The sequence below is a fragment of the Pseudomonas sp. KH_021 genome, assembly GCF_057838865.1.
Window position 1 is genome coordinate 3,765,640 of record NZ_CM174477.1, and the last position, 57,671, is coordinate 3,823,310.

The following is a 57,671-nucleotide window of genomic DNA, read 5'->3' on the forward strand; positions in this document are numbered from 1 at the left end:
GCTGAGTACGAAAAAAGTCTACGGTTCCTCTCGCCGTCTGCGCAAGCCAGTGATTCCAAAATACCTGACACCCTTTCTACTCAGCGCATCTCTCATGTGTATAGCCAGTGTCCCCACGCACACTGCCGTCTCTGAGCAATACACCGGTTTGTCGATCCGAGTGACCTGTTCGAGGTGCTGTTTAAATCGCCCCATGTTTCCTAGACGACATCGGGGCTGCTTTTGGCTGTGCTGCCTGTTGCGAAAGGCAGCGGCCGCCCCGATGCGGATAATCAGATGAATGCACTGGTCCCGATCAATACATTTAATTGAATTGCTGCTCAGAATTTTTCGGTTCACATACCGTTTCTGCTTCAAAATTGCACATGCTAGCGAGCCTGCCCTGCGCAACAGGAAGCAATAGGTCAATTTCGTTCATTTGTGACCGGCTGCTTTGGGTCGACTGTTGCCTGTGACGGCAGGCTGCACCCGGCCATATACGGACATTGGCAATCGCCAATGCTGAACCTGAGCGAAATGCCGTTGAGGAGATCAGTAGAGCGCAAAAGACCGGCATCATGCCGGTCCTTACATTCGCAGCCCTGCAATCAGGCGATCAGCTCAGCTATTTGTGCGCGAGCGTAAGCCAGTCCTTTCGCCGTCCCCTGCGGTCTCGCATCCAGTCCTTCGGCATAGACAAACTTCACATCGGTGATGCCCATCAGTCCGAGCACAGCCAGCAGATATGGGGTGACCGCATCGGATTCCTGACCGACATGCACACCACCACGGGAACTGATGACCACGGCACTCACACCTTCAACGAGTCCCACTGGATGTGTCTCGGTATACCTGAAGGTAACCCGGGCACGCGCAACCAGATCGAACCAGTTTTTCAGCTGGGTTGGCACGTTGAGATTGTACATGGGAGCCCCTATCAGCAGCATATCGCTCGCCTTAAGTTCGGCTACCAGTTCGTCAGACAAGGCCACGACGCCTTTCGCACGCTCGCTCAGGTTTTCGGCCCCCCTCAGCGCATGAAAAAGCTCATGGTCGAGAACTGGCAGGTCAAGAGTGACCAGATCACGCACAACCACTTCGTCATTGAACCCTTTGGTTTGGCGCTCGACCAGGAAGGCATCAATCAGGGCGTTTGTCTGGGAGTTGCTGCCCATGATGCTGGACTTGAGTACGAGAACCTTGGTCATAAATGAGCTCCAAGCGCATTGGTTATTGAATGCGAAAATCTTACCATCTCCTTTTTATCCCCAGTTACGATAATATTTCCTATTATTGGTTCCTTTTCGGCTACAAATCTATGCGAGACAACCTGAGCGGAATCGAGGTCTTCGTGGCAGTCGTAGAAGCAGGCAGCTTCGTTCAGGCGGCTGACAAGTTACACGTCACTCGGTCTGCAGTAGGCAAGAGCATTGCCCGCCTGGAGCACCGGCTAGAGGTGTTGCTGTTCCACCGTACGACACGCAGCCAAAGCCTTACTGATGAGGGCTTTTTGTTCTATGAGCATTGTCTGCGGGGCCTTGAAGAGATCCGGGCTGGAGAGGCGCTGCTGGAAAGCGGCAAATGGCAGGTGAGCGGTCGCTTGCGAGTTTCGATGCCAGTACTGTTCGGCCATCTGTACATAGCGCCCATCCTGATCGAGTTGGCACAAGAGCATCCCAGGTTGACCTTGGAGATGTCCTTCAGCGACAGGATGGTGGATCTGGTCGAAGAAGGATTCGATCTGGCTATCCGCAACGGCTCATTGCCGGACAGCAGCGGCCTGGTGGCCCGCAGGCTAGGTGAGCACCAAATGGCGTTTTGTGCTTCGCCAGCCTACCTGCAGCGATGCGGGGAGCCGAAGACTATTGAAGACCTGAGGCAGCACGACGCGGTGGCTTATATGCGCTTTGGCCGGGTGCACAATTGGCAGTTGTGCATCGACGGCCAGGTTCAGGAAATCATGCCTAAAGCCCGTATGCTGATGGACGACCTGCGCGCTGTGACAGATGCCACGCTCGCCAACCTGGGCGTTGCATGGCTTCCGTCCTGGCTGGCTCGCGATCATCTTTTGCGCGGAGAGTTGCAAGAAGTGCTGCCCGAGCACTCGGGCGTAACCTTTGCGATTAACGCCCTGTGGCCGCATACACCCCACCTGCCATTGAAAACACGTGTGGCAGTGGACGCTTTACTGGAAAAGCTTCCTACCCGAATGGCGGTGATTGAAGCACGGTCTGTCTGACGCCTGGGCCTCTTTGAGGTGAAGCGGCTATCAAAGGGCACGCAATGTGCCCGCTTTGGGTCGTTATCTACCTGATGCCAAAGCCAGTTATCCCTGGCAACGCAGCCGGCCTGATGCGCTCGGCTATCGGTCCAGCAGAGGTGCCAGCAGTGCACACATGCCGCGCCAGTGCGAACCCTCCCAGTAAACCCGTTGGCAGGCGTCGCAGCGCAGGAAGTGCGAATAGAGGGCGCCAATGCGTGGCGGCACCTGCGGCAGGGCCAGTTCCGGGCTGATCTCGTGCAGCGGCAGGTTGCAATGAAGGCACAGGCTGAATGGCCGCGCGCTACGCGCCAGGTCGAGGCGCTCGTACAATTCGCGCAGCTGCAGCGACGGTTTCAGGGCATGCACGTAACAGCCGTGGCTGATGATCCGCCGCTTGAGCAGTTCGCGGTCGCGGGTTAGCACGATGCGTCCTTGCTGCGCAGCGATCTCGGCGATCTCGCCATCCTCGAAGCCATTGTCGTAGAGGGTGTCGAAGCCGCTCATGCGCAGCAGGCTGGCCAGCCCGCCAAGGTGCGCATCAGCGACGAAGCGCAGCACCCGTAATGGTTGCGCACGAACCTTGAGCAGCTGGCTGATGTCCAGCGCTTCGAACTTGGGATACACCGCCAGCCGGTCACTGTCGAAGATCAACCGCTCGAAGCCCACCGACTCGCCGTTGAGCAGCACCAGCTCGACCTCGGTGTGCGGTATCCCGAGCGCCTCGATCATGTGCTTGACCGTCGCCCCTCGCGCGCACTCGCAGGTGAAGGACTGCCGCCGCCGTTCGGCCGGCAGGAAATCGTTGAGTTCCTCGTAGAAGCGGAAGGTTGCACTGGTCATGCTGAACAGTATGGCAGGGCAGCAGGATGAGCGAGTCCAGTCCGGACATCTTCTCCGGCAGGCCCCAAACTACGATCGTAATCATGTTGAAATTGACTATGCCATGGAGCTTCGATGCTGGATGTACTGCTTGAAATTGTTATCCGCGTCATTGGCTACCCAGCAGGCTGGGCGTTCATCAAGGTCGTACTATTGGGAAGGCGACCGGATAGAACGGTATGGTGCGCGGATACACCAGAAAACGAGTCCATCACCGAGCTGGGAGCCACAATGTGTGGTTGTACTCGTGTTGATGCTGTTCAGGCAGTTCACATTAGGCTGAGCAAGCCAGCTTTTTGGCCGTTAGTCGCACTACATGACCGGCAGCTATCGACCCAGGCTGTGTAAAAACACTCGCGAAAAATAGAACTACGCGCTCCTGCTTAAATTCTGAAAAAGATCGAGCGGTGTACGGACCTAGAATTTACGTAGCGACGCGTTTTTCTGTTCGTTTTTTAGTCACCCGCTTGGTGTCTGATGTTTTTACACAGCCTGGGCCCAGAGCAGTCGTTCGCTTCCACCGCAATCAAACCCATCTGATGGTTTGCGGACGATCACATCTGCGCGAAGCAAACATACAAAACCTGCATCAGCGATAGTGTCGTGAGATCAATCAAAAGGGCGCGTTAATTGATCTGCACAATGACCGGACCTTCCGTTACGATCGGTGGGTCCGCGTGGATATTTGATGCATTTTTCTGAATCCACTCACGTGCGACTTTCAAGCTTGCATCGCTGCCGGCCTTGTCCGTGCAAACAGTCACCGACGTACCACCATCACCAGTATTCAGCAGTGTGTAGCTTACGAGGCCAGGCACTGTCCGCAGGGTAGCTTCGACGTCGGTTTTGCGCTCTTCCAAAAGCTCGAAAAGCTGCTTTGCTCCAGTACCCAAGTAGGTTCTTATAACCGCATACATAGTCGTCTCCTTTGGGAGCAGCGTCTCGATGCCTATCCAGATCCGCTGATGGCCGCTATCACCCAGGTTTCAATTCACCCCGGTTTATTAAGCTTAGCCACACGCCGGCGACGAGAGAAATGCAACGACCACCGGCCGCTTTTGGCCGATTCTGTTGAAAAAGTAGATCTCCTGCCTGGCCTGGGGCAAAATCTGTCCATTGGCCGGAGGGGGATCACACAGCATGATGGGACAGTTATCGAGTGGGCAGGAGCGACTGTTTTACTCGTTCAACCTTGAAGATCACATCCCTGCCAATCACCTTCTGCGCAGCATTGATCGGTGTCTCGATCTGAGCGACCTGCGCCATTACCTCGCCGATTTTTATAGCCCGATCGGGCGTCCGTCGTTTGATCCTGAACTGATGATTCGCATGCTGATCGTGGGCTATTGCTACGGCATTCGCTCAGAGCGGCGGTTGTGCGAGGAGGCCCATTTGAACTTGGCTTATCGCTGGTTCTGCCGCTTGAGCCTTGAAGATGAAGTCCCTAATCACTCGACGTTTTCCAAAAATCGACACGGCCGTTTTCGAGACAGTGATCTGTTTCGTTGGTTGTTCAATGAAGTGCTGCGTCGCTGCATGGACGCAGGCCTGGTTAAAGGCGAAGGCTTTGCCCGCTGGACTGCTGCTCCGGGAGGCCCTGCGTTCTTCGCCTATTCCACGAACTATCTGATCGATACCGAACATGGGGTCATCGTGGATGTGGAACCAACACCTGCTCATCAAACGGCCGAGGTCGAGAGCACTAAGACAAAGCCAACACCATCATCTTCCGATCCAGGCAGAGCGACTGCGTAGCGTGCCCGATGAAAGCCAAGTGCTGCCCGAACACTGCGTTCCGCAAAATCGCTCGCAGCGTCCATGAAGCCGCTCGTGATGTGGCTCGGCGCATTGCAGCAACACCTTGGCCCGACCCGGCAACGGTCGCGGGAATGGACCTACAATGATACTGAGCCAGGAGGGATGTGAACACCACAACACAATCCCGCGGTTCCGGCCCGGAAACTCGGAGTCGACACTCATCAAGCTGCTGATCGGCTTGTTATCGACAGAGGCGGGGCAGACAGCGGACTTTCAGAGCTGGACCGCAACCAGAGGAGCCATATGCCGAGCGACACGAGCGGGGTCGGTGGCCAACCGCCGGCGCGGTTACAGGTCCGACTTCTTGGTGCAGTCGAGCTAATCCTGGACGGCCGGTGTATTCGCGCCTTCAACTCGCTTCGCTTGCAACGGTTCCTGGCGTTGATCGTGTTGCGCAGAGACCCGCAGCACCGCTCAAGACTCGCGTTCGAGCTTTGGCCCGACTCCGACGAACCTCAGGCGCGCACCAACCTCAGAAAGCTACTCCACGACTTTCGTCATGCCCTTCCCGACATCGGTGAGTTCGTCGAGATCGACAACGAGATTGTGCGGTGGATTGCGACTGGGCCGAGCGAAGTCGACGTGCTGAGGTTCCAGGATGCCATGGCCGCGGGTGATTTCGAGCTCGCTGCGCGCCTCTATTCGGGCGATCTCCTTCCAGCTTGTTATGACGACTGGGTCCTGGACGAGCGAGCGAAACTTCGAGCGCAGGCGTATGCGGTCCTCATGCGGCTGACAGAAGAGGCTGCGGGGTGCGGCGACCACAAAGCCACGCTCAGGTATACCCAATGCATCATCGACCTTGAGCCGACCGATGAAGCAGCCGTTCGAATTCAGATGCAAGCGCATCTCGCGCTTGGCGATAGAGCCGCTGCGCTGCGCGCCTACCACCGGTACGCGGAGGCGCTTGAGCGTGACCTCGCGGTGGCACCGGGCGAGGCGATCAGAGCCATGTACCAACAGCTCCGGGCTGGCACACTAAACCGCGACGAAGTGCAGGGCAAGGACCTGTCACCCGTCGCCGAATCGCCTTTCGTCGGCCGTGAACTCGAATGGAACCAGCTCAACGAGGCATGGAACGCCGCGCGGGCGGGTCGGGCACATCTCTTGTTGGTGACGGGGGAACCGGGGATCGGAAAGTCGCGTCTCGCGCTGGAACTCGGCCGCCGCGTTCGAGCAGAGGGACATGTGGTGGCATCGGCTCGTGCATACGAGGCTGCGGGCAGACTGCCGTGGGGTCCCGTCGTCGACCTACTTCGATCGGATGCTCTGCGAAGCCACATCGACACGCTCGACACGGTCTGGAGGGCCGAGCTCGCTCGTCTGCTGCCCGAACTCCGCGACGTTTCCCAGCCGTCTGAACGGAGCCAGCCGGGCGACTTGGCTCAGCGCCATCGGTTGTTCGATGCTGTGAGCCGAGCCATTGTCGCCGGCGAGCGCCCGCGCGTGCTGATCATCGACGATCTCCAGTGGTGTGACGCCGAGACCATCGAGTTGATCGGTTTCGTTGTCCGCTCCGGACAGACCGCACCTGTCCTCATCGTCGGCACCGTCCGCTCGGAGGAGATCCCAGAGCATCATCCCCTCGTTGAACTCGTCGACGCCTTGGGCCACGATCAGGCAGTGACCACCGTGCCACTCGACCGGCTCGACCAAGCCACCACTGCGACGCTCGCTGCTCGGCTACGCGCTGAGGACACGATTGATGCGAAACTGGCGGCACGACTCTGGAGCGAGACCGAAGGCAATCCACTCTTTGTCATTGAGGCTCTTCGCACCGGGATTTCCTCTGATGGAAGTCAAGCAGTGCTCACACCGACGATGCGGGCGGTGCTGCGCGCCCGACTGGGCCAACTAACTGACGGCGCTCGGCGACTGGCCGAAGTGGCGGCCGTTATCGGTCGGCCCTTCTCAGTCGGTCTGATGGTCTCGGCCACTGGGATCGATGAGCACGAACTCATTGATCACGTCGACGAACTCTGGCGTCGACGGATCATCCGCGATCAGGGGCTCACGTACGATTTCAGTCACGACAAGCTTCGGGCGGTCGCGCTGGAGATGGTCAGCCCAGCTCGTCGACGCCAACTCCACAGGGCTGTCGCCGAGGCGATCGCGGTCGAACGCCACAGCGACATCGACGCGGCCAGCCCGCAGCTGGCCGCACACTACGACCAGGCCGGCATGGTCGAACCGGCCATCGATGCCTACCGCGTGGCGGGGGGCCGAGCGGTGGCCGTGTCGGCCCTCGAAGAAGCGGTCACCATGTTTCGGCGCGCGCTCGCACTGCTTGCCGACCTGCCACCGACACCCGACCGCGATGCACTCGAACTCGATATCCGGATCGCCCTCGGATCCCCGCTCGTTGCCCTCGACGGTTACGGCTCCAAGGGTGCGCACCAACTCTACGAGCGAGCCCTTTCACTTTGCCGCAAGCTTCACAGACCCGTGGAGCCGCCGATCCTCCGTGGTCTGGGCCTCGCCCGGCTGCAGGGCTGCCGCTTCGACGATTGCGATGAGCTCGCCCGGGCCCTTCTCGAGCATGAGAGTCATGATCCGGTCGCCAGGACAGAGGGCCAATATCTCCTCGGCGTCAGCGCGTTCTGGCGGGGCGATCTGGCCAGAGCTCGTCACTATCTTGATGGCGCTATCGAAGCCTATGACCTATCCCATCGCGACGAGCATCTGGCGTTGTACGCCCAGGACCCGAAGGCGGTTTGCCTCGTACGGCTGGCCCTCGTCGAGCTGTGGGCCGGAGATGCCGGCAGGGCCGGTCAGACAGCTCGATCTGCACTTGATATCGCCGTGGATCTCGATCATCTGATGACGTTGGGGTACGTCATCACTTACGCGGCGATTCTCGCCGCCGAATCCGAAGATCTCGCGCGCCTCGCCGAGCTCCTCGCGGACGCCGACCTTTTATGGAAGCGTTTTTCGGACCGCTACTTCATGGTCGTCCTGGAAGCCCTTCGGGGCTGGCTAGACGTCTGCGGGGGATCGGCTGGTGGCATCGAGAAGATCGTACGGTCGGTGGCACGCTCGCGTACCGAAGGGGAGACCCTTCATCTGACCTACACACTCCTTCTCCTCGCCCGGGCTCGCAACATGGTCGGCGAGTTCCGCCAGGGACGAGCCGCCACACGCGAGGGGCTCTCGTGGTCACACCGCTGCAACCAGCGCTATCTCGAGGCCGAGCTGTGGCGAGTCGACGGTGAGCTGGCTTATCGCAGCGGGGAAACCGAAGCCGCCGCCGCTTCTTTGCGCAGTGCCGTTGAGATCGCCAGCGCTCAAGGGGCGGGCTGGCTGGAGCTTCGGGCGCTCCACTCCTTCGCCAGTCGATTTCCCGATGAGACACTGCGTGAGCAACTTGGGGACCTCCTCGAGACCATTGCGTCGGGCCATGATCTCCCGGCGTTCCGGGCAGCCACCGTCCTTCTGAGCGAGTCCGGTTGAGAGGGAACGCTTTTGGAACGCCCGAGGGCGCAGCCTTGGCGCATCCTTGGTGAAGCGGAGCGGAGGAGCACCCAATGAGCGACATAATCAAGGCATTGAGCGAAACGGTACGGGGTCGCGTCATCACCCCGTCCGATTCTGACTACGACGACGCTCGTGCTGTTTACAATGCCATGCACGACCGCAAACCACGCGCCGTCATCCAGTGCGTCGACTCGGCCGACGTGATGGCCGCGGTCAGGGCTGGCCGCGACACGAGCCTCGACTTGGCAATTCGCGGTGGGGGCCACAGCGTTCCCGGATTCGGCACGGTGGACGACGGTCTGGTCATCGACCTGTCGAGGATGAACTACGTGCGGGTCGACCCGGTCAAGAAGATCGCCCGGGTTGGGGGCGGCGCGACGTGGGGTGATGTCGACCATGCGACCTACCCGTTCGGCCTGGCGGCACCCGGCGGGATCATCTCGACGACCGGGGTGGGTGGCCTGACGCTGGGCGGCGGCATCGGCTACCTGACCCGCGGCGTCGGTCTCTCCATCGACAACCTGTTGGCGGCCGATGTCGTTCTCGCCGATGGCCGGCAAGTCACCGCGAGCGATTACCAGAACGAAGATTTGTTCTGGGCCCTGCGCGGCGGCGGTGGCAACTTCGGTGTCGTCACCAGCTTCGAGTTTCAGCTCCACGAGGTCGGTGACATCGTGGGCGGCCCGCTGTTCTACGAGTTCGACGATGCCGCGGCGGTCCTGCAGTGCTACCGCGAATTCATTGCGAATGCACCCGAACAGCTCGGGTGCTTTTTCGGCTGGCAGATTGCCCCTGACCTGCCGTTTATCCCCAAGAACCGGGTCGGGGATCTGTTCTGTGTATTGGTCACGTGCTGGAACGGTCCACACGAGGAGGCTGAGCGAGTACTTAAGCCACTACGCGACGCTGCCGAAGTGAAGGCGGAGCAGGTCGGCGTCATGCCGTTCCCGGCCCTGCAAAGCGCCTTCGACAGCGTGGTCCCGAAGGGCATGCAGCATTACTGGAAAGCAGACTTCATCACCGAGCTCACCGACGCGGCGATCGCTGCTCACGTCGAGCATGGCAAAAAGACACCGCACATCAGCTCGAGCATGCATCTCCATCCGATCAACGGTGCGGCGCAACGGGTCGGCGCCAGCGAGACAGCGTTCGGTCATCGGGACAAGAGCTTTGCCCCGGTGATCGTGGGAATCTGGTCGGACCCTGCCGACAACGAGGCCAACATCAAGTGGGTGAAGGACTACTACGCCGCTATTCATCCCCACTCGGGCGGCGATGGGGGCTATGTCAACTTCATGTCCAGCGACGACGATCACCGTGCGCCCGCAAACTATGGCGCCAACTACGAGCGGCTCGCGGCAGTGAAGGCGACCCTTGACCCGGACAACCTCTTCCACATCAATCAGAATATCGCTCCAGCGAATCGACGCTGAGCATCACGGTCCAGTCAGGAGAATCGACGACATGAGCGATGAATGGCTTTTCAAGAGTGAAACCTATGACAACTGCAATTGCGCTGTGAATTGCGGTTGCCAGTTCAACATACCTAGCACCCACGGCTATTGTCAGTCGGCCTTCGTCGGCAACATCGTTGAAGGCCATTTCAACGATACGCCGCTCGCGGGGCTGAATTGGGCGGCGCTCTACAAGTGGCCTGGCGAGATCAAGGACGGAAACGGAAAACGCCAGATCGTTATCGACGAACGTGCGGATGAAGCTCAACGGATAGCTCTGGAAACAATTACCTCGGGCGGCGCATGCGAACCATTGAGCAATTTATTCTCCGTATTCGCGTCCACATGCTCGGAGTCTTGCGAGACATTGTTCCTGCCGATACATCTCGAGGCGAACTTGGAACTCAGAACCGCAAAAGTTGATATACCAGGCATCATGAGGAGCAGCGGCAGACCAATCATCAACGAGTTTACTGGTCAACCGTTCCACATTGCGTTGGCGCGCCCTAGTGGCAGTTTCGAGTTTACCTACGCAGAGATCGGACAAGGGACGACCTCGGTGACGGGCGACATGGAGATGGCGTTCGAGGATTCATGGGCCCATTTTTGCGTTCACCACTTCAATCAGGATGGGCTGGTCCGCGAAAGATCAAGGCTCACGGCATGGCTTGGTAGGTGACGTCCGGAACGGACCGGTGTCGAGGTGGCGCAGAAAAGCCATGTCCTGAATTGGGCGAACATGATTGGGTGAACAGTGAGGAGAGTATCCGTCGACGCCACACTTGAGGCAGTGATCAGGCGCGATCGTGTGGTTGTCATTACAGTGCTTATTGCGGTCATCGCGCTGTCGTGGGCGTATCTGCTGGCCGGTGCCGGCATGGGCATGTCAGCGTTCGAGATGACCCGCATGTCGCCGCTCGGGATGGCAGGGGGCGTGTCCGAGGAGGGCATGGCCGGTATGGCGATGGTGGCGCTCGCAGTCTGGACGCCCGGCTACGCAGTCCTGATGTTCTTCATGTGGTGGGTCATGATGATCGCGATGATGCTGCCTAGCGCGGCGCCGATGATCCTTTTGTTTGCGACGGTCAATCGCAAGCAGCGCGACACCGGCCATCCCTATGTCGCGACGAGCATTTTCGCGTTTGGCTATCTCGCCGCCTGGGCTGGCTTCAGCCTGGCCGCAGTGATCCTGCAGTGGGGGTTCCAGCGTACCGGTATCCTTTCACCGATGCTCGTCGCGACCAACGCGATCTTCGGCGGTTTCCTGCTGCTCGCCGCCGGCATCTACCAGCTCACCCCGATCAAGCATGCCTGTCTTCGTCGCTGCCGATCGCCGCTTGCATTTCTTAGTACCCATTGGCGGCAGGGCGCCCGTGGCGCGCTCCGCACGGGTCTTTTGCACGGCGCTTTCTGCGTCGGCTGCTGCTGGTTCCTGATGGGGTTGATGTTTTTCGGAGGCGTGATGAACCTCTACTGGATCGCTGGCCTCGCGCTGTTGGTACTGTTCGAAAAGACTGTCCCTGCGGGGCACTGGCTCTGCTACGCGACCGGCGTCGCTCTGCTCATCTGGGGTGGCGGGATGCTGGCGCTCGCGTTTTAAGAAGGGCATACAGGCATCACGCGGCCTGTTGGATCACGGGAGAGCAGTTCGATAGTTGAATGACTGCTTTGCTGAAAACTGCCGGTCGGGAAAAGTGTCTGGGCGGAAGCTGACAGGCAGAAACTGGCCGATTTGTGCCTGTCGCCACCGTCAGCTTTGGGTCGGATAGCGACCACGCACCGTGACTGATCCACCCTTGTCCTCCCTCAACGTGGAGGACAAGCCATGAACACTATTGCTACATACAGCCATCAGCCTTGGAACAAGGGAAAGCTTGTCGGGCAGAAAGCCCCGCTCCGAGTCAGAGATATCTGGGCCATCCGGGTAAGACTCCAGCTCGCGGAAAAGCCACGGGATCTGGTTCTCTTCAACTTGGCTATCGACAGCAAGCTGCGTGCCTGTGACTTAACCAAGCTACGTGTACGAGACATAGCCCATGGGGAACATGTGTCGTCACGAGCCATCGTGACGCAGCAGAAAACTCAGCGCCCAGTGCAATTTGAAATCACTGAGCAAACCCGAACGGTTCTGGAAGCTTGGATGCATCAGGCCCACCTCCGCAGCGAGGACTTCTTGTTTGCGACCCGGTTGCACGGCTCAGATCATCTCTCCGCCAGGCAATACGCTCGAATAGTCAAAGCCTGGGTGACCGCCATTGGTCTTGACCCAACCATGTACGGTACTCACACGCTACGGAGAACGAAAGCATCGCTGATCTATCGCAGGACGAAGAACCTGAGAGCAATCCAACTCCTGCTTGGTCATACGAAGCTTGAAAGTACCGTCAGATATCTGGGAATCGAGGTCGATGATGCCCTGGAAATGGCGGAGCAGACAGAAGTCTAACCACCCACTGCGACGGTCGATGCTAGACCGTCATAACTGCCTGAAGCAAGGTAGGCGATTCAGTCTGATGGAGGAGACGACCGCGAGCTTGTCTGCATAGTGTTGCGCTTTCGTCGCGCTTGTTCATCCTCCGCCAGTGCCTGGTGAACGAGCGCCCGAGCCGCCCAGGCGGCGGTGTCGAGTGATTCTTCGATGCTCGCTCGACTGATATCGCGCACTGCAATCAACGCCTCCGTGCCCATGACTATCGACAGTGCCTGCTTCAGTCGTTTGCGTGCCCGGGGAGAGAGCACGTCCTTCAGCGAGTCGACAATCGGCTCAATGTATCTCATGCGTCGGCCCGGACGCAGACATGTCTCGTGGGACTCACTTTCGAGCCACACCGTCATGAATGAACGTTCCATCACGTGCAGGCCGATCTCATCGTCGATCAAGAGTTTGTTCAACGCGTTCGCCGCCAGACCAATGCCCTTTACCGGATCGTCTCCCGGCCGCCAGATGTGCTCCAGCGGCCTCATCTCACGATCGGCTGCAGTCTCGCTGATCAACGCCTCAAGCGAGGGAAAGTAACGATACGCCGTGGCGCGCGACACCATTGCGCGTTCGGCCACTTGCGCAACAGTGGGGCTATGGCCTTCGTCGCGCAATGCGATGGCGGCATCGATAAGCGCTTGACGCGTTCGGAGCCTCTGATTGGCACGGCCTTGCGAATCGGCCTCACGGATCGACGGGCTTGACTTCGGGATCGACATGGTATAAATGATACTCAGTCTTGTAATGAGACTTAAGTCTCATAATAGACACATGGCTACCAACCAACAAGAGGTCGCCCATTATGAGCCCCCCAGAGCAACCGCAGGTCGATCGAATGATTGACCGTCGCTTCCATTTCAAGCCCACGGACGCTGTCGACGGTGAATCGAACACCTTGGTCGACGCCATCGAACACGATGTCACGGGATCTGCCACAGGCCCTGCGGACGGCACAACCGCCACGCCGGGCACAACAACATCACATGGATTTTTAGCAACTGAGCGCGCCTCAAGGCGCATGAGGTGAATGCCATGAATCACAATCCCCGTTCGCGGAACTGGTTTCGGCTCGCTGCCATCTACTTTGCCATTGGCGTGCTGCTGGGTGTGGCGATGGGCGCCTCCGGCGACCACTCGCTCTTCGCGGTACATGCCCATGTCAATTTGTTGGGATGGGTGTCGATGGCACTGTTCGGACTCATCGGCACAATGAACCCGTCAATCACCGAAGGGCGCGCTGCTGCAGCGCAGTTCTGGGCGTACAACGTTGGCGTCCCGGTGATGCTCGGCGCACTGACGCTGCGCCTCAAGGGCTTCCCGTCAGTCGAACCATTGATTGCCGTCGCATCAATCCTCATTGGCTGCAGTGTGCTGCTTTTTGTGTGGCTGGTGTTCTCGCGCATCGGTGTAACGGCCGAGAGCTTGAGCAGCGCGACACGCGAATCGCGCATGTCATAACGCGGATAACACGTAGCCGCTTTTGGGCAGCGTATCGGTGCGAGGTAAGATCCGCCTCGGATCGATTGCTGCCCTTTGCAACCGCCAGCTATCGGCCCAGGCTGTGTGAAAACGCTGGCACCCATTTGAACTCGGCGTGCATACGTAAAATCTGCCCGTGTCTGCGCTTGTGAATAGAGCTGGATTTGCGTAGGTGCGAGAAATGTGGTCTGTTTTTTAACGTTTCAGTTGCTCCGCGGCGTTTTCACACAGCCTGGACCAATAGCAGCCGATCAAGAACAGCGTACAGGCAGGTGAAAAATCCTGCCCTTCGCTTTTGCAAATAGCTATATGCGCGGCACCTCAACCCAACAGCACAAACACCGGATCCTTTACCCATGGATGCTTCCACTCTGTTCCCCAAGGGCTTACTGTTCTTCGCAGCATTTCTACCGCAGTTCGTTCGGCCCACCGAGCCCATCGCCCCGCAATATGTGCTCCTAGGAGCCTGTCGGACTTGACCCCGCAAGAGGCTGCCGGGTGGGATCAAGGTGTTTTTCGACGCGGCGCCATTCCTTTCAGGCATCTGAATTGGTTGGCACGGCACTGGAACGGCGTGTTAGCGCGCCTGAGCGTCTGCTTGAGGTGTCGTCGGGGCGCACTTTTCTAGCTTTTACGCTGCGCGCAGCACATACAGGCGCTTGATGTTCCAGGCCATGGTCACCAGACTCCATTCGCCTTGGGCCTTAGCCAGTCCGCGCATGCTCATCTGACGCCAACCCATCACCCGCTTGATGATGCCGAACACTGGCTCGACCGTCTGTTTGCGCATCTTGTACAGCGCTCGCCCGCCTTGCGTGCTCAGACGGTGGGCCATCTGTTCGACCGGGTCGTTCGTCTGCGGCGGCAGCGAGTCGGCTGCAAAGCGCTCCAGCACTGGCGGGTGATGTGACTCGCGCTTGAGCGCCAGCAGTGGTTCGATCTCTGCTTCGTGGCAGGCGCTCACGTTGGCCTGGCTGAAGAAGCCGTTGTCCGCGATCAGCGTTTGCAACTCACCCAGCGCTGCGGGCAAGGCAGCAATGCGCTGCAGCGTGGGGGCCACTTCACGTTTGTCGTTGCAGGCCTGAGTTACATGTTGCGTGAGCACCAGCATCGTCTCAATGTCCACCCCGGCTTGAGCGTTGTAGCTCTGCTCGAAGCCACCGCCGGAGGTGGGCATGATGCGGGATTCTTCATCCGTCAGATTCACTTGGTCGCTGTCTTTGGGGCCCGCCTCGGGTGGCTCGGGATCCTTGCCGCGCGGCTTTTTGCCGGCCTTGCGCTGGGCCTGACGTTTGGCCGTCTTGGCCTCAAAGTCCTGCTGCTCGACGGCGTGCCGCTCAGTCGCGCGTTGCTCAATCTTGACCTTGGCCTGGGTAATGGCGCTGAGTCGATCTTCACGCCGGGCAATCTCGGCCGGTACATCCATGCCATCGGGCACGGCGGCACGGTCGCTGTCCTCGGCCAGTGCCAACAACTGTTGTACTTCCTGACGCAACTGCGCCTCGATCTTGTTGGCATGTGCCCAGGACAAGGCCTTGTGTTTACTGGCGTTGGCATCGATCTTGGTGCCGTCGAGCGCAATATGGCCGAGCTTGAGCAGCTTCATCTCGCGCGCCAACATCAGCACCTGCACGAACAGCGATTCGACCTCCTTCAGGAAGCGCCGACGGAACGTGGCCAGGGTATCGTGATCGGGGTGAGTGTTGGCCGCCACGTAGCGAAACGCCACCGAGTCGTAGGTCGCTCGCTCAAGCTTACGGCTGGAGTGCACGCCGTTGGCATAGCCGTAGATCAGCAGGCCCAGTAGTACGGCCGGATGGTGCGCGGCCGACCCCCGGCCGGCGTATTGGCGGGTCAGCTCGCTCAGATCGAGTTGCTCGATGACTTCGAACACGAACCGCGCCAAGTGATCATTCGGCAACCATTCGTCCACCGAGGGCGGCAGCAGGTACGCAGTGTCGCGGTCAACGGGGACGAAGCGGCTCATCGGGACGGTCTCTCGGTTGCAGTGCCTGGATTGTCGCGGATACACGGTTACATTCGACTCCGAATCGATGCTGAATGCCCACCCAAACTTATTACACCACATCACAAATGATGTTCTCGCACCCGTCTTTATCCCTCCAAAACAACGTTCTACATTGACCTCCACTTGCCTACCCATCATGTCGAAGGGGGGCCACAGGAGAGATGTCATGCCTTTTGTCAGCATGCGCATTACCCGCGATGGCGTTACCTCGAAGCAGAAAGCTCAGGTGATCGCTGAAATCACTGAAACCCTGGAACGCGTCCTCCACAAACGCCCGGACCTGACCCACATCGTGATCGAAGAAGTCGACACCGATAACTGGAGGTATGCTGGGATGACCACCACCGCGTACCGAAAACAACTCGCGGAGGATCAGTCATGACCCAGTCCGTCACCATCGATTTCGTCTCCGATGTGGTGTGCCCGTGGTGCGCCTTGGACGTGACGGCACTGGAGCAGGCCATCGAGAACCTGGCCTCGGTCGAGTACTATGAACAAATGTTGAGGCAAATGGCCCAGTCCCCAACCGCAGCCTGAGTGATCACTTTCTTCAATCTTTCACGAGGTTCATCATGAGCAATTCGAAAAAAGTCGTTGTCGTCACTGGTGCATCCCAAGGTATCGGCGCCGCTGTGGTCAAGGCCTTCCGTGATCTGGATTACCGGGTAGTCGCCACCTCGCGCTCGATCCAACCGTCCACCGATCCCGACATTCTCACCGTGGCAGGCGACATCGCCGACCCGGCGACTGCCGAGCGAGTGATTCGTGAAGGCATGGCACGCTTTGGCCGTATCGACACCCTGGTCAACAACGCCGGGATCTTCGTCGCCAAACCGTTCACCAGCTATACCCACGATGACTACGCCGCTGCGCTGGCGGTAAACCTCGGTGGCTTCTTCTACATTTCCCAACTCGCAATCGCCGTGATGGAAAAACAGGGCAGCGGCCATGTCGTCAACATCACCACCAGCCTGGTGGATCACGCCATCGAAGGTGTGCCGTCGGTACTGGCGTCGTTGACCAAAGGTGGCCTCAATGCCGCGACCAAATCCCTGGCCATCGAGTACGCCAAACGCGGCATCCGTGTGAACGCGGTTTCCCCCGGCATCATCAAAACCCCGATGCACGGCGTAGAAACCCATGAAGCGCTTGGGCGGCTGCACCCGGTCGGGCACATGGGTGAGGTGAGCGACGTCGTCCAGGCCATCGTTTATCTGGACTCCGCCGGTTTTGTCACCGGCGAAATACTGCACGTCGATGGCGGTCAGAGCGCCGGTCACTAAGCCTGTGCGTAGCGTCGTCGATCAATGTCGGCGGCTCTGCTATTTTTATCCAGCGATCAAGCCTCTAGGAGCCTGTCGGACTTTCCGTGCAAAACCCGAAAATGAGCAAAAAACAACCATAAAATTGAGCGTTACGTGATTTCTACGGCATCAAGCTTCTGCGACTTGCTTAGAAATCACGTAGCGTCGCCTGATTTTTCTAAGCCCGACAGGCTCCTAGCCATAATCAGTGCCTTGGTCGATTGCGTGATGATGCTTGCCTACGCTTTCGGTGGACGACTCGCCATGCGTCGGTTTTCCTCTCGCGTCATGCAGTGGATCAACCGCAGTTGTGCTGGAATGCTTGTCCTGCTCGCGTTGGGTCTCACTTTGTATCGGCGCCAACAATCACATTGATGTTCAAACGAACAGCAGGCAACCGTTGGGTTGATGCTGCTGCAATCGGCCAGAAGTGGACACTCAGAAACTCAACCGCGCACCAGGTAGGCCCCTGAGGGAACCCGATATCGCAGCTTCTTGCATTTGCCGGGTGCAGGCTGATGCCCCGGCGGACGATCAGGAAACCAAATTCGGCATTTGCCCGGAGGCGGCATTTGGCCACGGGGAATCTCAACCTCAGCGTAAGCCCGCTCTGGCTCTGCGCTAGCGAAGTTGCCAGCGTCGCGTCCAGTGTCCGGAGTGGATTGCTCAACAACCGCCATTTCCGCTTCGCGGCGCCTTTGGGTCGCCTCTTCCAGCCCCTTCTGTACTGCGACCAGGTCCTCTTTGGCATTGGGTGGGGTACCCGAAGATTGGGCCTGCTGCGCCGCCTGGATCAATTGGTAGTTGCGGTTGCGCAACTCGATGTTGCGACCAACCCGCATGTTCGAGCGCGCCGCCAAGGTTTCAGCCTGCTGGTACTGCCCCTGCTGAAGACGCAACACACCGAGGTAATGCAGCGTCGCGGGATTGTTCGGCTGGATATGCAGGGCACGCTCCAGCGTGGCAGCGGCCTGGTCCAGTTGGCCATTTTCATACTGCCGCGAGGCTGTTTCGATCAGGGTGGTTGATGCGCTGTTGCTTTGCGCGGGCGCTCTTCGCTCGGCAGCGACAGAACAAAACGACGCGACGGCGCAGAACACCAGGATGAGGCCCGGCAGAAAACTCTTGGTTGGCATCAGGGGGCGGACTCGACTGAACTCGGACGGCACTGCCGTAAAACAGACCACAGCGCTGCTCGGCATTTCCGATACAGGGCCGCTATTGACCTGGCCAATACCCTGAAGTTCCTGCTGCAACGGCCGTCGCAACCAGTATCATTTTTTACCACCCCAACATCTAAGCATGATCTGTTGCTGCACTTCACGCAGCATAGGTATCTACACATCTTTTGGCGTACCGCATTTCGTAGCAGTGGACGAATTTACGACGGCTTCGCCGCCGATCGCAGCCTCGTACCTCGGCAGCGGCTACAAGAGCCGCGCTGCCCCAGAGTTGTGTAGATACCTATGCTTCACGCAGGGCAGAAAACGGCCAAACGGACATCTCCCAGCCACCTCGTTCCACCCTCATCCGTGAAGCCTCATTTTCCAGTCGAGAACTTGTGGATGATCTCTCCGTCAAACGGCCCTTGTATAGGTATAGGGGGTATGCCTATCATATGATCTGCATAGGTAGGGGGGGTATCCCGTGGGTCATATAGCTTCCAATAAAGGCGATCTTCTCAAGCGCGTTAAACGCATCGCCGGACAAATCCAAGCCGTTGAGCGTGCGCTGGAATCGGATCTCGACTGCGCAAAAACATTGCATCTAGTAGCTGCCACACGTGGAGCTATCAACGGATTGTTGGAGGAAATCATTGAGGATCACGCCCGAGAGCATGTAGCGAACCCTGCACTCAGCGAAGAAGAGCGCAACAAAGGTGTTGAAGAGCTTCTTGAAGCTATTCGCCGCTATTCCAAGTGAAGTCAACAGGTACAAGTTCATGAGCAGCACCAACATCAACATTAATCACGTACACGACCACGTATTCCTTGGGTCTGCGCACGAAGAAAATGCCAAACGCACCCTTTGGGTCGTGGCGCTTACAGTGGTGATGATGGTTGGCGAAATCACCGCCGGCTATATCACAGGCTCGATGGCGTTACTTGCCGATGGCTTTCACATGGCGACCCATGCCGGCGCTTTGGGTATCGCGGCGGCGGCTTACGGATACGCAAAGCGCCACGCCTCCAGTAAGCGTTACAGCTTTGGTACGGGAAAGGTTGGAGACCTGGGTGGATTCGCTTCGGCGCTCATTCTCGCAATAGTGTCCCTGGCAATCGGCGTAGAGTCAGTCATGCGTCTCTTGCAGCCAACAGAGGTTCAGTTCGGAACTGCTACGCTCATTGCGATTGTCGGTTTGATCGTCAACATTGTGAGCGCACTTCTGCTTGGCCATGGTCACAGTCATGGGCACGATCATGATCATCATGGCCACGGACACCACGGAAACGATAACAACCTGAAATCAGCCTACGCCCATGTCATAGCGGACGCTCTGACCTCCGTCCTGGCCATTGTGGCATTGCTCGCTGGCCGATACCTCGGATGGGTATGGCTGGATCCTGTAATGGGCATTGTGGGTGCCATTGTCATCGCGCGTTGGGCATGGAGCTTAATGAGTGTCACCTCGGGTGTACTGCTGGATCAAACGGATGAGCACGTTGCAGAGGAAATCCGAGAGCTGGTTGAGAGGCCAGGCGATGCAACCATCACAGACTTGCATGTCTGGCGGGTTGGGCCAGAAGCGCATGCGGCTATCGTCAGCGTCATTGGCGAAGCCAGTGCGAACGCCGAAAGCATTCGTGAACGTCTCAAACCTGTTCACGAAGTCAGCCATCTGACTGTCGAGTTTCGACCTGTCTGATTTCTAGGGCAAGGGGCTCTCATTGAGTCCCTTTGCTACTGTCTCCCTACACACCCGGTGCAGAGCGCCTCCCATTTTTTGATCTCCAAAGGAGCCCGCTATGCCCTTAGGCAAACGTGAACTTGCGCGGATCGAGCGCCGTTTAATTACAACGCTTACCGACGCGTGCGAAACAGCAAAATTTGAAATCAAAGGCTTTACCTGGCTCACCCACACAGATCCATGCATTTCGGTTTGCCATCAGCCCCTGGAAACGTCCCCTGCTCTACCTCTTTCGCGAAGTCTCTCGCTGCCGACTGGAGCACAGAGCGCATATCGGCATACTGCTTGACAAATCGCGGCAGGCGGCCAGTCCGTAGCCCAACCATGTCCTGCCACACCAGCACCTGTGCATCACACTGATTGCCCGCTCCAATCCCCACTGTAGGAATGGATACAGCGGCGGTGATCGCAGCCCCTACCTCATTGGGCACCATCTCGATCAGAATGGCGAAAGCGCCTGCGCGTTCAAGAGCCTTTGCCGTGTCGATCAGACGCTGCGCGTCCTCCCCTCTTCCCTGGACCCGATACCCACCCAACTGATGCTCAAGCTGAGGTGTGAATCCAATGTGAGCCATCACCGGAATACCCGAACTCGCCAGTTTTTCAACCTGAGGCAAAACCTCGATTCCACCTTCGATCTTGACGGCATGCGCACCCGCCTCTTTCATGAAACGGACAGCCGTGTGGAAACACTGTTCTGCGCAAGCCTGGTAAGACCCAAACGGAAGATCGGCAATCACCAGTGATCGCTTGCTCGACTTGCTGACGGCGCGGACCAAGGGAAGCAGCTCATCGACCGTTACCGACAGTGTGGACTCGTGGCCATACACATTGTTGGCAGCAGAATCGCCCACCAGCAGCACGGGGATTCCGGCCTCATCGAACAGGGCAGCGGTATACATGTCATAGGCGGTCAGCATCGCCCATTTTTTCCCCTCTACTTTCATCTGTTTCAGGTGCGGAATTCGAACTCTCTTTGCTACCGAGGCCGCATTGTCATAGGGAGAAGGCTGGTCGTTCATGGAGATCGTCTCGGTGAAAAATGGGTTAACTGAATGACTGTTCGATAAGCAAAATCACTGCGATGACGATCATGGCTGCACCAGAGATCCGGCTCACCAGGCGAGCTGAAGCTGGGCGTGCACGTAAAACCTTTTGTGAACCAAACCCAACCAGCAGATAGATCACGCCACAACTGAAGGCATGCACCAACCCCAACGCAATAATCTGAAGGGGAACGGGCCACACTGCCGTGGCATCGGTGAACTGAGGCAGAAGTGCCAGGAACAGAAGAAAAACCTTTGGATTCAAGCCACTGACGCACAGCCCCTTGATCGTCCAGCGCGTCGATGACACAGGCTCATGGGACTCATCAGCCTGCGCTGTTGAAGGATGAAGCAGCATGTTGATCCCCAACCAAAGCAGGTAGCCGGAGCCCGCAACGGTCAGCACCGACATGGCCACTGGGTTGCTCGCCACCAGCCCTCCGACGCCAGCGGCCACAATCAACGTCGCCAGCACGTGCCCCAACAAAAGCCCGGCCACTGCGGGAACCACAACCCGCCCCCGTAGACCTGCCGAAATGGCGTAAGCCCAGTCGGCGCCAGGCGTGATCACGAAAAGAAACGACACCGCCCAGAAAGCAGCGAGCACGGTGAGGGTCATGGCTGGACCTGCCTGTTGAAAGTGTTCAGTGCATTTTTCTTCATCGCCCTATCCCACGAAAAAGGCCGTCTCGGCCGTCAGTTACCGAAGAAAGAATAATGAAATATTGCTAGAATTTTCTGCCAAAGATCCTTACCCAGCCCCCTTTCAATAGGAGATTCTTCTAAATGGATCGGATTGATCGGAAGATTCTTTCTGAACTCCAAAAAGATGGTCGACTCTCCGTTACGGAACTGGCTGAACGGGTCGGCTTGAGCCTTTCACCTTGCCACCGACGGGTACGCACCCTGGAGGAATCCGGGGTGCTGCTGGGCTATCGAGCGCAATTGGATGCAACCGCGCTGGGCCTGAATTTTTCAGCGGTGGTATTTGCCACACTTCGGGAAGGCGATAGACAAGCAGTCGAGGCGTTTGAAACAGCCCTCATTGATATACCGCAGGTGATCGATGCGCAGCGCCTCTTTGGAGAGCCGGACTACATGCTCCATGTGATCACGCAAGATTTGCCGACCTTCCAGAAGCTCTACGACGAGAGACTTTCATCGCTGCCCAACGTCCAGCGATTGACTTCGACGCTGGTCATGAAGCAGGTGATCCACAACAGAGCCCTGCCCCTTTGATAACGCGAGTGGCATCCCGACACTCGCGCTTGTTCATTTAAAGCTTGAAAGCACGCCGAGCGTTCTCTGCGAGGAACAGGCGCTCTGTTTCTGGCCCCAACGCCAGATCCTCAAGCCCTGCCAAACACTCCGACGGTGTCAACATGGGGTAGTTGGAGCCAAACAAGACCTTGTTTTTCCCTGGCCCGCGCATATACGCCACCAACTCTGGAGGAAAGCGAGACGCCTTGTAGGCGGAGGTATCGACGTAGAGGTTGGGGTATTTCATCATCAGCGAGATCATCTCCGATAACCACGGCACACCAATGTGCCCGCCAACGATGCGCAGTTCTGGAAACTCGCTGACCACGTTGTCCAGATAGGGTATCGGGCGACCTGGCTCTGACGGCCGCATCGGCCCGGCGTGCCCGACTTGCAGACAAAACGTGATATCCAGTTCGATGCACTCGGCATACAGCGGATAATATCGACGATCGTCCGGCGGCAAGCCCCACAGCCAAGGCAACACGCGCAGGCCTTTGAAGCCATAGGTCTTCACGCAACGGCGAAGCTCCCGGACCGCATCCATCGGGCGGCTGATATCAACGCAAGCCACACCCACCACGTGCTCGGGATGGGCTAGAACGGCGGCGCCCACTTCGTCATTGGTGATCATCGGGCCCCTAGGCCCCCACCAGGCGCTGGCAATCGACTTGGACACACCTTGGCTACGCAGGGTTGCCAACGCTTCGTCGCAGGTAATTTCAGGGTGGTTGTCTGCCAACGTCCTCCAGGTCGTCGGCCAGCGACGCAAAGAGTCAAACATGGGGTCCAGCAGATAAGGCGTGTTGGGAAACTGCATCCAGGCGTCAATAATCTCGGCCACTTTTTATCCCTCCGAGACTGATCAAGCGCCCATGATTTCCCGGCGACGCCGATCCTGGGCACGTCGATTACCCTCTTCGCTCATGCCATTGGGCAGTTGCTGATCCAGCAACGTCGTACGTTGCTCGATCTGCTGAATGACTGAATCCTGCAAGGCCTTCTTGGACATCGCATACGCCACATTGCAGTCCGCCGTGATACACCGCGCATAGGCAATGGCCGTGGACAGCAATTCGGACTCTTCCACCACTTCATGGAAGAACCCAAGCTTCTCGGCCTGTTCCAGCGAATACAGTTCGCCCTTGAGCGTCGTCAACGCTCCGACCTTGCTGCCCAACGCGTACTTGATGATTTCTACGTAGGCCGCCGGCATCGGAATGCCGATGGGGACTTCGTTCAGACCAAACTTGGCGGTTTTACGCGCCGCGATTCGAAAGTCACAATCCAATGCAGTGATCAGCCCGCCCGCGATGGCATGGCCGTTGATGGCCGCGACCGTCGGCCTTGGATATTGGAAAATCCGCAGATTGGTGGCGCGGTACTCCGCGTACCACTGGCGAATACGCTCTGGGTTCTGACTGCCGAACACATCGAAGCTGTATTTGAAATCGATCCCTGCAGAAAAGACATTCCCCTGCCCTGTCAAAATAACGGGCAGTTCGCTGAATTCTTTTTCAAGCCGGTCGAAGGCCTCGTGCAGATCCTTGAAGAAGGCATCGTTTTGCACGTTTACCTTGTTAGTGTTCATGCGCACCACGGCGCAATCATCGATCACATCAATCTGCCAAGCCATGCTTATTTTCCTCCTCAGTTGCGCCGTCGCAACGGCGCAATATGTTCAATATCGCTCAAGCTATTGCAGCACCGCGACGGTTCTAGCACGTTGCCAAACTGAGCTCTTCTTCCATTATTTCGCGCATCTTGAATTTCTGAACCTTGCCAGACAGTGTCATCGGAAAGCCTTCGACAAATCGGATATAGCGAGGGATTTTGTAGCGGGCGATCTGGCCGTCGCAAAAAGTGCGAATGTCATCCTCACACAGGCTCGCCCCGCTGCGCTGAACAATCCAGACGCACAGCTCTTCGCCGTATTTACGGTCCGAAACACCGATGACTTGCACGTCCTGAATGGCGGGATGGCGATAAAGGAACTCTTCGATTTCACGTGGAGAAATGTTCTCTCCACCCCGAATCACCATGTCCTTCAGGCGGCCCGTGATACTGACGTAGCCCTCCTCATCCATGGTGGCGAGGTCGCCGCTGTGGATCCAGCCATCGGCATCAATGGTCTGCGCCGTTTTCTCAGGATCCTGCCAGTAGCCCTGCATCAGCGAATAGCCACGCACGCACAGTTCACCCACCGTGCCCACGGGAAGTACAGCGCCGGACTCAGAATTGATAATCTTCGCTTCCAGGTGCGGATGCACTTTGCCGATGGTGGAGACGCGCTTTGCAAGCGGTGTGTCGGTTGTGCTCTGGAAACTGGCGGGGCTGGTTTCCGTCATGCCGTAAGCGATGGTCACCTCGCGCATATGCATGTCTCGCTCAACCCGTTTCATCACTTCGATCGGGCATGCTGTACCCGCCAGGATCCCGGTGCGCAAACTGCTCAGGTCGAATTCATGAAAGCGTGGGTGATCGAGTTCGGTGATGAACATCGTCGGAACGCCGTGAAGCGCGGTGCAACGCTCGTCTTGTACCGCCTGCAGGGTTAAAACCGGATCGAACGAATCGTTGGGGTAGACAATGGTGCTGCCATGGGTCAGCGCCGCCAGGTTGCCCACCACCATCCCGAAACAGTGGAACAACGGCACCGGAATGCACAGTCGATCCGTTTCGCTCAGCTTGATGGCCTCTCCCAGGAAGAAGCCATTATTGAGGATCCCGCGGTGGGTCAAGGCGGCACCTTTCGGTGAGCCCGTCGTGCCACTGGTGAACTGAATGTTGACCGGATCGGTGGCCTTTAGGATCACGCCAATGCGGCGAACATTTTCATCGTCCGGGTCGCCTTGGGCCATCAGATCACTGAAACGAATAAACCCCGGGACCGCCGCGTCACTGAGTTGAACCACCGCACGCAAAAAGGGCAGTTTGACGGCATCCAACTGACCCGGTGTGGCACTGTCAATTTCCGGTGCCAGGTTTCTGATCAGCTCCAGATAGTTTGTTGTCTTGAAACTCGACAACATTATCAACACCTTGCAACTGGATTTGTTCAAGGCATATTCAAGTTCGGCAGCGCGATACGCCGGGTTCAAGTTAACCAGAATCAGGCCGACTTTAGCGGTGGCCAGCTGTGTCATCAGCCACTCGGCACAGTTATTGGCCCAGATACCCAACCGATCTCCTGGCTCAAGGCCAAGGCCCAGGAGCGCGCTAGACAAGCGATTCGCTTCACGTTGCAACTGGGAATAGCTATACCGAATATTTTGATGGCGGGAGACCAACGCCTCGTTATCAGGAAACCTGGCAACGATATCGTCAAAAAACATGCCCACGGTTTGTTCAATCAGCGGGGTGTCGGTAGCGCCACGAGAATAACTGTCTTTCAGAGTGTTCATTATTGTTGTCTCAACCTTGATTCACTTGATCTTCTTGGTACGAACATCCGGCCTTGAAAACGCAGCTTCCCATTGGCTTCACTGTACGAGAACGGTAACCGACACAACATTGGCAATATTGACGTTTTTCATGCCAATTTCGCCAAGCTGATGCCTCGCTCCTCTACGCGTTCACGGGTAGGCCTACCACAACGGCAGGCTGTAACTGACGATCAAGCGGTTTTCGTCCATGTCGCTAAGGAAGTTGCTGCGGGTCGTGGCATTTCGCAGCTTCACGCCGATATTTTTCAGTGGCCCGCTTTGAATGACATATCCAATGTCCATATTACGCTCCCAGGTTTTGCCGTCGCTCAGGCCTGGGCCTCGATCGACGTTGTCACCCGAAACGTAGCGGGTCATCAGGGTCAAGCCAGGGAGACCCAACGCGGCGAAATCATAGTCATACCGGACTTGCCAGGAGTGCTCATCCTGGTTGCCGAAATCGTTGATTTGCATCAGATTAAGCAACGCATTGTCTGCGCCGTTCACAAAGGCCAAGCCCGTATTGCCGCTCAGATGCTGATAACCGGCACCGACGCTGTGCCCGCCGAGCTTGTAGGTGAACATCGCACCAAGGGCATCGTTGTCGACGTTACTGCCGCCATCATCGCTGGACCGCGCAAAGCGCACATCTGACTTGAGGCTTTGCCCCTCCCCCAACGGCAGTTGGTGAACGAGATTGAACAGATGTTGTTGGTAAATGCCATCAAGACCGCCGTAGTAATAGCTGGTGGCAAGCTGCGGGTTCCATTGATAGCGACCGCCACCAAAGATGAACTCATCGCTTGTCTTGGCTTGGCCAAGCACGATGTTGCGTTTACCAGCATTGAAAACCGTCATGGCTTCGTTGTCGGAAGAGTCGCGCTGGTTGACGCGATCAATGCGGCCCAGGTCCAGCGTCAGTCCATTGATCTCGTTGCTGTTGAGCCAGGCACCTCGGAAGGTTTGTGGCATCAGGCGCGAATCGTTGCGCATCAGTGACGGCAGCACCGGTTGCAGAGTGCCGAGTTTAAGCGTGCTTTGGGACACGCGCAGCTTCGCGGTCAACCCCGCTTCGCCGTACTCGTCTTGAGCGCGCTTGGGCGCTTCGCGATCGCTTTTCAGCAGCCCGGTACCGATTCGATCGGGGCTTGAGTCCAGCTTGATGCCAAGCAAGCCGATGGCATCCAGGCCAAAGCCTACAGGGCCTTGCGTGTATCCAGACTCCAAGCGCAAGGCAAAACCCTGCGCCCACTCTTCGGCTTTATTTTGCGCGGCACCGTGCTGACGGAAGTCGCGGTTCATGTAGAAGTTGCGAAGATCCAGGTTGGCCTTGCTGTCGGCAATAAAATCGGCGCTGGCCTCTGCGGCCATACCCAACATAGCGCCCGTGCAAATAACATGGATGATGGTTTTCAAGGCGTACTGCATGGTAAGTCTTCCTCTTTTTATTGTTATGGCTGTTTTTATTTTTGTTTTGACGACTGCGAGGCGAAGACTGCTGTTTGTCCTTACTTGGATGCCATTCGTAGTGCGCCATCCAGGCGAATGACTTCCCCATTGAGCATGGGGTTCTGAACAATGGACTCAACCAGTTGGGCGAATTCATCGCCACGGCCCAGCCTGGAGGGAAAGGGGACCGTTTTGCCAAGCGAGGCCTGCACGTCCTGCGGCAACCCCAACAACATCGGTGTCTCAAAGATGCCCGGCGCAATGGTCATGATACGAATGCCAAAGCGCGCAAGTTCTCGTGCGATTGGCAGTGTCATGCCGACCACGCCAGCTTTTGACGCCGCGTAAGCGGCTTGCCCAATCTGCCCGTCGAATGCCGCGACCGAAGCGGTGGTGATAATCACCCCACGCTCACCCTCAGTGTTGGGAGCGTTCTTGCTCATCACTTCTGCCGCGAGCCGAATGGCATTGAAGGTGCCCACGAGGTTGATCATGATGCCGCGCGTGAAGGTGCTCAGTGCATGCGCGCCCTCCTTGCCCAGCACCTTTTCCCCAGGTGCGACACCAGCACAACAGATCAAACCGTGCAGGGTGCCAAAATGGGTCACCGCATAGTCGATGGCCGCCCGTGTCGAATCCTCATCGACCACATCCGTATGCACGTACAGCGCCGATGCGCCCAGCTCTTCTGCCAGAGCCGTTCCGCTAGCGGTATTAAGGTCTGCAAGCACGACCTTGCCGCCTGCCTTGACCACCCTTTTGGCCGTTGCAGCTCCAAGCCCTGAAGCACCACCGGTGATCAGAAAAACAGCGTCTTGAATATTCATTAGCACCTTCCTGTAGTTGTTAAACCGACACAGCAAATTGGGCCTTGCGCCGCTGACAGAACGCGCTCACGCCTTCGGCGAAATCCGCGGTCGCGGACATCTCGATAAAGGATCTTTTTTCCGCTTCAAGGGCCGTCTGAAGATCAGTGTTCAAACCTTCACGCAAGAGCCGCTTGATACCGGCCTGGGCGGATGCAGCACCATTGGCTAGCCGCTGAGCCATGAGCTGGCCTGCCACCTGCAATTCGCCAGCCTCGACCACATCAGCGACCAGTCCGATTTCCCTGGCCTGACTTGCGTCGATCTTTGTGTTCAACAGGGCGATGGCCATGGCGCGATGCAAGCCCAAATGTCGCGTCAGATGCCAGGTCCCGCCGCCGTCTGGTGTGGCGCCGATGGCGCTGTAGGCCAGGATGAAACTGGCATTTTCGGCGGCAATGAGAATGTCGCAGGCCAACGCCAGCGACAGGCCAAACCCTGCCGCCGATCCACTGATCAAACCCAGCACCGGGCAAGGCAGTGTGGTGAGCCCGATAACGGCCTCGTTCACGGCGCTGATCAGTTGCTCCAGTTCTTGCGCGCAGGCTGTCGTGGAGTCCTTGAGCAATGCGTCGAAATGACGGACATCGCCCCCCACCATGAAGTGCTCGCCACTGCTGCGCAGGATCACCACTCGAGGTGGCTCAGCCACCAACGCGCGGACGGCATCTCGCAACGCAAGCCCCATGGCGAGGTCGAAGCTGTTTCGGGTCGCAGGTCGATCCAGCGTGATGTAGCAAAGTGCGCCCTGGCGCTCCAGATGCACACCGGGGGTGTCTACCGGTTCCGGTATGGAAATACTCATGGGACCTTCCTGACTGACGTCACAGATTGTTTTTGTTGATGCGGGCGGCGAGCAGATCTAGCCGGTCACCTCCCCAGAACAACTCGCCTTGATAGACGAAGGTTGGCGCGCCAAAGACCCCCAGACGCTCGGCAAGCTGCACTGCCTGGGCTAAATCCTGCTGCGATTGCAATTCGAGATATCGCTGCCAATCGCCAGCCTGCAAGCCGGCGCGGATCAGGGCCGCCTGAATCTCGGCGTTTGATTCCAGGTCAAACTCGCGATGCCAGAACGCTGCCAGCAGTGGGTCGCAAAACGCCCAAAGACGGCCTTGGGACTTGGCAAACAACATGGCTTGGCTGGCAAGCTCCGCGTTCCAGAGCTTGGTGGTGGCGTGAATAGTGAGCCCCTGCTGCTCGGCCAGCCGCCGGCAGTCCATATAGAGGTACTTCAATTTGGCAACTTCTCGATCAGAACGCTGCTCCACTTCACCGCCGTACGCCGAGCGAAAGTCGGTGATGTAAGGCCACCAGTCGAACGCCACGCCGCTCTGTTGAGCCAGTGCCAGGGCTGGACGCAGTGCCAGGTAGGAATAAGGGCTGCGCAAATCGATAAACGCAGTGACCCCCCGATCACAGGGCTGGTTCATGGCTCACTCCTGGACGGCACGAAACAGGTTGTGCTTGGCCTGCTCCGAGGTGGTGACATCGACCCAGCGGTCTCTGAGCAGATCAATCGCCCGCCCCACGGCTGGGCGGCTTCGCACCCTGCCGTACCAGGCTTGTACATTCGGGAATTGATCCAGCCCGACGCCCGTCATTTTGTGTACGCGGATCCAGGGAAAACACGCCATGTCGACGATCGAGTAATCGCCGCAGATATAGGCACGGGTTTCAAGCCGATCATCCAGCAACTTCAGCAGGCGCTTTGTTTCGGTCTGGTAGCGGGTGATGGCGTAGGGAACCTTCTCCGTGGCATAGCGGAAAAAGTGCTGGGCCTGCCCCATCATCGGCCCCAGGCCACCGACCTGCCAGAACAGCCACTGCATCACTTCCAGGCGTTGACGCGGGTCCTGCGGCACGAAGCGGTTTTCCTTCTCGGCCAGGTACACCATGATGGCCCCGCTCTCGAACACGGTGACCGGTGCACCGCCGTCCATGGGCGAGTGATCAACGATGGCCGGCACCTTGCCATTGGGATTGATCGCCCTGTAGCTCGCGGTGTGCTGGGCACCGCGGGTGATATCGATAGGCACCACCCGATAAGGGATCGCCAATTCCTCCATCAACAGATGTAGCTTCTGCCCATTGGGCGCTGGCCAACTGTAGAGTTCGATCATGAGCATCCTCCGATAACTGATAACCGCTTGCTGGCCCTTAGGCGCAGGCAGGCGAAACCTTTGGGTGCAGCAGCTCGTCGTAGTCGTCCAGCGAAGGGAATTCAAGCGACGGCCGCTCATCCAGCGTCAGCAAATGCTGGCGGTACTGCTCCAGGTATTGGTGACGCGCCTCTGCGCTGATGTACGGCACGTGGAAGGCAACGAATGGCGGCAGAACCGTCAGGCCCACGTAACCCAGCACGCCGCGCTGGATGGGTTGCAACAATGTCTGCAGATCGCCATGCACAGCGCCTGGGCCGAACATGTGGTCCTGGCCGCCCAACGAGAACGCCAGCATCGCTTTCTTGCCCTTGAGACCGCCCCGGTCATAGATACGCACACCGCCGTAGCACAAGCCGGAAATGAACACCCGATCGATCCAGCCCTTCAGGATCGCCGGCATGCTGAACCAATAGATCGGGAAGTTAAAAATGATCAGGTCGGCCCATTTGATCTTGTCCAGCTCGGCCAGGATATCGGGCGCCAGCGTGCCGTTGTTGTAGCCGTTGCGCTGTTCCAGCGCGTAAACAAGGTGCTCGCTGTTGGCGCGCTGGCCGAAGTCATCGGCGGTGGCCACCGGGTTGAATTTCATTGCATACAAGTCAGAGACAACGACCTCGTGCCCCTGGCCGCTCAATGTTTCGACGGCCAGGTTCAACATCGACGCATTGAATGACTGGGGTTCATTGTGTGCATGGACAATCAATACGTTCATGGAAACTCCGGTTTGGGTGACTGATAAGGTCACTGTACGGAACCGGACGGCAGTGCTAAATTGGCATTATTGACTATTTTTATGCGTATTTTGCCAACATGAAAACCAACCCGCTTCGCGCCGCCATTCTCGCCATCGATGGCTGTTATTCCTCCAGCCTTGCCGGATTTGGAGACGTGCTCCATGTCACCAATGCTCATTTGAGTCGCCAACAGCACATGACCGGAAATGCCATCGCGCGCCCGTTCTCCTGGCAATTCGTGTCGCACAAGGGCAAGACGGTAACCGCCTGCAACGGGCTGACGCTGGGTTCACCGGCGCCACTGCCTGAAGAGAAACTCGATATCATCTTCGTTCCCGGGTTGTATTACGCAGGCCAGGACGCTTTCCAGGCCATGCTGGAAGCCGCCGAACCGCAACGCGAATGGCTCAAGGCGCAATGGCGAGAAGGCGCAGTGGTGGCTGCCAATTGCACGGGCACCTTTCTACTCGCCGAAACTGGCCTGCTGAACGAGCGCCAAGCCACCACCACCTGGTGGCTCGAACGACTGTTTCGTGAACGTTACCCCAGCGTTAACTTGCAACTGAGAGCCATGGTGACCGAGGAAGATCGCCTGTGGTGCGCTGGCGCTTCGGCCTCGTACTTGTTGCAAGCCGTGAGGATGGTCGAACATTTCTGTGGGGCGAACACGGCCAAGCTGACCGCCAAGACCATGCTGATTGATACCAGCCAGACCACCCAACTGCCCTACCTGCCTCTGCAAATGGAGTCTGTCCATAGCGACACGATGGTCTCGAAAGCGCAGCACTGGCTGCTCAAACACTTCGCCGAAGACGTGAGCCTGCCCGAATTGGCCGCCGCACTGTCGGTCAGCGTGCGTACCTTGATCCGCCATTTCAACAGCGTGCTGGGCACCACTCCCCTGGCGTACCTGCAGAACCTGCGCATCGAGATATCCATGAAGTTGCTGGAAAGCGGTGACTTGAGTATCGAGGAGATCGCCAATCAAGTCGGCTATCAGAACGCCAGCTCCTTCACCCGACTGTTTCGCAAACAGGTGGGATCCACGCCTGCCGCTTACCGCAGCCGGTTTTCTTCAATCACTGGGACCTGAGGCGAAGCAGAACAGATGTGCCTCGGGGACTGACACGATCTGTTGTAGGAGCGGACCCGGCCGCGATGGGCTGCGCAGCGGCCCTTGCAATTCTAAAAACGGCTCAACCCGCAAGTCTACGTTGTAGATGCCAGGGCCTCAGGGGCTGCTTCGCAGCCCATCGCGGCCAGGTCCGCTCCTACGAATGGTAGGGCGCGCCTTCGCCAGTCCCTTAAAAATCGCCGCCCGGCCGCCGATACGCGCCAGGTGTACTTCCCGTCCAACCCCGAAACGCGCGATGGAACACGGCCGTGGAATCAAACCCCAGCCCTGCCGCGATATGAGTGATCGATAGATCGGTGTGAATGAGCTGCTGCACGGCAATGTCTCGTCGCAAGGCATCCTTGACCAACTGGTAGCTGGTCCCCTCCTCCTTGAGCCGGCGCGTGAGTGTGCGGGTAGAAAGCAGCAAGACGGTAACCGCCTGCAACGGGCTGACGCTGGGTTCACCGGCGCCACTGCCTGAAGAGAAACTCGATATCATCTTCGTTCCCGGGTTGTATTACGCAGGCCAGGACGCTTTCCAGGCCATGCTGGAAGCCGCCGAACCGCAACGCGAATGGCTCAAGGCGCAATGGCGAGAAGGCGCAGTGGTGGCTGCCAATTGCACGGGCACCTTTCTGCTCGCCGAAACTGGCCTGCTGAACGGGCGCCAAGCCACCACCACCTGGTGGCTCGAACGACTGTTTCGTGAACGTTACCCCAGCGTTAACTTGCAACTGAGAGCCATGGTGACCGAGGAAGATCGCCTGTGGTGCGCTGGCGCTTCGGCCTCGTACTTGTTGCAAGCCGTGAGGATGGTCGAACATTTCTGTGGGGCGAACACGGCCAAGCTGACCGCCAAGACCATGCTGATTGATACCAGCCAGACCACCCAACTGCCCTACCTGCCTCTGCAAATGGAGTCTGTCCATAGCGACACGATGGTCTCGAAAGCGCAGCACTGGCTGCTCAAACACTTCGCCGAAGACGTGAGCCTGCCCGAATTGGCCGCCGCACTGTCGGTCAGCGTGCGTACCTTGATCCGCCATTTCAACAGCGTGCTGGGCACCACTCCCCTGGCGTACCTGCAGAACCTGCGCATCGAGATATCCATGAAGTTGCTGGAAAGCGGTGACTTGAGTATCGAGGAGATCGCCAATCAAGTCGGGTATCAGAACGCCAGCTCCTTCACCCGCTTGTTTCGCAAACAGGTGGGATCCACGCCTGCCGCTTACCGCAGCCGGTTTTCTTCAATCACTGGGACCTGAGGCGAAGCAGAACAGATGTGCCTCGGGGACTGACACGATCTGTTGTAGGAGCGGACCCGGCCGCGATGGGCTGCGCAGCGGCCCTTGCAATTCTAAAAACGGCTCAACCCGCAAGTCTACGTTGTAGATGCCAGGGCCTCAGGGGCTGCTTCGCAGCCCATCGCGGCCAGGTCCGCTCCTACGAATGGTAGGGCGCGCCTTCGCCAGTCCCTTAAAAATCGCCGCCCGGCCGCCGATACGCGCCAGGTGTACTTCCCGTCCAACCCCGAAACGCGCGATGGAACACGGCCGTGGAATCAAACCCCAGCCCTGCCGCGATATGAGTGATCGATAGATCGGTGTGAATGAGCTGCTGCACGGCAATGTCTCGTCGCAAGGCATCCTTGACCAACTGGTAGCTGGTCCCCTCCTCCTTGAGCCGGCGCGTGAGTGTGCGGGTAGAAAGCAGCAACGCGTTGGCGGCGTCCTGGATACTGTCGTCCTGCTTGAGATGGGCCAACAGATACTGGCGAACCTGCTGCGCCACCAGCCGTTCCTTCAACGTGGTGAACCACCAATAGCGCGGAGCCGCCTGGAGAAAGGGCAACAATTCGGCCTTGCTGCGACGAAACTTCATCTCCCCCCAGTGGCTATCGAAACACAACGCCGTACAGGGCTGCTCAAAGCTGATGGGGGCCGGAAACATGTGCATGTATTCCGAGGCATAGGCCGGCTTTTCGAACGAGAACATCACACTGTGCAGCGGAATTTCCTGGCCGACCAACCAGGAAGCAACGCCGTGGGCAAGCTTCATCATCAACTCGTGCCCGAAGCGCTGGGCATTGGCCTGGCTATCGCGTGCTTCAAGCGTGATGACTATCTGACCTGACTGCTCTTTGTAGTCGAGCAAATAGTCATCGAGCAGCAGATTCCAGAACCGAGTGAAGCGATACATCGCGTTGGAAAGCGATCGCGCATCGAGCAGGCTTGAACACAGGTACTTGAGCGTACCGCTGCGAATCCGACGGGAAAAGTGGCCCATCACCTCGTCATCCGTCCCCAACGCGACCTGCTGATACAAACGCACGAACTGGTCATAAGTGACCCTTGCTCCCGGCGCCTCCAGCAAGTGGTTGGCGATGCCCGCAGCGCTGATGAAGGCTTGAATATCCGCTGGGCTGCAGATGTTCAACGCGCCTTGCAGCAGGCCCTGGGCAAAAGCCATGGGCAATGTGTTGTCCACTGAATGATCCACTGATTCGCTCCTCAACCGGTCACCGATCTGGCGTGATATGCAAATTATTCGGCGGATCGAGTTATTTCAACCGCGACGGCACGCTCGCTAAGCTAGGCCCATATCGTTATCCAAAGCAATCGACTTCGAAAGTCAGCTTTGGAAACGCTCTAAGAATCTGGCTGGTAATGCAAATTGTTTGAAAGCGCAGCTTCCCTGCTCGGCGCCTTCGAAGGCACAAAAGCACGCTCGTCTCGCCGTACCAGCAGTACTGGCGAAACTCGCCACAACCTCCATACGACAAGGGCTTCAGGCCCCGGAAGAATAAAACAATGGCTGACAATCGCATTCCTACCGTCAAGCTCCTGATCGACGGCAAGCTCATCGAGTCCCAAACCACGCAATGGCGTGATGTGGTCAACCCAGCCACTCAGGAAGTCTTGGCCCGAGTGCCTTTTGCTACCAGCGAAGAAATGAACGCCGCCGTGGCCAGCGCCAAGGAAGCCTTCAAGACGTGGCGTAAAACGCCAATCGGCGCCCGTGCCCGGATCTTCCTCAAGTACCAGCAACTGATTCGCGAAAACATGAAGGAGCTGGCGGCGATCCTGACCGCCGAACAGGGCAAGACCCTGCCAGATGCCGAAGGCGATGTGTTCCGTGGCCTGGAAGTGGTCGAGCATGCCGCCAGCATTGGCAACCTGCAGCTCGGTGAACTGGCCAACAATGTGGCCAGTGGCGTTGACACCTTTACCCTGCTGCAGCCGCTGGGTGTTTGTGCAGGCATCACGCCCTTCAACTTCCCGGCGATGATCCCGTTGTGGATGTTCCCGATGGCCATCGCCACCGGCAATACCTTCATTCTCAAACCTTCCGAACAAGACCCGATGGTCACCATGCGCCTGGCTGAACTGGCCATGGAAGCCGGTGTTCCGCCAGGTGTGCTCAACGTCATTCACGGTGGCGTCGACGCGGTCAACCTGATTTGCGATCACCCGGACATCAAGGCCGTTTCCTTTGTCGGCTCGACCAAGGTCGGTACTCACGTCTACAACCGCGCCACCCAGAACGGCAAGCGCGCGCAATGCATGATGGGCGCGAAGAACCACGCCGTTGTGCTGCCCGATGCCAATAAGCAGCAAACCTTGAACAACTTGCTCGGCGCCGCCTTTGGCGCTGCCGGTCAACGCTGCATGGCGTTGCCAGTGGTGATCCTGGTCGGCGAAGCACAGCGCTGGTTGCCGGACCTGATCGAAAAAACCAAAGGGCTGAAAATCAGCGCCGGCATCGAGCCAGGCACCGACATCGGCCCGGTCGTGTCCTGCTCGGCCCTGGATCGGATCAGCAGCCTGATCGCGACCGGTATTGAACAAGGCGCAACCTTGGAGCTGGACGGTCGCAACCCCGAAGTGGCCGGTTATGCCCAAGGCAATTTCGTTGGCCCGACGATCTTCTCCGCGGTCACCACGAACATGACGATCTACCAGGAAGAAATCTTCGGCCCGGTGCTCTGCGTCTTGAACGCCGACACCCTCAACGATGCCATCGAGTTGATCAACGCCAACCCGAACGGCAACGGCACGGCGCTGTTTACCCGTTCGGGGGCCGCCGCCCGTCACTTCCAGGAAGAAATCGACGTCGGCCAGGTCGGTATCAACGTGCCGATTCCGGTGCCAGTACCGCTGTTTTCATTCAGCGGCTCGCGCGCCTCCAAGCTCGGTGACCTTGGGCCCTATGGCAAGCAGGTGGTGCAGTTCTATACCCAGACCAAAACCATCACCGAACGCTGGTTCAACGAAGACGATGTCAGCGGTGCCGTCAACACCACCATCACGTTGAAATAAACCAACGGGCAGGTGCCCTGCCGGCACCTGCCTGACTCGGGAGTATGCGTCATGTCTTTTGAAACCTTGTTGCTGGAAATCCACGAACGCGTGGGGTTGATCACCCTCAATCGCCCCAAGTCCCTCAACGCCATCAATAGCCAAGTCATCGCCGAACTGAACCAGGCGCTCGATCAGCTGGAGCAAAACCCAGCCATCGGCTGCATGGTCATCACCGGCTCCGCCAAAGCCTTCGCGGCCGGTGCGGACATCAAGGAAATGGCCGCCTTCACCTACCCCCAGGTGTTTCTCGACGATTTTTTCAGCGCGGCCGACCGTATTGCCAACCGCCGCAAACCGCTCATCGCAGCCGTGGCCGGCTATGCCCTGGGTGGCGGGTGCGAACTGGCGCTGATGTGCGACTTCATCTATGCCGCCGATAACGTGCGCTTCGGTTTGCCGGAAATCACCCTCGGCGTGCTGCCGGGCATTGGCGGCACCCAACGCCTGACCCGCGCTGTTGGTAAGGCCAAGGCGATGGAAATGTGCATGACCGGCCGCCACATGGGTGCCGAGGAAGCTGAACGCGCGGGCCTGGTGGCGCGAATTCTGCCCGTCGAGCGTTTGCTGGAAGAAACCCTCAAGGTCGCCGGCGCCATCGCTGAAAAATCCCTGCCCGCCGCCATGTTGGTCAAGGAAAGCGTCAACCGGGCCTTCGAGTCCAGCCTGAGTGAAGGCGTGCGTTTCGAGCGCCGTGTTTTCCATTCGATCTTCGCCACTGCCGATCAAAAAGAAGGCATGGCCGCCTTCGTGGAAAAGCGCCCCGCACAGTTCAAGCACCTCTGACCCCCATCCCAGCAGCGAGGATTCATCGTGAAAATAGGTTTCGTAGGTCTTGGCAACATGGGTGGGCCGATGGCTCTGAACTTGATCAAGGCCGGCCACACATTGACCGTGTTCGATCTGTCACCCGCGTCCCTGGCACGCCTGAGCGAAGCCGGTGCCGACATCGCTCAATCGCCAGCAGCCCTGGCACAAGGCGACTTGGAGCTGATCATCACCATGCTGCCAGCGGCAGCTCACGTGAAATCCGTGTATCTGGGGGACGCCGGCCTCCTGGCTAACGTTCAGCCGGGTGTTTTCCTGATTGACTGTTCCACCATCGACCCGCTCACGGCCCGCGAAGTGGCCAAGGCCGCGGCGGACCACGGCAACCCCATGCTCGACGCTCCGGTGTCGGGTGGAACGGGCGGCGCCACCGCAGGCACCTTGACGTTCATGGTCGGCGGTTCGATCCATGATTTTGAGCGGGCCCAGCCCGTTCTCTCTGCCATGGGCAAAAACATCGTGCACTGCGGCAACGCAGGCAATGGCCAGGTGGCCAAAGTCGCCAACAACATGCTGCTGGGCATCTCGATGATCGGTGTCTCGGAGGCCATGGCCCTCGGCGTTTCGCTGGGCATGGAAGCCAGCGTGCTGGCTGGCATCATCAACACCTCCAGCGGTCGCTGCTGGAGTTCGGACACCTACAACCCCTTCCCGGGCGTGCTCGACAATGCCCCTGCTTCGCGTGGCTACAGCGGCGGCTTTGGTACCGACCTGATGCTCAAGGACCTGGGACTTGCCAGCGAAGCCGCCAGGCAAATCGGCCAACCGGTACTGCTCGGCGCCTTTGCCCAACAGCTGTATCAAACCTTCAGCGCCCAAGGCAATGGCAGCCTGGACTTCTCCGCCATCATCAACCTGTACCGCAAGGAGGCCTGAGCATGAGCGATGTCGAAGCGCCGGTTGTGGCTGGCGTACGCAACCGCATCGGCCACCTGACACTCAATCGCCCGGGTGGCCTCAATGCATTGACCCTGGACATGGTTCGCCTGCTCCAGCAACAGCTAACAACCTGGGAGCAGGACCCGAACATCGTCGCGGTGGTGCTACGGGCCGAAGGCGATAAAGCGTTCTGCGCCGGTGGCGACATCCGCATGCTTTACGAAAGTCACCAATCCGGCGATCGCCAGCATGAAGTGTTCTTCGAAGAAGAATATGCACTCAACGAACACATCCACACCTACGCCAAACCGATCCTGGCCTTGATGGACGGCTTGGTGCTGGGGGGTGGCATGGGGTTGGTGCAAGGGGCGGCGCTGCGGGTGGTCACCGAGCGCACCCGCATGGGCATGCCAGAGGTGGGGATCGGCTTCTTCCCTGACGTTGGCGGCAGCTATTTTCTGCCACGTCTGCCGGGGCAACTCGGGGTCTATCTGGGGGTCAGTGGCATCCAGGTTCGCGCCGCCGATGCGCTCTATGCCGGGTTGGCCGATTGGTGCATTACCCGCTCGCAGATCGCGGAGCTGGATCATTGCCTGAACAACATGAGTTGGAACGGGCAAGCGCTGGAAGCCTTGCAGGCATTGCTGGCAACGTTTGGGGTCGACAAGTTGCCCGGCTCGGAACTCAAGGCGATGCGCCCAGCAATCGACGAGTATTTTGCAAAACCCGACCTGCCAGCCATACGCGCAGCGCTGCTGAGCGAAACCTCCCCGCAGTTTCAAGACTGGGCCGAGGAAACCGTCGAGGTACTGGACAGTCGCTCTCCTGTTGCGATGGCCACCACCCTGGAGCTGCTGCGCCGCGGCCGCCAGCTGTCCTTGGCCGACTGCTTCGCCCAGGAACTGCACCTGGGGTACCAATGGTTCGACAAGGGCGACCTGATGGAAGGTGTCCGCGCGCTGATCATCGATAAAGACAAAAAGCCCGCCTGGAACCCTCCGAGCCTGGCTGAGCTTGACCCCGCCCGCGTGCAAGCGCTTTTCAAAGACTTCGAGCCGGCCACAGGCGCGCGTTCGCGCACCGCCTGTTCCTGAGCCCCTGACAAGAGAGATTCCCGATGCACGACCTCGAACTGAGTGAAGAGCAACGCATGATCCGCGACATGGCCCGTGACTTTGCCCGCGGCGAGATCGCGCCCAAAGCCGAAGCCATGCAAAAGGCTGGCTGGATCGACGACGCCCTGGTCGCACAGATGGGAGCACTGGGCCTGCTGGGTATGGTGGTACCAGAAGAATGGGGGGGAACCTACGTTGACTATGTGGCCTATGCCCTGGCAGTGGAGGAAATATCCGCCGGTGACGGCGCCGTCGGCGCGCTGATGAGCATCCACAATTCGGTCGGTTGTGGCCCGGTGCTCAAGTACGGAACCGAGACACAGAAAGACACCTGGCTGGCGGATCTTGCCAGCGGCCAGGCGATCGGCTGTTTCTGCCTGACAGAACCCCAAGCAGGCTCCGAAGCGCACAACCTTCGCACACGGGCCGAGCTGCGCAACGGTCAATGGGTGCTCAACGGCGCCAAGCAGTTCGTCAGCAATGGCAAACGCGCCCAGTTGGCGATTGTATTTGCCGTGACCGATCCTGAACTGGGGAAGAAAGGCTTGTCGGCCTTCCTTGTACCCACTGACAACCCCGGGTTTTCAGTGGATCGAAGCGAACACAAGATGGGCATCCGCGCATCGGATACTTGCGCGGTCACCCTCAACGATTGCCACATCCCAGAAGCCAATCTACTGGGCATTCGCGGCAAGGGTCTGTCGATTGCGCTCTCCAACCTCGAAGGGGGTCGCATCGGCATCGCCGCCCAAGCCCTGGGTATCGCACGGGCAGCCTTCGAAGCGGCCTTGGTCTACGCCCGTGATCGAATTCAATTTGGCAAGCCGATTGCCGAACACCAGAGCATTGCCAACCTGCTCGCCGACATGCAGGTGCAGCTCAATGCCACCCGGTTGCTGATTCTGCATGCGGCACGCTTGAAAAGCGCGGGCCTGCCCTGCTTGTCAGAAGCCTCTCAAGCCAAGCTGTTTGCATCGGAAATGGCCGAGCGAGTGTGCTCGAGCGCCGTGCAGATTCATGGGGGTTACGGCTATCTGGAAGACTATCCGGTGGAGCGTTACTACCGAGATGCGCGTATCACCCAAATCTACGAAGGTTCGAGCGAAATTCAGCGGCTGCTGATCGCGCGCGAACTGGTCAACTACCCGCTCTGAACACTGGAGACTCCAATGACCCAAGCAGATATTTACTTTGTCGGTACCGCCCGCACGGCCATCGGCAGCTTCGGCGGCTCGCTGAAAGATATTCCGTTGGCAGACTTGGCAACCGCCGCTGTCAAAGGGACGCTGGCTCATGCCGGTGTTGACCCGCAACACGTCGGTCACGTGGTCATGGGTAACGTTATTCCGACAGAACCGCGAGATGCCTACCTGTCACGAGTGGCGGCGATCAATGCAGGTGTTCCCAAGGAGGTGCCGGCCTTTAACGTCAACCGCCTGTGCGGTTCCGGCTTGCAAGCTGTCATTTCTGCTGCGCAAGGGGTGTTGCTCGGTGATTTCGACGTCGCCATCGCCGGTGGTGCGGAATCCATGAGTCGAGGCCCGTACATCCTGCCAGCCATGCGTTGGGGCAGTCGCCTGGGCGACGCCCAGGCCGTGGACTACATGAACGGGATTCTTCACGACCCCTGGAAGAAAGTGCACATGGGGGTCACGGCTGAAAATATCGCTCAACGCTATGGCGTCACCCGCGAAATGCAGGATGAACTGGCCCTGGTCAGCCAGCAGCGTGCCGCACGCGCTATTGCCGAAGGTCGCTTCACGTCACAGATCGTCCCCCTGCAAGTGCCGTCGAAAAGAGACACGGTGCGGTTTGACACCGACGAAAACGTACGTGCCGATATCGACGCGGCCAAACTGGCCAGAATGCAGCCCGTGTTTCAAGCCGGTGGCAGCGTGACGGCGGGCAATGCGTCAAGCCTCAATGACGGCGCAGCGGCCCTGGTGCTGGCAGGCGCAAATGCCGTCAAGCAGCAGAACCTTCAGCCACTCGCTCGCCTGGTGACCTATGCGCATGCAGGCGTTGAGCCTGACTACATGGGCATCGGCCCGGTGCCGGCCACGCGCCTGGCGCTCAAGCGCGCCGGCTTGAGTATTCAGGATATCGATGTCATTGAGTCCAACGAGGCTTTCGCCGCACAGGCCTTTGCAGTCGCCCAACAGCTGGAGTTCGATCCAGCCAGGGTCAACCCCAATGGGTCGGGTATTTCGCTAGGGCACCCCGTGGGTGCGACAGGCGCAATCATTACGATCAAGGCAATCCACGAGCTGCACCGCACCGGCGGGCGCTATGCACTGGTGACTATGTGCATTGGCGGTGGGCAAGGCATTGCAGCCATTCTGGAGCGTGTATAGCAAGCCTGTTATTCCACACACCGCCCTTTGGGATCCACATTCAAACTGATTTATGCCGTGGCTTATTGTGCAACTGAATCGGCGGATCGGGTGATTTCAACATTGAGAACACACTGGCTAAATGAAGGAGACCTAAAGTCCCATAACAAAAAACTCCAACCAATAACGATAAAAAGTATCAAGGAGCGTCTCCATGTCTTCGCACTCGATCTATCAATCCATTCGTGATAACCCGCTCTATCAATCATTGGTTCAACGCCGCAGCCGATTGGCATTCGGCCTGAGCGCCATTGTATTGAGCCTCTTTGGGTTATTTGTCGCCGTCGTCTCATGGCTCCCCGAAATATTAATGTATGCCCCGCAATCTACCGGATTGACGCTCGGCATCTGGTCTGCCCTGATACTTATCGTCGGCTCTTGGTTACTCACTGGGCTGTATGTATTACGCGCTAATAATGCATTCGACAGTTTGACCCTTGCACTGCTGTCCGAGGTGAAAGCATGAAATCGTCAACTCGATTGATCATCGCCCCCCTGCTGTGCTTGATCAGCTTTACGGCGCTGGCTCAAAACGTTCTGCCCAGCGTGCGAGCGCCTAACATGACGGCCATTGGTATATTCCTGGCCTTTGTCGTCACGACAATCGCTATCACTTATTGGGCGGCGGGTCGCACGCGCTCGGCTTCAGATTTTTACACGGCAGGCGGCGGGATCAGCGGTGTACAAAACGGTTTTGCAATTGCCGGGGACTATATGTCGGCCGCTGTTCTACTGGGCGTCTCGAGCATGGTGTTCGCCACAGGCTTCGACGGCATGATCTATTCGGTCAGTGCCATTCTGGGCTGGCCGTTGATCATGTTTCTGATGGCCGAACGGCTGCGCAACCTGGGGCGCTTTACCCTGGCCGACATCATCGCTTATCGCTTGGACCCGGTAGGGACACGCCTGTTTTCGGCATTCAGCTCATTTGTCATCGTGTGCTTCTATCTGATTGTGCAAATGGTCGGTGCCGGGCAATTGATCAATTTGCTGTTTGGGCTCGACTACGAAGTCGCGGTGATCTGCGTGGGTGTGCTGATGGTCGTCTACGTGACGTTTGGCGGCATGGTCGCCACCACGTGGGTGCAAATCATCAAAGCGGTATTGTTGCTGAGCGGCGGGATTTTCCTGACGTTCCTGGCATTCAGGCATTTTGGCTTTAGCATGGAGAGCATGTTGGACAGCGCCGTTGCCAGCCACCAGAGCGGCAAGCAGATACTCGGGCCATTGAAGATCGCCACCGATCCACTGTCGATGATTTCATTGTCCCTTGGGATGGTGTTTGGTATCGCCGGTCTACCCCATATCATGATGCGCTTCTTCACCGTGCCCGACGCCAAGGCCGCTCGTAAGTCTGTGCTGGTTGCCTACGGCTTGATCGGTTTGTTCTTCATACTGGTCTGCATCATGGGGACGGCCGCCATCAGCATTGTCGGGCAGCAGCCACAGTATTTTGAACAAGGCGTGATTGGCGGCCCGCTGCTGGGCGGTGTGAACATGGCGATCATGCACCTGGCCCAGGCGCTGGGCGGCGATTGGATGTTTGGCTTTTTGGCGGCGGTGGCTTTCGCAACCATTCTGGCCGTGGTCTCGGGACTTGCCCTGGCAGGCGCCTCGGCCATTTCTCATGACCTGTACGCCAATGTGCTGTGCAAGGGCAAACCCGACAGCAAGCGTGAAATGCGCGTCAGCCGATGGGCAACGGTTGGGCTGGGCGTCGTCGCCGTGGCCCTGGGGATTCTCTTCAAAGGTCAGAACGTGGCCTTTCTGGTAGCGCTGGCGTTCGGCATCGCCGCTTCGTCGAACTTCCCGATTCTGCTGCTGGCCATGTACTGGAAAGGCTTGACCAGTCGCGGTGCCATCTGGGGTGGATTAAGCGGGTTGATCAGTTCACTGGTGCTGGTCTTGCTCTCTCCTGGGGTATGGGTCAAAGTTCTTCACCATCCTGAGGCGCTGTTCCCTTACGACTACCCTGCACTGTTCTCGATGCCGCTGGCATTCGTCATTGCCTGGTCAGTCTCCTGCCTTGATCGAAGCCCGCGCGCGAACGCTGAGCGCGAGGCATTCGATCATCAGTGTGTGAGGGCAGAAACCGGTTGGGGCGCAGATAAAGCAGCCCAGCACTGATAGATGAACGTCGGGAGCGATCATAGGCTGTGATCGCTCCCCACGCTTCACCGCTGTTCTGTGGCTATGGAAGAAGAGTCAGCTGAGGATCAAGCATGAAGGTCGAAGTCATTCACGAAGATCATTGGGTTCAGACACCCAATGGGCAACTGTTCGCACGCTGTTGGTACCCGAACATTGGGGTTTCAGCTCACCACACAGCCCCCATCATTCTGTTTCACGACTCTCTCGGGTCTGTGGAATTGTGGCGGGACTTCCCCACACGACTGGCCGAGGCGACCAACCGGGTCGTGGTCGCCTACGATCGGTTGGGTTTTGGCCGCTCAGACCCTCACCCTCATGATTTGTCCGATGAGTTCATTCGTGAGGAAGCAGGGCGCTACTTCCCTTTCCTGTGCGCCAGCCTGAATATCAGCGACTTCATCGCCTTTGGCCACAGCGTCGGCGGCGCCATGGCCACCCAATGCGCTGCATCATTTCCAGATCATTGCCTGGCGCTCGTGATCGAATCCGCCCAAGCGTTCGTAGAGGAGCGGACGCTGCTCGGCATACGGCATTCGCAGGAGCAGTTCAAAATGCCCGGGCAAATTGAGCGGCTGCAAAAATATCACGGCCAAAAAGCCCACTGGGTCCTGAATGCCTGGACACAGACTTGGCTCGCCCCGTCCTATGCCGGCTGGACCATCGAGCAAAGTCATCCAGTGGTTCGATGCCCGTTGCTGGTGATCCATGGAAAAGAGGACGAATTCGGCTCGCTCTCCCATCCCCGACGATTTGCCAAGCTCGGTCAAAACGAGGTAGCGCTGCTCATACTCCGCGATTGCCGGCATGTGCCCCATCGAGAAAAACCACAAAGCGTTCTTGATGCAGTGAAACGCCTGATCGCCCCTCTCGATGACTAGCATCATGGTTCATATTTTCTCCTCAAGCCTTGATTATCCAAGGCTTGTAGGTTGGATGATTGGCAGGCCTGAAGCGTTCGATTTTTTTCGCGATTGAGCCGGAACGAAAAAAAGGACCCGAAGGTCCTTTCAGGTTGATGACAAACCCTGTAGCCGCTGCCGAAGGCTGCGATGCGTCCCGCCAGGGGCGCCAATGGGGGTCTCAAGATCCTGCGACCGCTTTGCAGTCGATCGCAGCCTGGCGGCAGCGGCTACATTGAAGCAACCCGCTGACAAACCTGTAGCCGCTGCCGAAGGCTGCGATGCGTCCCGCCAGGGGCGCCAATGGGGATCTCAAGATTCTGCGACCGCTTTGCAGTCGATCGCAGCCTGGCGGCAGCGGCTACAAAGCAACCCGCTGACAAACCTGTAGCCGCTGCCGAAGGCTGCGATGCGTCCCGCCAGGGGCGCCAATGGGGATCTCAAGATTCTGCGACCGCTTTGCAGTCGATCGCAGCCTGGCGGCAGCGGCTACAAAGCAACCCGCTGACAAACCTGTAGCCGCTGCCGAAGGCTGCGATGCGTCCCGCCAGGGGCGCCAATGGGGATCTCAAGATTCTGCGACCGCTTTGCAGTCGATCGCAGCCTGGCGGCAGCGGCTACAAAGCAACCCGCTGACAAACCTGTAGCCGCTGCCGAAGGCTGCGATGCGGCCCGCCAGGGGCGCCAATGGGGATCTCAAGATTCTGCGACCGCTTTGCAGTCGATCGCAGCCTGGCGGCAGCGGCTACATTGAAGCAACCCGCTGACAAACCTGTAGCCGCTGCCGAAGGCTGCGATGCGTCCCGCCAGGGGCGCCAATGGGGATCTCAAGATTCTGCGACCGCTTTGCAGTCGATCGCAGCCTGGCGGCAGCGGCTACAAAGCAACCCGCTGACAAACCTGTAGCCGCTGCCGAAGGCTGCGATGCGGCCCGCCAGGGGCGCCAATGGGGATCTCAAGATTCTGCGACCGCTTTGCAGTCGATCGCAGCCTGGCGGCAGCGGCTACAAAGCAACCCGCTGACAAACCTGTAGCCGCTGCCGAAGGCTGCGATGCGTCCCGCCAGGGGCGCCAATGGGGATCTCAAGATTCTGCGACCGCTTTGCAGTCGATCGCAGCCTGGCGGCAGCGGCTACAAAGCAACCCGCTGACAAACCTGTAGCCGCTGCCGAAGGCTGCGATGCGTCCCGCCAGGGGCGCCAATGGGGATCTCAAGATTCTGCGACCGCTTTGCAGTCGATCGCAGCCTGGCGGCAGCGGCTACAAAGCAACCCGCTGACAAACCTGTAGCCGCTGCCGAAGGCTGCGATGCGTCCCGCCAGGGGCGCCAATGGGGATCTCAAGATTCTGCGACCGCTTTGCAGTCGATCGCAGCCTGGCGGCAGCGGCTACAAAGCAACCCGCTGACAAACCTGTAGCCGCTGCCGAAGGCTGCGATGCGGCCCGCCAGGGGCGCCAATGGGGGGCTCAAGATTCTGCGACCGCTTTGCAGTCGATCGCAGCCTGGCGGCAGCGGCTACATTGAAGCAACCCGCTGACAAACCTGTAGCCGCTGCCGAAGGCTGCGATGCGTCCCGCCAGGGGCGCCAATGGGGATCTCAAGATTCTGCGACCGCTTTGCAGTCGATCGCAGCCTGGCGGCAGCGGCTACAAAGCAACCCGCTGACAAACCTGTAGCCGCTGCCGAAGGCTGCGATGCGTCCCGCCAGGGGCGCCAATGGGGATCTCAAGATTCTGCGACCGCTTTGCAGTCGATCGCAGCCTGGCGGCAGCGGCTACAAAGCAACCCGCTGACAAACCTGTAGCCGCTGCCGAAGGCTGCGATGCGGCCCGCCAGGGGCGCCAATGGGGGGCTCAAGATCCTGCGACCGCTTTGCAGTCGATCGCAGCCTGGCGGCAGCGGCTACAGATTGAAGCAACCCGCTGTTGGTTTGTCAGCAGCCTGAAAGGACCCGAAGGTCCTTTTTTTCAATGGCTTACAGAATCCAGTGGAACGCTGCAGATCTATAACCGGATTCCCTTCAACTCAACTCGCTTTCCCGGATTAACTTCTTGTTGATCTTGCCCACACTGGTTTTAGGGATCTGCGCGACGAACTTGAACTGCTTGGGGATCGCCCATTTGTTTATCCGACCACTCTGAACAAACTGTTGCAGGTGAGCTTCGAGCATCTGTTGATCGACGTACTGGCCAGGTACGCACTGCACCATGGCCATGGGCCGTTCGCCCCATTGCTCGTCCGCAATGCCAACCACCGCGACAGAAATGACCGACGCGTGCTCGCTGATCAGGTTCTCCAGGTCCAGCGAACTGATCCACTCCCCGCCGGTCTTGATCACATCCTTGATTCGATCCTTGATGTGCACGCCGCCATCAGGGTCGATAGACGCGAGGTCTCCGGTGTGCAGCCAACCGTTGTGCCAAAGCTCAGCGCCCTTTTCAGGCTCCTTCAAATAGCCTTGGGTCAGCCAGGGGGCACGCACGACGATCTCGCCCAGGGATTCACCGTCGTGAGGAACGCTCTGCCCGCTGGCATCGATGATGTTCAAATCGACCATCGGTACGGGCATGCCCGTCTTGATTCGAGCAGGTAACTGCGCTTGTGTGGAGTGTTCAAGCTCCTCTGCGCGTAGGTAGCTCAAGCACAGTATTGGGCAGGTCTCGGACATTCCATAGCCGCTGTGCACACGAATGCCTTGGGCACTCGCTTGGCTTGCGATTGCCAAGGTCAGCGAACTGCCGCCCAGGAGCATTTTCCAGCCCTGCAAAGAGGTCTGGGCCGCTTCCTCGCACGCCAGGATCATTTGCAAAATAGTGGGCACGCAATGGGAAAACGTGACCTTCTCGTCTCGATACAGCCTGACCAGGCTATTGGGCTCGTAACGACCGGGGTACACCTGCTTGATGCCCATCAACGTCGCCACATAGGGCACGCCCCAGGCATGCACGTGGAACATCGGGGTAATCGGCATGTAAACGTCATCGGAACGCAACAGCGGCGCGCTTTGGTAGACGCCCAGAGTGCCCACGGCATTCAAGGTATGCAGTACCAACTGACGATGCGTGAAGTACACCCCTTTAGGGCTTCCGGTAGTCCCCGTGGTGTAAAACAGGGTCGCCACCGAGTTTTCATCGAAGTCCGGGAACTCGTATTCGGTCGCCGCCTGGGTCAGCAGGTTTTCGTACTCACCCAGCACCGGCAGGTGGGTGCCGGTCGCGATGTCGTCAGTGAGCTGGATGTAGCCCTTGACGGTACTCAGCTCGCCGTGGATCTGCTCGATCAAGGGCAGGAAATCGTCATGCACCAACACCAGGTCATCCTCGGCGTGGTTCATGGTGTAGAGCACCTGATCCGGGGCAAGACGAATATTGACCGTATGCAGTACCGCGCCAATCATGGGCACGGCAAAGAAACACTCCAGGTAGCGATGGCTGTCCCAGTCGAGCATCGCCACCGTATCCCCGGCCTTGACGCCGGCCGCCGTCAGCGCGTTGGCCAGCCGGTGGATCCGCTCGATCAGGGTCTTGTAGCTGTAGCGCAACTTGTCGGCATAGACGATTTCCTGCCCGGGCTCATATCGGACACCCGACAGCAGCAAGCTCTTGATCAGCAGTGGGTAGGTGTACGCGCCTTGTGCCGGCGCGATTATTTTGGTCTTCAGCATGGTTATTCTTCTTAATACTGTTGTTGAGGCGATTGCTTCGCTTGAAACACCGCGATCAGAACTTCGCCTCATCCAGCAGGTAAAGGCATTCACTGCCCGCCTTGACCGATGCGCTCAGCGACTGGATGCGCGGCAGCAGGCGAGCGAAGTAGAAGCGTGCGGTACCGAGTTTGCTGACGTAGAAATCATCTTCGGCCTGTTTGTCCAAGGCCGTTTTGGCCATCCGTGCCCACAGGTAGGCGTAAGCGGTATAACCGAACACCTGCAAGTACTCGACCGAGGCGGCGCCGATTTCGTTCGGGTTGTTTTGCGCCCGGTCCAGCAGCCAGGCGGTCAGTTCGTCGAGCGTCTGCAGCGCCGCATTCAGCGGCTGGGTGAACTCGTCCAGGTTGGCGCTGGCGGTCGCGGTGAACTGGCGAATCTCGTCGGCGAACAGTGTGTAGAGTGCCCCGCCGCTGCCCACGATCTTGCGCCCTACCAGGTCCAGCGCCTGAATGCCATTGGTGCCTTCGTAGATCTGCGTGATGCGCACATCACGCACCCGTTGCTCCTGCCCCCACTCGCGGATATAGCCATGGCCGCCGAAAATCATCTGGCCATGCAGGGTGGTTTCCAGCCCCATGTCAGTGAGAAACGCCTTGGCGACCGGGGTCAGCAGAGACACCAGCGCTTGTGCGCGCTCGCGTGTCGGTGCGTCTTCGCTGTATTTGGCCGTGTCCAGTTGCAAGGCCACATAACTGGAAAAGGCACGTCCGCCCTCGTTCAGGGCTTTCATGGTCAGCAGCATGCGGCGCACGTCCGGGTGCACGATGATCGGATCGGCAGCCTTGTCCTGGCATTGCGCGCCGGTCGGCGCACGGCACTGCAGGCGATCACGGGCATACTCGATGGCGCTCTGGTAAGAACGTTCGCCCTGCGCCAGGCCCTGGATACCCACACCCAGGCGCTCGTAGTTCATCATGGTGAACATCGCCGCCAGGCCCTTGTTCGGCTCACCGACGAGGTAACCCACAGCCTGGTCGAAGTTCATCACGCAGGTGGAGGACGCCTTGATCCCCATCTTGTGCTCGATGGAGCCACAGGACAGCGCGTTGCGCTCGCCCAACGAGCCATCGGCATTGACCATCACCTTGGGCACCAGAAACAGCGAAATGCCTTTGGGCCCGGCGGGCGCATCCGGCAGTTTGGCCAGGACCAGGTGGATGATGTTCTCTGCCAGGTCGTGTTCGCCGCCGGTAATGAAAATCTTGCTGCCGCTGATCTGGTAGCTGCCATCGGCCTGGGGCTCGGCCTTGGTGCGGATCAGCCCCAGGTCAGTGCCGGCATGGGCCTCGGTCAGGCACATCGAACCGGTCCAGAGGCCGGCATACATATTCGGCAGAAATTGCTCTTTCAGCGCTTCGCTGGCATGCGCGTTGAGCGACAGGCAGGCACCGGCCGTCAGCATCGGGTAGAGGCCAAACGACAAGTTGGCCGAGTTGACCATTTCCTCGACCTGGGCGGAGATCGCCTTGGGCATACCCATGCCACCGTACTGCGGGTCGCCACCGACCCCCACCCAGCCGCCTTCGGCAAAGGATTGATAGGCCGCGACATAACCCTCCGGGACGGTCACCGCACCGTCGTTCCAGGTGCAGCCTTGCTCGTCGCCGCTGCGGCTCAGCGGCGCGATGATACCTGCGCTGATCTTGCCGGCTTCTTCAAGAATCGCGGCAGCCGTCTGTTCATCGACCACCTCGGCAAGGCCGGGCAGTTGGGCCCATAGCTTGGACACCTCGAAGACTTCATTGAGGACGAAGCGCATATCGCGTAGGGGGGCTTTGTATTCAGACATGATTGGCTTACTCGGACATTGTAAGGGCATGACGCATGCCCATTTTTTGGGATTTTCGGTTTCACTGATCTTCTGTAGGAGCTGGGCTTGCCCGCGATGAACGCACCACGGTCCATCAGGCAAACCGCAGCGCTTTCATCGCGGCTAAAGCCGGCTCCTACAAGGTTCAACTCTGGCCCGCGCAACATGTAGGAGCTGGGCTTGCCCGCGATGAACGCACCACGGTCCATCAGGCAAACCGCAGCGCATTCATCGCGGCTAAAGCCGGCCCCTACAGGGTTCAACTCTGGCCCACGCAACATGTAGGAGCTGGGCTTGCCCGCGATGGACGCACCGCGGTTCATCAGGCAAACCGCAGCGCATTCATCGCGGCTAAAGGCTAGGCGCCCCCGCCGCTCCTACAAGGTTCAACTCTGGCCCGCGCAACATGTAGGAGCTGGGCTTGCCCGCGATGGACGCACCACGGTCCATCAGGCAAACCGCAGCGCATTCATCGCGGCTAAAGCCGGCCCCTACAGGGTTCAACTCTGGCCCGCGCAACATGTAGGAGCTGGGCTTGCCCGCGATGGACGCACCACGGGCCATCAGGCAAACCGCAGCGCATTCATCGCGGCTAAAGCCGGCTCCTACAAGGTTCAACTTTGGCCCGCGCAACATGTAGGCGCTGGGCTTGCCCGCGATGGACGCACTGCGGTTCATCAGGCAAACCGCAGCGCTTTCATCGCGGCTAAAGCCGGCCCCTACAGGGTTCAACTCTGGCCCGCGCAACATGTAGGAGCTGGGCTTGCCCGCGATGAACGCACCACGGTCCTGACTGTCTACCGCGGTGATGCTATCGCGACCAAGGTCTGCTCCTACAGGGTTCAACTCTGGCCCGCGTGTAGGAGTTGGGCTTGCCCGCGATGGACGCACCGCGGTCCTGACTGTCTACCGCGGTGATGCTATCGCGACCAAGGTCTGCTCCTACAAGGCTCAGCGTGGGCCCGCGCAGCAGGAAGTACGACAGGGCCGGGATCAGGATCAGCGCTCCCAGCATGTTCCACAGGAACATGAAGGTGAGCAGGATGCCCATGTCGGCCTGGAACTTGATCGGCGACCACACCCAGCACACCACGCCCGCGGCCAGGGTAATGCCCACCAGGCCCACCACCCGACCGGTGAAGGCCACCGCGTTGCGGTAGGCCTCCGCCAGCGACAGGCCTTGGCGCTGGTGATGCAGCTGCACGCTCAGCAGGTACAGCGCGTAGTCCACGCCGATCCCCACCCCCAGGGCGATCACCGGCAGGGTCGCGACCTTGACGCCGATACCCATCACCACCATCAACGCCTCGCAGAGAATCGAGGTCAGCACCAGCGGTAGCAGTGCCACCAGCGTGGCGCGCCAGCTGCGGAAGGTGATCAGGCAGAACAGCGTCACCGCCGCGTAGACGTACAGCAGCATGGTCCGGTTGGCTTCGCGCACCACGATGTTGGTCGCAGCTTCAATACCCGCGGTACCGGCGGCCAACAGGAACTGGCGATCCTCGGTGCTGTTTGCCTTGGAGAACTTGTCGGCAATGGCTACCACTTCGTCCAGGGTCTCGGCCTTGTGATCCTTGAGGAAGGCGATCACCGGCATCACCGAGCAGTCGGTGTTGAACAGCTCCGGCGAGTTGACCGAGGCCTGCTGCGCGGCGTAGTTGAGCACGTCCTGGTTGCGCTGGATGCTGTTGAGCTTGGGGTTGCCTTCATAAGTGCCGGCTGTGATCTGACGCACGGCGTTCACCAGCGAAGACGTCGCCTGAACCCCGGGAGACTGCTGCAGCTCCCAGGCCAGACGGTCGGCGAGGACCAGTGTCTTATAGTTCAGGCAACCTTCTGGCGCGGTCTTGATCATCACCGCGAACAGGTCGCTGGACAGCGCGTAGTGGCTGGTGATGTAGGCGTTGTCGCGGTTGTAGCGCGAGTCGGCGCGCAGCTCTGGAGCGCCGCTGTCCAGGTCACCGATCTTCAGGTGCAGGCTGACCATAAAGCCGCCAATGCCCATCAGTGTTGCCACCAGTACCGCGCCGGTTGCCCACTTGCGGGTGGTGAAGCGATCGAGCAGGTCCCACAGTTTGCCAACGCCTTTATGCCCGTCCGCCCGCGTATCGATCTTCAGGGCGCGTTCGGCCGCCTTGCGCCCGACGCCGATGTAGGACAGCGCCACCGGCATCAGCAGCAGGGAGGTGAAGATCAGCACGGCCACACCAATGCTGGCGGTGATGGCCAGGTCCTGGATCACCGGGATGTCGATCAGCATCAACACGGCGAATCCCACGGCGTCGGCCAGCAGCGCGGTGACCCCAGCAATGAACAGGCGGCGGAAGGTGTAGCGCGCCGCGATCAGCTTGTGGGTGCCACGGGCGATGTCCTGCATGATGCCATTCATCTTTTGCGCCGCATGGGACACGCCGATGGCAAAAATCAGGAACGGCACCAGCACCGAATAAGGGTCAATGGCATAGCCCAACCAGGCGACGATGCCCAGTTGCCAGACCACCGCGATCAGCGAGCAGCCCACCACCAGCAGGGTGCTACGCACGCAGCGAGTGTAGAAGTAGATGATCACCAGCGAGGTGACCACGGCCAGGCCGAAGAACATCATCACCTGAATCAAACCGTCGATCAGGTCGCCCATCAGTTTGGCGAAACCAATCACCCGCACCTTGTACGGGCCTTTGCCCTCTTCCCCGGCCTTGCGCGCGGCGCTGTCGCCAGCGAACTCGATCTTGTCGCGCAACTGCGTCTCAAGCATCTGCGAGAACTGCTGGTAGTTGATGCTCTGGCCTGTGGCCGAGGCCTTGTCCAGCAGCGGCACGATCAGCATGCTGGACTTGAAGTCGCTGGCCACCAGGCTGCCGACAAGGCCGGCACGGCTGATGTTCTGGCGCAGGCGCTCAATGTCCTCGGGCGAACCCTTATAGGTATCGGGCATCACCGGCCCACCCTGGAAGCCCTCCTCGGTGACTTCAGTCCAGCGTACCCCAGGGCTCCACAGCGATTTCATCCAGGTGCGGTCGACGCCTTCAGTAAGAAACAACTGGTCATTGGCCTGCTTGAGCACCTCCAGGTAGCCGGGGTCGAAAATATCGCCTTGGGTGTTTTCGACCACCACCCGCACTGAGTTGCCCAGGCCGCGCAGCGACTGGCGGTTCTCCAGGAAGTTCTGGATGTACGGCTGGCTCTGCGGAATCATTTTCTCGAAGCTGGGGCGCAGCTCCAGACGCGTGACGGCCATGTAGCCCAACACCAGGGTGACCAGCGTCATCAGCACCATGAACAGCGGCCGGTAGTTGAATACCAACCGCTCCAACCGGTTGCCGGAGCAGCGATCGAAGTCACGCAGCTCGCGGATCACCGGCATGGCGTCTTGTTTGATATTGCCCATGTCTGGGTACTCGCTCTAAATTTTCGAGGTCTTATTCGACGGACAGTGCCTGTACACCACGACTACCCACCAGCACCCGCGACCCATCAGCAGCCAAGGCGGCACCGGCCACGGGAGACGGATCCTGCTGCGCCAGCAACTGCAGCCGTGTATCGCCCGCGTGGCTGACCAGCGCGTGCCCGGCCTGGGTGAACAACTCGTATTGACCCTGGGCATTGACGAGGCCGGCCGTGATGCTGACGTGCAGGCCACTGGTCAGTGGGGTCCAGTGCTCGCCGCCATCGGTGCTGCGAAAGACGTTGCCGTTCAGACCATAGGCGAGCACTTCACCGGGCTTGCCGATCACGCCGAAGTAGCTGCCGCGATAAGGGGTTTGCAGAGCGGCAAAGCGTTGCAGGCGGTCGTCCCACTTGAGCAACAGTCCCTGTTCGCCAGCGATGTACAGTGCGTCACCGGTCGAGGCGATGGCATTGAGGTGAAAGCCTTGCGGGTTGTCGATGCGATCCTGAAAGGGCGTCCAGCTCTGGCCACCATCCTCGGTACGCAGGATCAGGTTGAACACACCCACCACATAGCCAAGCTTGTCGTTGGCAAACCACACGTCCAGCAGCGGCTTATCGGCGCCCTGCTCGATCAGGTTCTGGCCTTCAGCAACCAGCAGTGGCCATTGCTCGTTGGCAGGCTCGGCACTGGCCAACGCCGTGTAATGCTTGACCAGCAAATCGCCGATCTGGCGACCGTCGAGCTGCTTGCTCCAGGTGGCCCCGGCATCGCTGCTGTGCAGCACGACACCATCGTTACCGACCGCCCAACCCTGCTGTGCAGTCGGGAAAAAAACCGCCGTCAGATCACTGCTGAGTGGAACGCTGGCCTGCACCCAGTGCTTGCCCGCATCATCGGAATACAGAATATGGCCACGCTGGCCAACGGCGACCAGCCGCTCACCGGCGCGAGCGATGCCGATCAAGGGACTGCGCACGGCCAACGCACTCGGCATCGCCGGCAGGTCCAGCACATCAACAAAACTGGCCGCCTGAGCGGCACCTTGCAACAGCATTAGCATCGAGCACAGCAGCACCAGCGCGAACTTTTTCACGGAATCCATACCGCACCCTCTTGGAAAACGGCCGGGGGATCACAATCGATCGCCCCGCACTTCAGTCACCTGCTGCTTAGCGGATACCCGATCCCGCCAAGGCATCCGGCGCCCACTGCGCCTTCGACAGAGGCTCGATGTACTTGATGCCACCGTATGGGCCAACGATGCCATTGATGTTGTAGTTGCCGCCCACCAGGTCGTAAATCATGAACGGCGAGGTATCGGGGACCTGCTTGTCGTAACTCTGGCTGAGGAAGGCAAAGGAGCCCCGGTAGAGCTTGCCACTCGCGTCATACTGGTCAGAGGCCAAGGCGATCCAGCTGTCTTCATCCAGGTAGATACGGCGCTTGTGGTAGATGTGCCGCGAGCCGGACTTGAGCGTGCCCTCCACCACCCAGACGCGGTGTTTCTCCCAGCGCACATAGTCGGAAGCGATGTGGTTGGGGGTCGTCAATGCCTTGGCGTCCGTGGCGTAGGTCAGCTTGTAGGTGTTGTAGGGAATAATCATTTCCTGCTTACCGACCAGCTTCCAATCGAAGCGATCCAACGCCCCATTGAACACGAACGTATCGTCGTAAGTATTGGTACCGCCCGTACCGGGGTTAGGCGTGTCATAAGCCAGGTCCGGCGCCAGCTTGACCCGGCGCTGGCCAGGCAGGTACTGCCAGGCCAGGCGTGGTTGCGCCAGCGGGTTGGCAGAATCCTTGAGCATGATCGCCTCGCCCGCACGGCGCGCGGGGCCGGTGTAATACAGCTTCATCTGATAGAAGGTGTCAGTGCTGCTGATCAGCTTGGACATGTCTTCGTAGATTGGATAGCTCATGAACGACTTACCCGTGGTGGCCAGGGTTGGCACACCCGCCGCATCGACACTCCAGGAGTCATACTTGGAACTGAGACTGACCCCCAGGTAGCGCAACAGGTGGTTCCACATGGCCTCACTGCCCGAGGTCGGGATCGGGAACGGCACGCCGGGCAGTACGTTATCGATGACCAGGCCACCGTCGAGGGACTTGGCACCCGCGGCATTCTTCAAACTGTTGTCCAGCACCGCCTTGGGCAAGGCGACCGTACGGTGAGTCGGGTACACATTGATCTGGTAAGTGGGGTAACGCCTGGCCAGCTCCGCCGCGGTGGCGGTCAACAGGCCCTTGTACTGATCGACGTTTTTGCCATCAATGACTAATACCGGCTTCTCGTCGGCAAAGGGATCCGGGCGCATGCTGTCACCCGCCTTGAAGTTGGCTGGCGGGGTGGTCAGCCCGCCTTTGTAGGCTGGAATCGAACCATCGGCATTACCCGCCATCTCGGCGCCCACACCGGTCAGGGTGGTCCCCAATTTCGCCGCTTCCTGAGCCGATACAGCCGCCTGGGCCTGAGCGGCAATGACGGTCACCAGAGAGGCTGCCAGCACGCTGTTTATAAATCTCATCTGAATTCTCTCCACTTGTTTTTATAATCTGTGTGTCAATCAGAACGTGGTTTTGAACGAGGCCGTGACCATTCCGCGATCCTTCAGCAGAGGCGACAGGCCTGCCTGCGAAGTGATCTGGCCGGGGATGCACTGGTACAGGCCATTGGCCCCTGGGGTGTTGTTATCAAACCCGGTTTCACAGGTATCGAACGGGCCAAAGGAATCGACGTACTTAAGGTCGAATTTGTACTTCTGATAGATGTCCGCCGCGACGCCGATGGAGTAGCTGCCGGCATCTTCGTTGCCACCCAGCTGCACCGCCGAGTTGCCCTTCAGGCCAACGTTGTAGGCCAGCGGCATGGACATATCGACACCCGGGAACACCTGGAACCAGGTCGGCGTGAAGTTGGCCGCGAGGGTGTAGGCATTGGTATCGACCTTGTCGACGCCCCGGTAACTGGAGTCGCCCTTGAAGGTCTGCTCGCCCTTGTCGACACTGACCAGATGGGTCCAGGAGCCTTCAATGGCCAGTGCGGAGGCATCCCACAACGGGGTGTTGCCAAACGTCACCAGGCCGTTGAGTACGGCATGCAGCGTCTTGCCACGGGCTAACCCGGTTTCGCCCTTGCCCGGCATGGCACCAATAATGTTGGCGCCGTTGATCAGGCCCGCGCCTGCTTGTGCATCCAGGGTCGAGTTGACGGTGCTGAAGTTGCTCAGCAGCGGCATGTTCTCGCGATAGTTCACATCAAGACCGACGCTGACCGGCCCCGCACTCTTCGACAGGCTGATGCCGTAGATATCGATGTCATCGGCATAGGCGGTCATGTACTCGACGCCTTGCAGGCCCGACAAACCTGGCTGATGCAGGTTAGGCGCGTTGATCAGTACCGCCGGCATCGGGTCCGAGGTGTTGCGATAGTAGAAGCCCAGGGTGCCGTTCAGCCATTCTGGACTCCACTTGGCCATCAGCCCGAAGTCACCGGAGTTGTGCGGCTTGATGTCATGCCCGCGCGGTGCGCCGTAAAAAGCACCGGCCCCGCCCAGCAGCCCTGGCACTGGCAGCCAGAACACGTCAGCGCCCTCGCCCAGCATGTCGTAGCCGCCCATGTAGGTGCCACCCTCGGGCAGACGGGAGTTTTGGAACTCCAGGAAATACTGCGCGCCCAGTGTCAGTTCCGGATTGACCGTGAACGACATGGACAGCTGGTTGCGCGGCAGGAACAGTTCCTTGGTTTCGATGCCTGGCACGTTGTACAGCTTGGCAATGTCCAGGGCCGACTGACCGTAGTTGATACCGTTGGCCGCGTTGAACAGGGTTTCACCCCAGTACACGTTGTGCTTGCCCAGCTTGGCGCTGAACATCGACTCCTCGCCGACCTCGGTGCTGTAGAACACAAAGGCATCGAGGATTTCCCCGGAAGGCCCGTTGTAATAACGATCGGTATAACCGCTCAGCCCATGCTTGCGTGCAACGCGGCCGTTCAGCGAATCGCCGG

Annotated in this window: 49 protein-coding genes and 2 pseudogenes (1 of these 51 running past the window's edge); 25 read left to right on the top strand and 26 right to left on the bottom strand. The window is 58.9% G+C overall.

Features of this window, described 5'->3' with window-relative positions; genetic code table 11:
- Positions 1 to 587: 587 nt before the first annotated feature.
- The gene (locus AC3IX4_RS17400; protein ID WP_489256650.1) at positions 588 to 1,187 is read right to left on the bottom strand and encodes an NAD(P)H-dependent oxidoreductase; all 600 of its coding nucleotides are present in this window, start codon (positions 1,185 to 1,187) and stop codon (positions 588 to 590) included.
- Positions 1,188 to 1,330: 143 nt separating this feature from the next.
- Between AC3IX4_RS17400 and AC3IX4_RS17405 the strand changes: the two genes are divergently transcribed.
- Entirely contained in the window at positions 1,331 to 2,218 is an 888-nt protein-coding gene (locus AC3IX4_RS17405; protein WP_489256651.1) for a LysR family transcriptional regulator, read from the top strand.
- A 123-nt stretch (positions 2,219 to 2,341) separates the two neighbouring features.
- Here the strand turns inward: AC3IX4_RS17405 and AC3IX4_RS17410 are convergent, their stop codons facing one another.
- Positions 2,342 to 3,082, bottom strand: coding sequence for a Mut7-C RNAse domain-containing protein (locus AC3IX4_RS17410; protein WP_489256652.1), 741 nt, complete (start codon positions 3,080 to 3,082; stop codon positions 2,342 to 2,344).
- A 665-nt stretch (positions 3,083 to 3,747) separates the two neighbouring features.
- Positions 3,748 to 4,038 carry a hypothetical protein gene (locus tag AC3IX4_RS17415; RefSeq protein ID WP_489256653.1) on the bottom strand — a complete coding sequence of 97 codons (291 nt, stop codon included), beginning with the start codon at positions 4,036 to 4,038 and terminating at the stop codon, positions 3,748 to 3,750.
- A gap of 223 nt (positions 4,039 to 4,261) precedes the next feature.
- Here AC3IX4_RS17415 and AC3IX4_RS17420 point away from each other — a divergent pair.
- The 6 genes and pseudogenes from AC3IX4_RS17420 to AC3IX4_RS17445 all read left to right on the top strand — a co-directional run.
- Positions 4,262 to 4,980, top strand: a pseudogene (locus tag AC3IX4_RS17420) (transposase); the annotation flags it as partial.
- A gap of 202 nt (positions 4,981 to 5,182) precedes the next feature.
- The gene (locus AC3IX4_RS17425; RefSeq protein WP_489256654.1) at positions 5,183 to 8,389 is read left to right on the top strand and encodes an ATP-binding protein; all 3,207 of its coding nucleotides are present in this window, start codon (positions 5,183 to 5,185) and stop codon (positions 8,387 to 8,389) included.
- A 74-nt stretch (positions 8,390 to 8,463) separates the two neighbouring features.
- A complete protein-coding gene (locus AC3IX4_RS17430) occupies positions 8,464 to 9,846 on the top strand; it encodes an FAD-binding oxidoreductase (protein ID WP_489256655.1) in 1,383 nt (460 codons plus the stop codon).
- 31 nt (positions 9,847 to 9,877) lie between these two features.
- Positions 9,878 to 10,546, top strand: coding sequence for a DUF1326 domain-containing protein (locus AC3IX4_RS17435; RefSeq protein WP_489256656.1), 669 nt, complete (start codon positions 9,878 to 9,880; stop codon positions 10,544 to 10,546).
- 129 nt (positions 10,547 to 10,675) lie between these two features.
- Positions 10,676 to 11,467 (top strand): DUF2182 domain-containing protein, encoded by a 792-nt coding sequence (locus tag AC3IX4_RS17440; RefSeq protein WP_489256657.1) that lies wholly within the window; start codon positions 10,676 to 10,678, stop codon positions 11,465 to 11,467.
- Between the two features lie 225 nt (positions 11,468 to 11,692).
- On the top strand, positions 11,693 to 12,313 hold the full coding sequence (locus tag AC3IX4_RS17445) for a tyrosine-type recombinase/integrase (RefSeq protein WP_489256658.1): 621 nt from the start codon (positions 11,693 to 11,695) through the stop codon (positions 12,311 to 12,313).
- A 59-nt stretch (positions 12,314 to 12,372) separates the two neighbouring features.
- Here AC3IX4_RS17445 and AC3IX4_RS17450 read toward each other — a convergent pair whose 3' ends face one another.
- Positions 12,373 to 13,065 carry a TetR/AcrR family transcriptional regulator gene (locus tag AC3IX4_RS17450; protein ID WP_489256659.1) on the bottom strand — a complete coding sequence of 231 codons (693 nt, stop codon included), beginning with the start codon at positions 13,063 to 13,065 and terminating at the stop codon, positions 12,373 to 12,375.
- A gap of 313 nt (positions 13,066 to 13,378) precedes the next feature.
- Between AC3IX4_RS17450 and AC3IX4_RS17455 the strand changes: the two genes are divergently transcribed.
- Entirely contained in the window at positions 13,379 to 13,804 is a 426-nt protein-coding gene (locus AC3IX4_RS17455) for a hypothetical protein (RefSeq protein WP_489256660.1), read from the top strand.
- Between the two features lie 652 nt (positions 13,805 to 14,456).
- Here the strand turns inward: AC3IX4_RS17455 and AC3IX4_RS17460 are convergent.
- Positions 14,457 to 15,812 carry an IS1182 family transposase gene (locus AC3IX4_RS17460; RefSeq protein WP_489256661.1) on the bottom strand — a complete coding sequence of 452 codons (1,356 nt, stop codon included), beginning with the start codon at positions 15,810 to 15,812 and terminating at the stop codon, positions 14,457 to 14,459.
- A 208-nt stretch (positions 15,813 to 16,020) separates the two neighbouring features.
- On the opposite strand from AC3IX4_RS17460, the gene AC3IX4_RS17465 reads away from it, so the two are divergent.
- From AC3IX4_RS17465 to AC3IX4_RS17475, 3 genes and pseudogenes are all read left to right on the top strand, one after another.
- The gene (locus AC3IX4_RS17465; protein ID WP_489256662.1) at positions 16,021 to 16,236 is read left to right on the top strand and encodes a tautomerase family protein; all 216 of its coding nucleotides are present in this window, start codon (positions 16,021 to 16,023) and stop codon (positions 16,234 to 16,236) included.
- Positions 16,233 to 16,331 (top strand): annotated as a pseudogene (locus tag AC3IX4_RS17470) (DsbA family oxidoreductase); the annotation flags it as partial. The gene AC3IX4_RS17465 and the pseudogene AC3IX4_RS17470, both read left to right, overlap by 4 nt.
- 95 nt (positions 16,332 to 16,426) lie before the next feature.
- Positions 16,427 to 17,137 carry an SDR family NAD(P)-dependent oxidoreductase gene (locus tag AC3IX4_RS17475; RefSeq protein ID WP_489256663.1) on the top strand — a complete coding sequence of 237 codons (711 nt, stop codon included), beginning with the start codon at positions 16,427 to 16,429 and terminating at the stop codon, positions 17,135 to 17,137.
- A gap of 467 nt (positions 17,138 to 17,604) precedes the next feature.
- Here AC3IX4_RS17475 and AC3IX4_RS17480 read toward each other — a convergent pair whose 3' ends face one another.
- On the bottom strand, positions 17,605 to 18,294 hold the full coding sequence (locus AC3IX4_RS17480; protein WP_489261314.1) for a tetratricopeptide repeat protein: 690 nt from the start codon (positions 18,292 to 18,294) through the stop codon (positions 17,605 to 17,607).
- Positions 18,295 to 18,805: 511 nt separating this feature from the next.
- On the opposite strand from AC3IX4_RS17480, the gene AC3IX4_RS17485 reads away from it, so the two are divergent.
- Together AC3IX4_RS17485 and dmeF are read left to right on the top strand one after the other, a co-directional pair.
- Complete coding sequence (locus AC3IX4_RS17485) at positions 18,806 to 19,081, top strand: metal/formaldehyde-sensitive transcriptional repressor (RefSeq protein WP_489256664.1); 276 nt, start codon at positions 18,806 to 18,808, stop codon at positions 19,079 to 19,081.
- 19 nt (positions 19,082 to 19,100) lie between these two features.
- Positions 19,101 to 20,024, top strand: a complete 924-nt coding sequence (dmeF, locus tag AC3IX4_RS17490; protein WP_489256665.1) for a CDF family Co(II)/Ni(II) efflux transporter DmeF — start codon at positions 19,101 to 19,103, stop codon at positions 20,022 to 20,024.
- 206 nt (positions 20,025 to 20,230) lie between these two features.
- Here dmeF and panB read toward each other — a convergent pair whose 3' ends face one another.
- Both panB and AC3IX4_RS17500 read right to left on the bottom strand, forming a co-directional pair.
- Entirely contained in the window at positions 20,231 to 21,088 is an 858-nt protein-coding gene (gene panB, locus AC3IX4_RS17495; RefSeq protein WP_489256666.1) for a 3-methyl-2-oxobutanoate hydroxymethyltransferase, read from the bottom strand.
- Positions 21,089 to 21,113: 25 nt separating this feature from the next.
- Positions 21,114 to 21,731 (bottom strand): LysE family translocator, encoded by a 618-nt coding sequence (locus AC3IX4_RS17500; protein WP_489256667.1) that lies wholly within the window; start codon positions 21,729 to 21,731, stop codon positions 21,114 to 21,116.
- A gap of 167 nt (positions 21,732 to 21,898) precedes the next feature.
- Here AC3IX4_RS17500 and AC3IX4_RS17505 point away from each other — a divergent pair, with 167 nt between their 5' ends.
- Positions 21,899 to 22,351 carry an Lrp/AsnC family transcriptional regulator gene (locus AC3IX4_RS17505; protein WP_489256668.1) on the top strand — a complete coding sequence of 151 codons (453 nt, stop codon included), beginning with the start codon at positions 21,899 to 21,901 and terminating at the stop codon, positions 22,349 to 22,351.
- Positions 22,352 to 22,388: 37 nt separating this feature from the next.
- On the opposite strand, the gene AC3IX4_RS17510 is transcribed toward AC3IX4_RS17505, so the two are convergent.
- The 9 genes from AC3IX4_RS17510 to AC3IX4_RS17550 all read right to left on the bottom strand — a co-directional run bounded on the left by AC3IX4_RS17510 (position 22,389) and on the right by AC3IX4_RS17550 (position 30,989).
- Complete coding sequence (locus AC3IX4_RS17510) at positions 22,389 to 23,216, bottom strand: amidohydrolase family protein (RefSeq protein WP_489256669.1); 828 nt, start codon at positions 23,214 to 23,216, stop codon at positions 22,389 to 22,391.
- 21 nt (positions 23,217 to 23,237) lie between these two features.
- A complete protein-coding gene (locus tag AC3IX4_RS17515) occupies positions 23,238 to 24,008 on the bottom strand; it encodes an enoyl-CoA hydratase/isomerase family protein (protein WP_489256670.1) in 771 nt (256 codons plus the stop codon).
- Positions 24,009 to 24,090: 82 nt separating this feature from the next.
- On the bottom strand, positions 24,091 to 25,776 hold the full coding sequence (locus AC3IX4_RS17520) for an AMP-binding protein (protein ID WP_489256671.1): 1,686 nt from the start codon (positions 25,774 to 25,776) through the stop codon (positions 24,091 to 24,093).
- Positions 25,777 to 25,959: 183 nt separating this feature from the next.
- On the bottom strand, positions 25,960 to 27,177 hold the full coding sequence (locus AC3IX4_RS17525) for an OprD family porin (protein WP_489261315.1): 1,218 nt from the start codon (positions 27,175 to 27,177) through the stop codon (positions 25,960 to 25,962).
- A gap of 128 nt (positions 27,178 to 27,305) precedes the next feature.
- A complete protein-coding gene (locus AC3IX4_RS17530) occupies positions 27,306 to 28,073 on the bottom strand; it encodes a 3-hydroxyacyl-CoA dehydrogenase (protein ID WP_489256672.1) in 768 nt (255 codons plus the stop codon).
- A 19-nt stretch (positions 28,074 to 28,092) separates the two neighbouring features.
- Positions 28,093 to 28,917 (bottom strand): enoyl-CoA hydratase/isomerase family protein, encoded by an 825-nt coding sequence (locus AC3IX4_RS17535; protein ID WP_489256673.1) that lies wholly within the window; start codon positions 28,915 to 28,917, stop codon positions 28,093 to 28,095.
- Positions 28,918 to 28,936: 19 nt separating this feature from the next.
- A complete protein-coding gene (locus AC3IX4_RS17540; protein WP_489256674.1) occupies positions 28,937 to 29,545 on the bottom strand; it encodes a DsbA family protein in 609 nt (202 codons plus the stop codon).
- A 3-nt stretch (positions 29,546 to 29,548) separates the two neighbouring features.
- Complete coding sequence (locus AC3IX4_RS17545; protein ID WP_489256675.1) at positions 29,549 to 30,235, bottom strand: glutathione S-transferase N-terminal domain-containing protein; 687 nt, start codon at positions 30,233 to 30,235, stop codon at positions 29,549 to 29,551.
- A gap of 37 nt (positions 30,236 to 30,272) precedes the next feature.
- Entirely contained in the window at positions 30,273 to 30,989 is a 717-nt protein-coding gene (locus AC3IX4_RS17550; protein WP_489256676.1) for an NAD(P)H-dependent oxidoreductase, read from the bottom strand.
- Between the two features lie 98 nt (positions 30,990 to 31,087).
- Between AC3IX4_RS17550 and AC3IX4_RS17555 the strand changes: the two genes are divergently transcribed.
- Entirely contained in the window at positions 31,088 to 32,104 is a 1,017-nt protein-coding gene (locus AC3IX4_RS17555; protein ID WP_489256677.1) for a GlxA family transcriptional regulator, read from the top strand.
- A 211-nt stretch (positions 32,105 to 32,315) separates the two neighbouring features.
- On the opposite strand, the gene AC3IX4_RS17560 is transcribed toward AC3IX4_RS17555, so the two are convergent.
- Positions 32,316 to 32,627, bottom strand: a complete 312-nt coding sequence (locus tag AC3IX4_RS17560; protein WP_489256678.1) for a helix-turn-helix domain-containing protein — start codon at positions 32,625 to 32,627, stop codon at positions 32,316 to 32,318.
- On the opposite strand from AC3IX4_RS17560, the gene AC3IX4_RS17565 reads away from it, so the two are divergent.
- A complete protein-coding gene (locus AC3IX4_RS17565; protein WP_489256679.1) occupies positions 32,530 to 33,393 on the top strand; it encodes a GlxA family transcriptional regulator in 864 nt (287 codons plus the stop codon). The two genes, AC3IX4_RS17560 and AC3IX4_RS17565, sit on opposite strands and share 98 nt — an antisense overlap.
- Positions 33,394 to 33,604: 211 nt before the next feature.
- Here AC3IX4_RS17565 and AC3IX4_RS17570 read toward each other — a convergent pair whose 3' ends face one another.
- Positions 33,605 to 34,627: an AraC family transcriptional regulator gene (locus AC3IX4_RS17570; RefSeq protein ID WP_489256680.1), complete on the bottom strand. Its 1,023-nt coding sequence runs from the start codon at positions 34,625 to 34,627 to the stop codon at positions 33,605 to 33,607.
- 311 nt (positions 34,628 to 34,938) lie between these two features.
- Between AC3IX4_RS17570 and AC3IX4_RS17575 the strand changes: the two genes are divergently transcribed.
- The 9 genes from AC3IX4_RS17575 to AC3IX4_RS17615 all read left to right on the top strand — a co-directional run bounded on the left by AC3IX4_RS17575 (position 34,939) and on the right by AC3IX4_RS17615 (position 44,730).
- Positions 34,939 to 36,447 (top strand): CoA-acylating methylmalonate-semialdehyde dehydrogenase, encoded by a 1,509-nt coding sequence (locus tag AC3IX4_RS17575; RefSeq protein ID WP_489256681.1) that lies wholly within the window; start codon positions 34,939 to 34,941, stop codon positions 36,445 to 36,447.
- Between the two features lie 51 nt (positions 36,448 to 36,498).
- Positions 36,499 to 37,272 carry an enoyl-CoA hydratase gene (locus tag AC3IX4_RS17580; protein ID WP_489256682.1) on the top strand — a complete coding sequence of 258 codons (774 nt, stop codon included), beginning with the start codon at positions 36,499 to 36,501 and terminating at the stop codon, positions 37,270 to 37,272.
- 27 nt (positions 37,273 to 37,299) lie between these two features.
- On the top strand, positions 37,300 to 38,190 hold the full coding sequence (gene mmsB / locus AC3IX4_RS17585; protein ID WP_489256683.1) for a 3-hydroxyisobutyrate dehydrogenase: 891 nt from the start codon (positions 37,300 to 37,302) through the stop codon (positions 38,188 to 38,190).
- Positions 38,191 to 38,192: 2 nt separating this feature from the next.
- Positions 38,193 to 39,287, top strand: a complete 1,095-nt coding sequence (locus AC3IX4_RS17590) for an enoyl-CoA hydratase/isomerase family protein (protein WP_489256684.1) — start codon at positions 38,193 to 38,195, stop codon at positions 39,285 to 39,287.
- A gap of 23 nt (positions 39,288 to 39,310) precedes the next feature.
- The gene (locus AC3IX4_RS17595; protein WP_489256685.1) at positions 39,311 to 40,462 is read left to right on the top strand and encodes an acyl-CoA dehydrogenase family protein; all 1,152 of its coding nucleotides are present in this window, start codon (positions 39,311 to 39,313) and stop codon (positions 40,460 to 40,462) included.
- Between the two features lie 15 nt (positions 40,463 to 40,477).
- Positions 40,478 to 41,662, top strand: coding sequence for an acetyl-CoA C-acyltransferase family protein (locus AC3IX4_RS17600; protein WP_489256686.1), 1,185 nt, complete (start codon positions 40,478 to 40,480; stop codon positions 41,660 to 41,662).
- Between the two features lie 193 nt (positions 41,663 to 41,855).
- A complete protein-coding gene (locus AC3IX4_RS17605) occupies positions 41,856 to 42,167 on the top strand; it encodes a DUF485 domain-containing protein (protein ID WP_489256687.1) in 312 nt (103 codons plus the stop codon).
- On the top strand, positions 42,164 to 43,828 hold the full coding sequence (gene actP, locus AC3IX4_RS17610) for a cation/acetate symporter ActP (RefSeq protein ID WP_489256688.1): 1,665 nt from the start codon (positions 42,164 to 42,166) through the stop codon (positions 43,826 to 43,828). The genes AC3IX4_RS17605 and actP overlap by 4 nt, the downstream gene beginning before the upstream one ends.
- A gap of 95 nt (positions 43,829 to 43,923) precedes the next feature.
- A complete protein-coding gene (locus AC3IX4_RS17615) occupies positions 43,924 to 44,730 on the top strand; it encodes an alpha/beta fold hydrolase (protein WP_489256689.1) in 807 nt (268 codons plus the stop codon).
- 2,042 nt (positions 44,731 to 46,772) lie between these two features.
- Here the strand turns inward: AC3IX4_RS17615 and AC3IX4_RS17620 are convergent.
- From AC3IX4_RS17620 to AC3IX4_RS17650, 7 genes are all read right to left on the bottom strand, one after another.
- Positions 46,773 to 48,416, bottom strand: coding sequence for a fatty acid--CoA ligase (locus AC3IX4_RS17620; RefSeq protein WP_489256690.1), 1,644 nt, complete (start codon positions 48,414 to 48,416; stop codon positions 46,773 to 46,775).
- Between the two features lie 55 nt (positions 48,417 to 48,471).
- Positions 48,472 to 50,250 carry an acyl-CoA dehydrogenase C-terminal domain-containing protein gene (locus tag AC3IX4_RS17625; protein ID WP_489256691.1) on the bottom strand — a complete coding sequence of 593 codons (1,779 nt, stop codon included), beginning with the start codon at positions 50,248 to 50,250 and terminating at the stop codon, positions 48,472 to 48,474.
- A gap of 372 nt (positions 50,251 to 50,622) precedes the next feature.
- Positions 50,623 to 51,117 carry a hypothetical protein gene (locus AC3IX4_RS17630; protein WP_489256692.1) on the bottom strand — a complete coding sequence of 165 codons (495 nt, stop codon included), beginning with the start codon at positions 51,115 to 51,117 and terminating at the stop codon, positions 50,623 to 50,625.
- Positions 51,083 to 53,659, bottom strand: a complete 2,577-nt coding sequence (locus AC3IX4_RS17635) for an efflux RND transporter permease subunit (RefSeq protein WP_489256693.1) — start codon at positions 53,657 to 53,659, stop codon at positions 51,083 to 51,085. Before AC3IX4_RS17635 ends, AC3IX4_RS17630 begins: the two co-directional genes overlap by 35 nt.
- Positions 53,660 to 53,690: 31 nt before the next feature.
- Positions 53,691 to 54,764 carry a YCF48-related protein gene (locus tag AC3IX4_RS17640; protein WP_489256694.1) on the bottom strand — a complete coding sequence of 358 codons (1,074 nt, stop codon included), beginning with the start codon at positions 54,762 to 54,764 and terminating at the stop codon, positions 53,691 to 53,693.
- A 67-nt stretch (positions 54,765 to 54,831) separates the two neighbouring features.
- Positions 54,832 to 56,190, bottom strand: a complete 1,359-nt coding sequence (locus AC3IX4_RS17645) for a DUF1329 domain-containing protein (protein WP_489256695.1) — start codon at positions 56,188 to 56,190, stop codon at positions 54,832 to 54,834.
- A gap of 39 nt (positions 56,191 to 56,229) precedes the next feature.
- Positions 56,230 to 57,671, bottom strand: the 3' portion of a protein-coding gene (locus AC3IX4_RS17650; protein WP_489256696.1) for a DUF1302 domain-containing protein. The gene runs 430 nt beyond the window's last position; 1,442 of the gene's 1,872 nt are visible here — the last part of the coding sequence; its start codon lies beyond the right edge, outside the window — the gene reads right to left on this strand; the stop codon is at positions 56,230 to 56,232.

Coding starts and splice junctions, on each gene's coding strand:
- AC3IX4_RS17640 (WP_489256694.1), bottom strand. CDS start 54,764: ATGGATTCCGTGAAAAAGTTCGCGCTGGTGCTGCTGTGCTCGATGCTA.
- AC3IX4_RS17435 (WP_489256656.1), top strand. CDS start 9,878: ATGAGCGATGAATGGCTTTTCAAGAGTGAAACCTATGACAACTGCAAT.
- AC3IX4_RS17450 (WP_489256659.1), bottom strand. CDS start 13,065: ATGTCGATCCCGAAGTCAAGCCCGTCGATCCGTGAGGCCGATTCGCAA.
- AC3IX4_RS17590 (WP_489256684.1), top strand. CDS start 38,193: ATGAGCGATGTCGAAGCGCCGGTTGTGGCTGGCGTACGCAACCGCATC.
- AC3IX4_RS17545 (WP_489256675.1), bottom strand. CDS start 30,235: ATGATCGAACTCTACAGTTGGCCAGCGCCCAATGGGCAGAAGCTACAT.
- AC3IX4_RS17430 (WP_489256655.1), top strand. CDS start 8,464: ATGAGCGACATAATCAAGGCATTGAGCGAAACGGTACGGGGTCGCGTC.
- AC3IX4_RS17580 (WP_489256682.1), top strand. CDS start 36,499: ATGTCTTTTGAAACCTTGTTGCTGGAAATCCACGAACGCGTGGGGTTG.
- AC3IX4_RS17575 (WP_489256681.1), top strand. CDS start 34,939: ATGGCTGACAATCGCATTCCTACCGTCAAGCTCCTGATCGACGGCAAG.
- AC3IX4_RS17615 (WP_489256689.1), top strand. CDS start 43,924: ATGAAGGTCGAAGTCATTCACGAAGATCATTGGGTTCAGACACCCAAT.
- AC3IX4_RS17465 (WP_489256662.1), top strand. CDS start 16,021: ATGCCTTTTGTCAGCATGCGCATTACCCGCGATGGCGTTACCTCGAAG.
- AC3IX4_RS17530 (WP_489256672.1), bottom strand. CDS start 28,073: ATGAATATTCAAGACGCTGTTTTTCTGATCACCGGTGGTGCTTCAGGG.
- AC3IX4_RS17425 (WP_489256654.1), top strand. CDS start 5,183: ATGCCGAGCGACACGAGCGGGGTCGGTGGCCAACCGCCGGCGCGGTTA.
- AC3IX4_RS17620 (WP_489256690.1), bottom strand. CDS start 48,416: ATGCTGAAGACCAAAATAATCGCGCCGGCACAAGGCGCGTACACCTAC.
- AC3IX4_RS17520 (WP_489256671.1), bottom strand. CDS start 25,776: ATGAACACTCTGAAAGACAGTTATTCTCGTGGCGCTACCGACACCCCG.
- AC3IX4_RS17595 (WP_489256685.1), top strand. CDS start 39,311: ATGCACGACCTCGAACTGAGTGAAGAGCAACGCATGATCCGCGACATG.
- AC3IX4_RS17560 (WP_489256678.1), bottom strand. CDS start 32,627: ATGATATCGAGTTTCTCTTCAGGCAGTGGCGCCGGTGAACCCAGCGTC.
- AC3IX4_RS17410 (WP_489256652.1), bottom strand. CDS start 3,082: ATGACCAGTGCAACCTTCCGCTTCTACGAGGAACTCAACGATTTCCTG.
- AC3IX4_RS17515 (WP_489256670.1), bottom strand. CDS start 24,008: ATGGCTTGGCAGATTGATGTGATCGATGATTGCGCCGTGGTGCGCATG.
- AC3IX4_RS17505 (WP_489256668.1), top strand. CDS start 21,899: ATGGATCGGATTGATCGGAAGATTCTTTCTGAACTCCAAAAAGATGGT.
- AC3IX4_RS17400 (WP_489256650.1), bottom strand. CDS start 1,187: ATGACCAAGGTTCTCGTACTCAAGTCCAGCATCATGGGCAGCAACTCC.
- AC3IX4_RS17535 (WP_489256673.1), bottom strand. CDS start 28,917: ATGAGTATTTCCATACCGGAACCGGTAGACACCCCCGGTGTGCATCTG.
- AC3IX4_RS17455 (WP_489256660.1), top strand. CDS start 13,379: ATGAATCACAATCCCCGTTCGCGGAACTGGTTTCGGCTCGCTGCCATC.
- AC3IX4_RS17525 (WP_489261315.1), bottom strand. CDS start 27,177: ATGTTGGGTATGGCCGCAGAGGCCAGCGCCGATTTTATTGCCGACAGC.
- AC3IX4_RS17550 (WP_489256676.1), bottom strand. CDS start 30,989: ATGAACGTATTGATTGTCCATGCACACAATGAACCCCAGTCATTCAAT.
- AC3IX4_RS17600 (WP_489256686.1), top strand. CDS start 40,478: ATGACCCAAGCAGATATTTACTTTGTCGGTACCGCCCGCACGGCCATC.
- AC3IX4_RS17645 (WP_489256695.1), bottom strand. CDS start 56,190: ATGAGATTTATAAACAGCGTGCTGGCAGCCTCTCTGGTGACCGTCATT.
- AC3IX4_RS17625 (WP_489256691.1), bottom strand. CDS start 50,250: ATGTCTGAATACAAAGCCCCCCTACGCGATATGCGCTTCGTCCTCAAT.
- AC3IX4_RS17635 (WP_489256693.1), bottom strand. CDS start 53,659: ATGGGCAATATCAAACAAGACGCCATGCCGGTGATCCGCGAGCTGCGT.
- AC3IX4_RS17605 (WP_489256687.1), top strand. CDS start 41,856: ATGTCTTCGCACTCGATCTATCAATCCATTCGTGATAACCCGCTCTAT.
- dmeF (WP_489256665.1), top strand. CDS start 19,101: ATGAGCAGCACCAACATCAACATTAATCACGTACACGACCACGTATTC.
- AC3IX4_RS17475 (WP_489256663.1), top strand. CDS start 16,427: ATGAGCAATTCGAAAAAAGTCGTTGTCGTCACTGGTGCATCCCAAGGT.
- AC3IX4_RS17540 (WP_489256674.1), bottom strand. CDS start 29,545: ATGAACCAGCCCTGTGATCGGGGGGTCACTGCGTTTATCGATTTGCGC.
- AC3IX4_RS17480 (WP_489261314.1), bottom strand. CDS start 18,294: ATGCCAACCAAGAGTTTTCTGCCGGGCCTCATCCTGGTGTTCTGCGCC.
- AC3IX4_RS17500 (WP_489256667.1), bottom strand. CDS start 21,731: ATGACCCTCACCGTGCTCGCTGCTTTCTGGGCGGTGTCGTTTCTTTTC.
- AC3IX4_RS17555 (WP_489256677.1), top strand. CDS start 31,088: ATGAAAACCAACCCGCTTCGCGCCGCCATTCTCGCCATCGATGGCTGT.
- AC3IX4_RS17460 (WP_489256661.1), bottom strand. CDS start 15,812: ATGAGCCGCTTCGTCCCCGTTGACCGCGACACTGCGTACCTGCTGCCG.
- panB (WP_489256666.1), bottom strand. CDS start 21,088: ATGAACGACCAGCCTTCTCCCTATGACAATGCGGCCTCGGTAGCAAAG.
- actP (WP_489256688.1), top strand. CDS start 42,164: ATGAAATCGTCAACTCGATTGATCATCGCCCCCCTGCTGTGCTTGATC.
- AC3IX4_RS17415 (WP_489256653.1), bottom strand. CDS start 4,038: ATGTATGCGGTTATAAGAACCTACTTGGGTACTGGAGCAAAGCAGCTT.
- AC3IX4_RS17445 (WP_489256658.1), top strand. CDS start 11,693: ATGAACACTATTGCTACATACAGCCATCAGCCTTGGAACAAGGGAAAG.